The 57,671-nt window shown below is 72.1% G+C and carries 49 protein-coding genes, 1 other RNA gene and 1 pseudogene (2 of these 51 only partly in view); 35 read left to right on the forward strand and 16 right to left on the reverse strand.

Annotated elements, in window-relative coordinates; all coding sequences use genetic code 11:
* Both AB0J55_RS42150 and AB0J55_RS42155 read right to left on the reverse strand, forming a co-directional pair.
* A protein-coding gene (locus tag AB0J55_RS42150; protein WP_364262501.1) for a gluconate:H+ symporter crosses the window boundary here: on the reverse strand, positions 1–528 show its 5' end (the start). The gene continues 840 nt to the left of window position 1, outside the view; only the first 528 of its 1,368 coding nucleotides appear in the window; it begins with the start codon at positions 526–528; its stop codon lies beyond the left edge, outside the window.
* Entirely contained in the window at positions 525–1,022 is a 498-nt protein-coding gene (locus tag AB0J55_RS42155; protein ID WP_364262504.1) for a gluconokinase, read from the reverse strand. Before AB0J55_RS42155 ends, AB0J55_RS42150 begins: the two co-directional genes overlap by 4 nt.
* A 102-nt stretch (positions 1,023–1,124) precedes the next feature.
* Between AB0J55_RS42155 and AB0J55_RS42160 the strand changes: the two genes are divergently transcribed.
* From AB0J55_RS42160 to AB0J55_RS42170, 3 genes are all read left to right on the forward strand, one after another.
* Entirely contained in the window at positions 1,125–1,829 is a 705-nt protein-coding gene (locus AB0J55_RS42160) for an FCD domain-containing protein (protein ID WP_364262507.1), read from the forward strand.
* A gap of 42 nt (positions 1,830–1,871) precedes the next feature.
* Positions 1,872–2,756 (forward strand): cobalamin biosynthesis protein, encoded by an 885-nt coding sequence (locus AB0J55_RS42165; RefSeq protein ID WP_364262510.1) that lies wholly within the window; start codon positions 1,872–1,874, stop codon positions 2,754–2,756.
* A gap of 318 nt (positions 2,757–3,074) precedes the next feature.
* Positions 3,075–3,512, forward strand: coding sequence for a hypothetical protein (locus AB0J55_RS42170; protein WP_364262513.1), 438 nt, complete (start codon positions 3,075–3,077; stop codon positions 3,510–3,512).
* 24 nt (positions 3,513–3,536) lie between these two features.
* Here AB0J55_RS42170 and AB0J55_RS42175 read toward each other — a convergent pair whose 3' ends face one another.
* From AB0J55_RS42175 to AB0J55_RS42185, 3 genes are read right to left on the reverse strand one after another with little or no spacing between them, the layout of a single operon-like run.
* Positions 3,537–4,154 carry an FMN-binding negative transcriptional regulator gene (locus AB0J55_RS42175; protein ID WP_364262516.1) on the reverse strand — a complete coding sequence of 206 codons (618 nt, stop codon included), beginning with the start codon at positions 4,152–4,154 and terminating at the stop codon, positions 3,537–3,539.
* Positions 4,155–4,204: 50 nt separating this feature from the next.
* Positions 4,205–5,035 carry an SURF1 family cytochrome oxidase biogenesis protein gene (locus AB0J55_RS42180; RefSeq protein ID WP_364262519.1) on the reverse strand — a complete coding sequence of 277 codons (831 nt, stop codon included), beginning with the start codon at positions 5,033–5,035 and terminating at the stop codon, positions 4,205–4,207.
* 38 nt (positions 5,036–5,073) lie between these two features.
* On the reverse strand, positions 5,074–5,535 hold the full coding sequence (locus AB0J55_RS42185; RefSeq protein WP_364262522.1) for a low molecular weight protein-tyrosine-phosphatase: 462 nt from the start codon (positions 5,533–5,535) through the stop codon (positions 5,074–5,076).
* 356 nt (positions 5,536–5,891) lie between these two features.
* Between AB0J55_RS42185 and AB0J55_RS42190 the strand changes: the two genes are divergently transcribed.
* The 4 genes from AB0J55_RS42190 to AB0J55_RS42205 all read left to right on the forward strand — a co-directional run bounded on the left by AB0J55_RS42190 (position 5,892) and on the right by AB0J55_RS42205 (position 10,622).
* The gene (locus AB0J55_RS42190; protein ID WP_364262525.1) at positions 5,892–6,713 is read left to right on the forward strand and encodes a Nif3-like dinuclear metal center hexameric protein; all 822 of its coding nucleotides are present in this window, start codon (positions 5,892–5,894) and stop codon (positions 6,711–6,713) included.
* Between the two features lie 10 nt (positions 6,714–6,723).
* Positions 6,724–7,461, forward strand: coding sequence for a C4-type zinc ribbon domain-containing protein (locus tag AB0J55_RS42195; protein ID WP_364262528.1), 738 nt, complete (start codon positions 6,724–6,726; stop codon positions 7,459–7,461).
* Between the two features lie 77 nt (positions 7,462–7,538).
* Positions 7,539–8,681: a bifunctional RNase H/acid phosphatase gene (locus AB0J55_RS42200; protein WP_364262531.1), complete on the forward strand. Its 1,143-nt coding sequence runs from the start codon at positions 7,539–7,541 to the stop codon at positions 8,679–8,681.
* A gap of 198 nt (positions 8,682–8,879) precedes the next feature.
* Positions 8,880–10,622 carry a hypothetical protein gene (locus tag AB0J55_RS42205; protein WP_364262534.1) on the forward strand — a complete coding sequence of 581 codons (1,743 nt, stop codon included), beginning with the start codon at positions 8,880–8,882 and terminating at the stop codon, positions 10,620–10,622.
* 59 nt (positions 10,623–10,681) lie between these two features.
* Here the strand turns inward: AB0J55_RS42205 and AB0J55_RS42210 are convergent, their stop codons facing one another.
* From AB0J55_RS42210 to AB0J55_RS42225, 4 genes are all read right to left on the reverse strand, one after another.
* Positions 10,682–11,923, reverse strand: coding sequence for an SLC13 family permease (locus AB0J55_RS42210; protein WP_364262537.1), 1,242 nt, complete (start codon positions 11,921–11,923; stop codon positions 10,682–10,684).
* 186 nt (positions 11,924–12,109) lie between these two features.
* A complete protein-coding gene (locus AB0J55_RS42215; protein ID WP_364262540.1) occupies positions 12,110–14,902 on the reverse strand; it encodes an AAA family ATPase in 2,793 nt (930 codons plus the stop codon).
* A gap of 31 nt (positions 14,903–14,933) precedes the next feature.
* Complete coding sequence (locus AB0J55_RS42220; RefSeq protein WP_364262543.1) at positions 14,934–15,311, reverse strand: zf-HC2 domain-containing protein; 378 nt, start codon at positions 15,309–15,311, stop codon at positions 14,934–14,936.
* Complete coding sequence (locus AB0J55_RS42225; protein ID WP_364262546.1) at positions 15,308–15,886, reverse strand: sigma-70 family RNA polymerase sigma factor; 579 nt, start codon at positions 15,884–15,886, stop codon at positions 15,308–15,310. The genes AB0J55_RS42220 and AB0J55_RS42225 overlap by 4 nt, the downstream gene beginning before the upstream one ends.
* 249 nt (positions 15,887–16,135) lie before the next feature.
* Between AB0J55_RS42225 and AB0J55_RS42230 the strand changes: the two genes are divergently transcribed.
* The 13 genes and pseudogenes from AB0J55_RS42230 to AB0J55_RS42290 all read left to right on the forward strand — a co-directional run bounded on the left by AB0J55_RS42230 (position 16,136) and on the right by AB0J55_RS42290 (position 31,692).
* Positions 16,136–16,804: a DUF4142 domain-containing protein gene (locus tag AB0J55_RS42230; RefSeq protein WP_364262549.1), complete on the forward strand. Its 669-nt coding sequence runs from the start codon at positions 16,136–16,138 to the stop codon at positions 16,802–16,804.
* A 7-nt stretch (positions 16,805–16,811) separates the two neighbouring features.
* Positions 16,812–17,624 (forward strand): ferredoxin, encoded by an 813-nt coding sequence (locus AB0J55_RS42235; protein ID WP_364262552.1) that lies wholly within the window; start codon positions 16,812–16,814, stop codon positions 17,622–17,624.
* Entirely contained in the window at positions 17,621–18,856 is a 1,236-nt protein-coding gene (locus AB0J55_RS42240; RefSeq protein ID WP_364262555.1) for an FAD/NAD(P)-binding oxidoreductase, read from the forward strand. The genes AB0J55_RS42235 and AB0J55_RS42240 overlap by 4 nt, the downstream gene beginning before the upstream one ends.
* 20 nt (positions 18,857–18,876) lie before the next feature.
* Positions 18,877–19,270, forward strand: an RNA gene (gene rnpB / locus AB0J55_RS42245) — RNase P RNA component class A.
* Between the two features lie 266 nt (positions 19,271–19,536).
* Positions 19,537–20,391, forward strand: a complete 855-nt coding sequence (locus AB0J55_RS42250) for a hypothetical protein (RefSeq protein ID WP_364262558.1) — start codon at positions 19,537–19,539, stop codon at positions 20,389–20,391.
* Positions 20,392–20,847: 456 nt separating this feature from the next.
* The gene (locus AB0J55_RS42255) at positions 20,848–21,114 is read left to right on the forward strand and encodes a hypothetical protein (protein ID WP_004562703.1); all 267 of its coding nucleotides are present in this window, start codon (positions 20,848–20,850) and stop codon (positions 21,112–21,114) included.
* 10 nt (positions 21,115–21,124) lie between these two features.
* Entirely contained in the window at positions 21,125–21,604 is a 480-nt protein-coding gene (locus AB0J55_RS42260) for a hypothetical protein (RefSeq protein WP_364262562.1), read from the forward strand.
* Positions 21,605–21,607: 3 nt separating this feature from the next.
* Positions 21,608–24,559, forward strand: a complete 2,952-nt coding sequence (locus AB0J55_RS42265; RefSeq protein WP_364262565.1) for an ATP-binding protein — start codon at positions 21,608–21,610, stop codon at positions 24,557–24,559.
* 103 nt (positions 24,560–24,662) lie between these two features.
* Positions 24,663–26,723: a magnesium transporter gene (locus tag AB0J55_RS42270; RefSeq protein ID WP_364262568.1), complete on the forward strand. Its 2,061-nt coding sequence runs from the start codon at positions 24,663–24,665 to the stop codon at positions 26,721–26,723.
* A gap of 3 nt (positions 26,724–26,726) precedes the next feature.
* Positions 26,727–27,329: a hypothetical protein gene (locus tag AB0J55_RS42275; RefSeq protein ID WP_364262571.1), complete on the forward strand. Its 603-nt coding sequence runs from the start codon at positions 26,727–26,729 to the stop codon at positions 27,327–27,329.
* 2 nt (positions 27,330–27,331) lie between these two features.
* Positions 27,332–28,333, forward strand: a complete 1,002-nt coding sequence (locus tag AB0J55_RS42280) for a C40 family peptidase (protein ID WP_364262574.1) — start codon at positions 27,332–27,334, stop codon at positions 28,331–28,333.
* Between the two features lie 91 nt (positions 28,334–28,424).
* Positions 28,425–29,024: pseudogene (locus tag AB0J55_RS42285) on the forward strand (hypothetical protein); the annotation flags it as partial.
* A gap of 2,482 nt (positions 29,025–31,506) precedes the next feature.
* Entirely contained in the window at positions 31,507–31,692 is a 186-nt protein-coding gene (locus AB0J55_RS42290) for a hypothetical protein (RefSeq protein ID WP_364262577.1), read from the forward strand.
* Here the strand turns inward: AB0J55_RS42290 and AB0J55_RS42295 are convergent.
* The gene (locus tag AB0J55_RS42295; protein WP_364262580.1) at positions 31,689–32,633 is read right to left on the reverse strand and encodes an ATP-binding protein; all 945 of its coding nucleotides are present in this window, start codon (positions 32,631–32,633) and stop codon (positions 31,689–31,691) included. The genes AB0J55_RS42290 and AB0J55_RS42295 overlap by 4 nt on opposite strands.
* Positions 32,634–32,760: 127 nt before the next feature.
* Between AB0J55_RS42295 and AB0J55_RS42300 the strand changes: the two genes are divergently transcribed.
* The 5 genes from AB0J55_RS42300 (at position 32,761) to AB0J55_RS42320 (ending at position 38,021) form a co-directional block, all read left to right on the forward strand.
* Complete coding sequence (locus AB0J55_RS42300; protein WP_364262684.1) at positions 32,761–34,167, forward strand: RNB domain-containing ribonuclease; 1,407 nt, start codon at positions 32,761–32,763, stop codon at positions 34,165–34,167.
* Positions 34,164–34,931, forward strand: a complete 768-nt coding sequence (locus AB0J55_RS42305) for a helical backbone metal receptor (protein WP_364262583.1) — start codon at positions 34,164–34,166, stop codon at positions 34,929–34,931. Before AB0J55_RS42300 ends, AB0J55_RS42305 begins: the two co-directional genes overlap by 4 nt.
* Positions 34,932–35,035: 104 nt before the next feature.
* Positions 35,036–36,193, forward strand: a complete 1,158-nt coding sequence (locus AB0J55_RS42310) for a serine hydrolase domain-containing protein (RefSeq protein WP_364262586.1) — start codon at positions 35,036–35,038, stop codon at positions 36,191–36,193.
* Positions 36,194–36,237: 44 nt separating this feature from the next.
* Entirely contained in the window at positions 36,238–37,368 is a 1,131-nt protein-coding gene (locus AB0J55_RS42315; protein ID WP_364262589.1) for a histidine kinase, read from the forward strand.
* Positions 37,365–38,021: a response regulator transcription factor gene (locus tag AB0J55_RS42320; RefSeq protein WP_364262592.1), complete on the forward strand. Its 657-nt coding sequence runs from the start codon at positions 37,365–37,367 to the stop codon at positions 38,019–38,021. The genes AB0J55_RS42315 and AB0J55_RS42320 overlap by 4 nt, the downstream gene beginning before the upstream one ends.
* Before the next feature lie 117 nt (positions 38,022–38,138).
* Here AB0J55_RS42320 and AB0J55_RS42325 read toward each other — a convergent pair whose 3' ends face one another.
* Both AB0J55_RS42325 and gabT read right to left on the reverse strand, forming a co-directional pair.
* Complete coding sequence (locus AB0J55_RS42325) at positions 38,139–39,566, reverse strand: aldehyde dehydrogenase family protein (RefSeq protein ID WP_364262595.1); 1,428 nt, start codon at positions 39,564–39,566, stop codon at positions 38,139–38,141.
* The gene (gene gabT, locus AB0J55_RS42330) at positions 39,563–40,918 is read right to left on the reverse strand and encodes a 4-aminobutyrate--2-oxoglutarate transaminase (RefSeq protein ID WP_364262598.1); all 1,356 of its coding nucleotides are present in this window, start codon (positions 40,916–40,918) and stop codon (positions 39,563–39,565) included. Before gabT ends, AB0J55_RS42325 begins: the two co-directional genes overlap by 4 nt.
* Positions 40,919–41,020: 102 nt before the next feature.
* Between gabT and AB0J55_RS42335 the strand changes: the two genes are divergently transcribed.
* Positions 41,021–42,460, forward strand: a complete 1,440-nt coding sequence (locus tag AB0J55_RS42335; protein ID WP_364262601.1) for a PucR family transcriptional regulator — start codon at positions 41,021–41,023, stop codon at positions 42,458–42,460.
* Here the strand turns inward: AB0J55_RS42335 and AB0J55_RS42340 are convergent.
* On the reverse strand, positions 42,457–43,161 hold the full coding sequence (locus AB0J55_RS42340) for a cache domain-containing protein (protein WP_364262604.1): 705 nt from the start codon (positions 43,159–43,161) through the stop codon (positions 42,457–42,459). The two genes, AB0J55_RS42335 and AB0J55_RS42340, sit on opposite strands and share 4 nt — an antisense overlap.
* A 114-nt stretch (positions 43,162–43,275) precedes the next feature.
* Entirely contained in the window at positions 43,276–44,028 is a 753-nt protein-coding gene (locus AB0J55_RS42345; protein ID WP_364262607.1) for an FCD domain-containing protein, read from the reverse strand.
* Between the two features lie 108 nt (positions 44,029–44,136).
* On the opposite strand from AB0J55_RS42345, the gene AB0J55_RS42350 reads away from it, so the two are divergent.
* The 5 genes from AB0J55_RS42350 (at position 44,137) to AB0J55_RS42370 (ending at position 49,570) form a co-directional block, all read left to right on the forward strand.
* On the forward strand, positions 44,137–45,558 hold the full coding sequence (locus tag AB0J55_RS42350; RefSeq protein WP_364262610.1) for a gamma-aminobutyraldehyde dehydrogenase: 1,422 nt from the start codon (positions 44,137–44,139) through the stop codon (positions 45,556–45,558).
* Positions 45,559–45,566: 8 nt separating this feature from the next.
* Positions 45,567–46,628, forward strand: coding sequence for an ABC transporter ATP-binding protein (locus AB0J55_RS42355; protein WP_364262613.1), 1,062 nt, complete (start codon positions 45,567–45,569; stop codon positions 46,626–46,628).
* Positions 46,629–46,646: 18 nt separating this feature from the next.
* Positions 46,647–47,849, forward strand: coding sequence for an ABC transporter substrate-binding protein (locus tag AB0J55_RS42360; protein WP_364262616.1), 1,203 nt, complete (start codon positions 46,647–46,649; stop codon positions 47,847–47,849).
* 75 nt (positions 47,850–47,924) lie between these two features.
* A complete protein-coding gene (locus tag AB0J55_RS42365; protein ID WP_364262619.1) occupies positions 47,925–48,764 on the forward strand; it encodes an ABC transporter permease in 840 nt (279 codons plus the stop codon).
* 23 nt (positions 48,765–48,787) lie between these two features.
* A complete protein-coding gene (locus AB0J55_RS42370) occupies positions 48,788–49,570 on the forward strand; it encodes an ABC transporter permease (RefSeq protein WP_364262622.1) in 783 nt (260 codons plus the stop codon).
* A 255-nt stretch (positions 49,571–49,825) separates the two neighbouring features.
* Here AB0J55_RS42370 and pip read toward each other — a convergent pair whose 3' ends face one another.
* A complete protein-coding gene (gene pip, locus AB0J55_RS42375; protein ID WP_364262625.1) occupies positions 49,826–50,770 on the reverse strand; it encodes a prolyl aminopeptidase in 945 nt (314 codons plus the stop codon).
* Between the two features lie 432 nt (positions 50,771–51,202).
* Between pip and AB0J55_RS42380 the strand changes: the two genes are divergently transcribed.
* A complete protein-coding gene (locus tag AB0J55_RS42380) occupies positions 51,203–52,129 on the forward strand; it encodes an undecaprenyl-diphosphate phosphatase (RefSeq protein ID WP_364262628.1) in 927 nt (308 codons plus the stop codon).
* Position 52,130: 1 nt separating this feature from the next.
* A complete protein-coding gene (locus tag AB0J55_RS42385; protein ID WP_364262631.1) occupies positions 52,131–52,973 on the forward strand; it encodes a cytochrome c oxidase assembly protein in 843 nt (280 codons plus the stop codon).
* On the opposite strand, the gene panB is transcribed toward AB0J55_RS42385, so the two are convergent.
* On the reverse strand, positions 52,970–53,833 hold the full coding sequence (gene panB / locus AB0J55_RS42390) for a 3-methyl-2-oxobutanoate hydroxymethyltransferase (RefSeq protein WP_364262634.1): 864 nt from the start codon (positions 53,831–53,833) through the stop codon (positions 52,970–52,972). The genes AB0J55_RS42385 and panB overlap by 4 nt on opposite strands.
* A gap of 238 nt (positions 53,834–54,071) precedes the next feature.
* Here panB and lysX point away from each other — a divergent pair, with 238 nt between their 5' ends.
* Both lysX and AB0J55_RS42400 read left to right on the forward strand, forming a co-directional pair.
* The gene (gene lysX, locus AB0J55_RS42395; RefSeq protein ID WP_364262687.1) at positions 54,072–57,395 is read left to right on the forward strand and encodes a bifunctional lysylphosphatidylglycerol synthetase/lysine--tRNA ligase LysX; all 3,324 of its coding nucleotides are present in this window, start codon (positions 54,072–54,074) and stop codon (positions 57,393–57,395) included.
* A 64-nt stretch (positions 57,396–57,459) separates the two neighbouring features.
* Positions 57,460–57,671: the 5' portion of a hypothetical protein gene (locus AB0J55_RS42400; protein ID WP_364262637.1), read on the forward strand. The gene runs 355 nt beyond the window's last position; 212 of the gene's 567 nt are visible here — the first part of the coding sequence; the start codon lies at positions 57,460–57,462; its stop codon lies off the right edge, out of view.

Here is a 57,671-nt window from a genome sequence, read left to right on the forward strand (position 1 = left end):
GGCGAGCGGACCCGGGTGCGGCGGCACGAGACCGTGCAGCACCGAAAGCCCGGCGACGGCGGGAATCCCCAGCAGCATCAACGGCTTCCCGGTGCGCTTGACCGCGAGCAGCACCACCGGGATCAGCATGACGAGGCCGATCTCGAAGAACATCGGCAGCCCGATCAGGGCCGCGACGAGGGCCATCGCCCACGGGAGCGCGGCGCCGCGGGCCTTGCCGAGCACGGTGTCGACGATCTGGTCGGCGCCGCCGGAGTCGGCCAGCAGCTTGCCGAGCATCGCGCCGAGGGCGATCAGGATGCCGACGGACGCGACCGTGCTGCCGACGCCGGTCGTGAAGCTCTTGAGCAGCTTGTCGACCGGCATGCCGGCGGTCAGCCCGAGCACGAGCGAGCCGAGGACCAGCGACAGGAACGGGTGCAGCTTCACCTTCGTGATGAGCACGACGATGACGGCGATCGCGACGACGGTCGCGACGATCAGGCGGGTCGAGTGGCCGGTCCAGCCGGCGGCGAGGACGGCGTTCACGCGTGCTCCCGGAAGGCGGTCAGCGCGGCTTCGGTGATCTCCGCCGGCGTCCCGCCGGTGTTGTCGAGGACGACTCCGGACTCGTCCGGTTCGAGGGGTTCGAGGTCGGCGAGCTGCGAATCCAGCAGCGACACCGGCATGAAGTGGCCCTTCCGGGTCTTCATCCGCTCGGCCAGCTGCGCGCGGTCGCCGTGCAGGTGGACGAAGAAGATGTCGCCGCCGCCGCGCAGCACGTCGCGGTACCGGCGCTTGAGCGCGGACGACGTCACGACCCCGCCGGTGGCCTGGTGCTCGCGGATCCAGCCGGCGATGGCTTCGAGCCAGGGCGCGCGGTCTTCGTCCGTCAGCGGCGTGCCGGCGGTCATCTTGTCGATGTTGGCCTTCGGATGGAACGTGTCGGCTTCCGCGTACTCGACGCCCAGTGCCTCGGCGAGCGCCGTGCCGATCGTCGTCTTCCCGGAGCCTGACACCCCCATCACCACGATGACGGTCATCCGCACCTCCCACTTCGTTGTGCCCAGGTGAGTCAAACTCAAAAGTACTACTTATTCAAGATGAAGTACTACTTAATCGAATCAGACCGCTAGGTTGATCAGGTGAGACACGAGCAGGTACTGGATGCCCTCGGCGCGGCGATCGCGAACGGATCCCTGGTCCCGGGCACCGTGGTGCGCTCGGAAGACCTCCAGGAGCGCTTCGGGGCTTCGCGGACCGTGGCGCGCGAAGTCGTCCGCGTCCTGGAGACGATGCGGCTGACCAGCAGCAAGCGGCGCGTCGGCGTGATCGTCCGGGAACAGGCGGAGTGGAACCACTACGACCCGCGGCTGATCCGCTGGCAGCTCGACGGCTCCGCCCGCCCGGCCGCCCTGGCCACGCTGAACGAGCTCCGGTCGGCGATCGAGCCGTGCGCGGCGCGGTACGCGGCCGTGCGCGCGACCCCGGAGGAGCGCGGCCGGCTGACGGCGCTGGGGGAGCGGCTGGCGCGCACGGCCCGGGCCCGCGACCTGACGGCGTTCCTGGAGTTCGACATCGCCTTCCACGACCTGCTGCTCACCGCGTCCCGGAACCCGATGTTCGGCCAGCTGTCGGAGGTCGTCGCGGAGGTGCTCACCGGCCGGACCGGGCACGGCCTGATGCCGCCGGAGCCGCAGCCCGAAGCCATCGCGCTGCACGCCGAGGTGGCCGCGGCGGTGGCCGCCGGGGAGGCGGACCGGGCGGAGCGGGCGATGCGGGACATCGTCGTCCAGGCCCGGGACGAGATCGCCGCCCTGGTATCGGAGGCCGGTCACGCGGGCGAGTAGCCTCCACGCGGAACTGGACTTTTCTTCCGCCGGGGGGCACGGGTGAGCGCGGCGCGCGCGATCGGACTGGTGTTGGGTGTGGCGGCCGACGGCGCCCTCGGCGACCCCCGCCGCCGTGCCCCGGTGACGGCGTTCCGCCGGCTCCCGCCCCGCTCGGGTGTCGTGGTCGCGGCCGCGGCGGTGGCCGCCGGAGCCGCGCTGGAGCGCGCCGGCCGCGGCCGCCCGCTGGTCCAGGCCTCGGCGACGGCGGTGGCGACGTGGGCGGTCCTCGGCGCGGCGGGGCTGGCCCTGCACGGCACGGAACTGGCCCGCGACCTCGAGGAGTGCCGCTTCGAGCCGGCCAGGACGACACTGTCCGAACTGGACCCCCGGGTGGCGGACGGGCTGGGCGCGATCGCCCTGTCGAGGGCATCGGTGGAGACGCTGGCGGAGAACACGTCGGACGCGGTGGTCGCCCCCCTGGTGTGGGGCGCTCTGGCCGGGGTGCCGGGCCTGGTCGGAGCCCGGACGGTGAGCCTGCTGCGCCGCGCCCGGGCGGGCCGCCGCGGCCACTGGGCGATCGACCGCCTGGACGAGCTGGTCCACCTGGTCCCCACCCGCGTGGCGGCGGCCTTGACGGTGCTGGCGGCCCCGGTGGTCGGCGGCTCGGCGGGCGGGGCGTGGCGGGCTTGGCGCCGGGACACGATCGCCCACCCGAGCCCGAACGCGGGCCGGGTCGAAGCGGCGTTCGCGGGAGCTTTGGAGATCCGCGTCGGCGGGCGGACGGTGTACCCCCACGGGGTGGCGGAGCTGCCGGTGCTGGGCGTGGGGCGGAATCCGGACGCCGGGCACGTGACGCGGGCGGTGGAGCTGTCGCGCGTGGTGGGCTGGCTGGCGGGGGCGACCGCGGTGGTGCTGGCCGTGCTTTCCGGTTTCCGGCGCCGCTGAACGTTCGCCGGCTTTCTCCGACGGCCTGCGTTTTCCACAGGCATCGTCGGATGTGGACAGTTGCGGCGGCCGGCCCGCTTTCCGGCGATTTTGCCGGATGCCGCCGATAGACTGGACTCGGGACCGGCCCCCAGGGTGGGCGGGCCTGCTTGCTCCCCCGGCTGCCGGCGGCACAGCTCCATCGCGGGCCGGCCCCTCGGCGGTGGCGCAGCACCAGCCACGAGCCGCGCCTGCACGCCGTGGTTTCCGGCGGGGCGTGTAACTCCTCCCCGTATCGACGAGCGTAGGCAACGCTTCGCCGACAACCGGGAGGAACTCTTGCGGTACCAGCACATTGCGGCCGGCGTGGCCGCCGCGAGCCTGCTCACGCTGGTCGTCACCGGGACCGCCGACGCCAAGAACCGGCGGTGCGGTCCCACCTACGAGCAGGACGGCTTCGGCAGCCTGGGCACGTCGTTCACGCTGAAGTCCAAGCACGACGACGACGGCCCCGGCGGGTCGTTCGTCGTGGGGGAGGAGTTCGAGATCCACACCAACGTCGCCGGCCAGACCTGGAGCATCACCTTCGCCGACAACGGCAAGGTCTTCTTCACCGGCGACGACGTCTCGACCACGGCCGGGATCCGCGAACAGCACCCGACCGCCAACCAGCCGGGCGTCACCCAGCACATGACCGCGGACGCGCTGAACCACACCACCGGCGAGACCATCCACGGCTTCCTGGACGTCCTGCCCGTCCCGGGCTGCGGCGGCTGACCCGCCCGCCGCGGCTGGGCCCCCTCAGCCGCGGCGGCGCAGCTGCGCCAGCGCCGCCGCGTCCAGCGGCCCGCCCCGCTCCGCGAGGCGATCCCCGATCCGCGACCGGTCCTCCGCCGTCTTGTTGCCGCCGAACTTGAACTTCGCGCGGACCCCGGTGATCGTGAACTCGATCCCGCGGATCCCCGGCAGCAGCCGCCGGTCCGGCGCGTCCGGGGCGGCGCTCACCGGCGCCCGGGCCCCGTCCGGCTCGAAGTGCCGCAGCTGCCTGTCCAGCAGGGCCGCCTTCGCCGCCGGATCGTCGACCAGCCGGACGTCCCCTTCGAGCTGCACCGTCGCGTAGTACGACGTCGGCACGCCGTACGCCGGGTCCGCGCCGGTGTTCCAGTCCGCCCGGATGTACGTGTAGTCGCCGACCACCGCCAGCAGCGCCCGCGGGTGCTCCTCCAGCAACGGCCAGATCGGGTTCGGGCGGGCCAGGTGCGTGACCACCGTTTGATCGCCGTCGAACGCGAAGTGCGCCGGCGTCACCACCGGGAGGTCGCGGCCCCGGCCGCCGGCGATCAGCTGGCCGAAGTCGTGCCCGGCCAGCCACTCCCGCCACTCGGAATCGGCAGCAGCGTCCCACGGGTGGATCAGCATGACCCGAGTATCACCGACAAAGTGGCCCTCAGAAGAGGGCCATTTCCGGCCTACTTCTGATGGCCACTTTCGGCGAGTTCGTCCTCCGCGAGGATCTCCGCGACGGACTTCCGCCGCGCAGGCGCGGCGGACGCGTCCAGCGCGCCGCCCGGCTTGAGCTCGCGGACCGTGAAGTACAGCCAGCCCAGCAGCGCCATCGCGCCGAACGCGATCCACTGCAGCGCGTACGACAGGAACGGTCCCGAGTCGGTCTGCGGCAGCGGCAACGCGCCGAGCACGCCGGGCTGGCCGACGTCGAGCTGGAAGTAGCCGGGCCGGATGTCGAGCCGGCCCGCCCGCGCCACCACCCGGGAGTCGACGACGTAGCTCTGCAGCTGCCCGCCGGTCGAGGCGTCGGCGAACGCGTCGCGGTTCTTCGGGTCGGTCTCGTCCGCGCGCACCCGGGCCGTCACGGTGACGGTCCCCGCCGGCGGCGGTGCGAACGGCAGCGCGCCGGACTTGCTGTCCAGCCGGACGTACCCGCGGTCGATCAGCACGACCGTGCCGTCGGTGGTCCGCATCGGCGTCAGCACCTCGTACGCGCCTTCGCCCTGGACCGTCCGCAGCCGCGCGACGACCTCCTTGTCCGGCAGGTACCGGCCGGTGATCGACACGAGGTGCCACTCGGTGCGCTGGTCGGGCACGCTCCCCGGCGGCAGCAGCTGCGCCAGCGGCAGCGGCGCCGCCGTGAAGGACGCCTCGAGCGCGGAGTTCTGCTGCTCGCGTTCGGTGTTGCGGCTGAACTGCCACGGCGAAAGCAGCGTGAAGCAGCAGACGGCGAAGGTGAACACCACCGCCGTCAGAGCCAGCCAGCCGGGCCGGAGCAGGAACCGCAACCGCACCCCACCACGGTAGCCCGGGCCTTCCCGGGCCGTGTCCGCTACCTCTGCGAACGCACCCAGTCCAGCAGGCCGGGCACCGCGCGCTCGACCATGCCGAGGACGTCTTCGAAGCCGTCGTCGCCGCCGTAGTACGGGTCCGGGACCTCGGCACCCTCGGGCGCCGACGGGTCGAACGACCGCAGCAGCCGCACCTTCGCCGGGTCGTCGACCCGCGCGCGGAGGAAGTCCAGGTGCCCCTCGTCCGCGGCGAGCAGCAGATCGGCGGCGAGGTCCTCGCCGGACACCTCGGACGCGACGTGCGAGGTGGGATAGCCGTGCGCCTTCAGGGTCGCGCGGGCGCGCTTGTCGGCGGGCTCCCCGGCGTGCCACGGACCGGTGCCGGCGCTGGTCACGCGGACGGCGTCGCCGAGGCCGGCCTCCTCGAGCCGCGCGCGGAAGACCAGCTCGGCCATCGGGGAGCGGCAGATGTTGCCGGAGCAGACGAAGACGATGTGCGTCACGTCCCGAGCGTAACCACCCGATTCACCCGGCATCGGCGTGATGCCCTTGCCGTCACGCGTGCTGCCCCTCGGCGCCGCCTGTGCGTAACCGCCGGGTTCACCCGTCACCCGCCCGCTCGGCGGTATCCGCGGCCCGCGGCGTCCACCTAGCGTCGGTCGGGCGAGGACGCGAACCGGAAGGAGAGCGATCATGCACGGGTGCTGCTCGAAGTGCACCGGCCAGGGCTGCGGCTGCTGCGGCAACTGCAACTGATCCCACCCGGCGCCCGCGGCGGCCCGTCGCCGCCGCGGCGCCCCTGCCCCTGCCCCGGAACCGGGCCGCGCCGCGCTGCGGCACTGCATGCCAAAATCACCGGATGCCCGCGCTCGCCGAAATCATCACCGTCCTGGAGCAGGCCTACCCGCCCGCGCTCGCCGAGTCCTGGGACGCCGTCGGCCTCGTCTGCGGCGATCCCGGCGAACCGGTCAGCCGGGTGCTGTTCTGCGTCGACCCGGTCGCCGAGACCGTCGAAGAGGCCGTCGAATCCGGCGCGCAGCTGATCGTCGCCCACCACCCGCTGCTGCTGCGCGGCGTGCACGGCGTGCCCGCCGACACCGCCAAGGGCGCGCTCGTGCACCGGATGATCCGCGAGGGCATCGCCCTCTACTGCGCGCACACCAACGCCGACTCCGCCGACCCCGGCGTCTCCGACGCGCTCGCCGCGGCCATCGGCCTGCGGGTGACCGGCCCGCTGGAGCCGAACGCCGACGGCGTCACCGGCATCGGCCGCCTCGGCGAACTGCCCGAGCCGGAGCCGTTCTCGGCCTTCGTCCAGCGCGTGGCCGACGCCCTGCCCGCGACCGTGCCCGGGGTCCTCGGCGCGGGCGACGCGGACCGCCCGATCCGCACGGTCGCCGTCTCCGGCGGCGCCGGCGACTCCTACCTGAAGCAGGCCACCGCGGCTCGTGTCGACGCCTTCGTCACCGCCGACCTGCGGCATCACCCCGCCGGCGAGCACCTCGCGAACCCGGGCGCGGTGCCCGCCCTGGTCGGGCTGACCCACTGGGCCAGCGAGTGGCCCTGGTGCGGGCAAGCCTCGGCGCTCGTGGCGCAGGCGTTTGCGGGTAGCGTTGACGTTCACGTGTCCACGAGGTGCACCGACCCGTGGACCGTCCGCGCCGAGCGCACATCTAGCTAAGAGGAGCACCGTGAAGGCCGAACCCGCCGTGCAGCGCCAGTTGCTCGAGCTCGCCAAGGTGGACGCCGAGCTCTCGCGCACCGCGCACCGCCGCCGCACCCTGCCCGAGCTGGCCGAGATCGACGCGGGGGAGAAGACCGCCCGCGAGCGCCGCGACGCCCTCGTGTCGGTGGAGACCGCCGCCTCCGACCTCGACCGCGAAATCGCCCGGCAGGAGAAGGAGATCGAGTCGGTGCGCGCCCGCGAGGACCGCGACCGCAAGCTCCTGGCGTCCGGCTCGGTCAACTCGAAGCAGATGACCGACATCGAGCACGAGCTGCAGTCCCTGGAGCGACGGCAGAGCGCGCTCGAGGACGACCTGCTGGAGTTGATGGAGCAGCGCGAGGCCCTCGGCCTGGACGCCCAGCGCACCGGCGCCGAGGTCGACAAGGCCGAGGCCGAGGTCGCCGCCGCGATCGCCCGCCGCGACGAGGCGTTCAAGGACCTCGACACCACCCGCGCCCGCCGCGCCGAGGACCGCGAGAAGCTGGTGCCGCGCTTCCCGGAGCCGCTGCTCAAGCTGTACGAGCGCGTCCGCGAGCACAAGGGCATCGGGGCCGCGCTGCTGCGCGCCCGCCGCTGCGGCGCCTGCCAGCTGGAGCTGGACCGCAACACGGTGAACGAGATCAAGGCCGCGCCCGAGGACGACGTCATCCAGTGCGAGAACTGCGGCGCGATCCTGGTCCGGACCCTGGAGTCGGGTCTGTGACCTCGCACGGTGCCTTCGGGGGTGCAACCCCCGCGCCCCGCCCGAGGGGCTCCGCCCCCACGGACCCCCCGAAGCATGTGGTCGTCGAGGCCGACGGCGGTTCCCGCGGCAACCCGGGCCCCGCCGGCTACGGCGCCGTGGTGAAGGACAGCGACGGCGAAGTCCTCGCCGAGCGCAAGGAAAGCCTCGGCGTCGTCACCAACAACGTCGCCGAGTACCGCGGGCTGATCGCCGGCCTGACCGCCGCGGCGGAACTCGGCGCGTCCACTGTGGACGTCCGGATGGACTCGAAGCTCGTCGTGGAGCAGATGTCCGGGCGCTGGAAGATCAAGCACCCGGACATGCAGCCGCTGGCCGAGCAGGCCAAGGGGCTGGCCGCGGGCTTCTCCCGCGTCAAGTACGAGTGGATCCCGCGGGCCGAAAACTCCCACGCCGACCGCCTGGCCAACGAAGCCATGGACGCGGCCACCGGCAAGCCCGCCGCCGGCCGCCCGGGCACGGCGGGCAAGGCCGCGGCCGCTGCCACCCTGCCGAAGCTGCCGACCCGCAAGCCCGACCGCGCGGCGGTGGCCTGGACCGGCGCGAAAGGCACCCCGACCCGGCTGCTCCTGCTCCGCCACGGCCAGACGGAGATGTCGGCGTTGCGCCGCTACTCCGGCCGCGGCGACGTCCCGCTCACCGAACTCGGCCGCTCCCAGGCCGCCGCGGCGGCGAAGCGGCTGGCGGCGACGGACGGCCTGGTCGTCGACGGCGAGGCCGTCCCGATCGTCTCCTCGCCGCTCACCCGCACGAAGCAGACCGCGCAGGCCGTCGCCGACGCGCTCGGCGGCCGCGTCGAGACCCACCCCGGCCTGATCGAGACGGACTTCGGCGAGTGGGAAGGCCTGACGTTCGCCGAAGCGGCCGACCGCGACCCCGAACTGCACCGGTCCTGGCTGAGCGACAGCTCGGTGCCGCCGCCCGGCGGCGAGAGCTTCGACGTCGTCCACCGGCGCGTCCGCAAGGCCCGCGACGAGCTGATCGCCGAGCACGGCGGCCGGACGTTGGTGCTGGTCAGCCACGTGACGCCGATCAAGACGCTGCTCCGGATGGGCCTCGACGCCGGACCCCAGCTGCTGTTCCGGCTGCACCTGGACCTGGCGTCGTTGTCGATCGTCGAGTTCTACCCGGACGGGAACGCTTCGGTCCGCCTTGTCAACGACACCTCGCACCTCGTCTGACCGGGTCGGCGCCGACCAGGGGAAGTGTGGGGTGGATCACGCTCAACACCGACGCGTGGCGGACCCCGGATGGGGTATTGGCTACAGTGTCTCGACCGCGTCGCCGCGGTGGCGGATCCGCCGACGGATCCACTCAGGGGGCGCCAGCTCGCGCGTATCCCACCGGCAGAAGCCTGCGGGCGGAACAGTGACGAGGACATGACGGCTAGCGCACTCACCGAGACCTCCCCGAGCGACGTCCCCGAGGACCCGGCCACCACCACGGCCACCCGCGGCTGGGGCGCGCGCCTGGCGCCGGTGCTGGCCGTGCTCGCCGGCGTCGCCGCGGTCGCCGTGCACGCCACCCGCTACGGCCACTGGATCGTCGACGACGCCGCCATCACCTTCTCCTACGCCCGCAGCTTCGCCGACGGCCTCGGCCCGGTGCTGCAGCCGGGCGCCCCGCCGGTCGAGGGCTTCTCCGACCCGACGTGGATGGTGCTGCTCGGCCTCGGCAAGCTCGTCGGCCTCTTCGACCACGGCGAGCTCTTCGGCATCCCGGACTACGTGCTCTTCCCGAAGGCGCTGGGCCTGCTGTTCACCGGCGGCGTCCTGACCGCCTGCTACTTCGCCGCGAAGCAGATCTTCACGCGCTTCGCCTGGCTGGTGACGCTGATCGCCGGCCTGACGCTGGCGACGATCCCCTCGTACGTCATCTGGGTCGTGTCCGGCCTGGAGAACTCGCTGTTCGCGTTCGCGGTCGTCACGCTCGGCGTGACCCTGTTCGTCTCGGTCAAGCGGGACGTGCTCCTGACGCCGAAGGTCGCGGTGTGGGCCGGGGTCATGGTGGCGTTCGCCGCGCTGACCCGCCCGGAAGGCCTGATCTACGCGGGCGCGTACCCGCTGGCGGCGCTGTTCCTGCTGCGTTCGGGGCTGTTCTGGAAGAGCTTCCGGCTCGCGCTGCTGTCGGTGGCGGCGTTCGCGGTGCCGTTCGGCGCGTACGTCGTCTGGCGGCACGCGGAGTTCGGGCGGCTCCTGGCCAACCCGTCGGTGGCGAAGCAGCAGGGCCTGCCCGGGTTCGACGCCGTCAAGCGGCCGTTCGAGCTGGTCGGCTACGCGGGCTGGGCCGGGGTGGTCGTGCTCGCCCTGGTGATCGTGTTCGCGCTGGTCAAGGCGCCGTGGCGGCGTTCGCTGATCGCGCTGCTGGTGCCGCTGGGGCTCGGGATCGTCGCGTACGGCGTGATGGTCGCCGACTGGATGTACCAGCACCGGTTCGCCAGCCCGATCTGGCCGCTGGCCGTGATCGCGGGCACGCTCTCGGCGGGTGAGCTGCTGCGCCACCGGCAGGCGCTGCTGCGCGTCGGCGTCGTCGTGGTGCTGGTGGGGGCGTTCGTCCCGTCGGCGGTCGGGTTCGCGGCCGCGGCGGACAAGTTCGCGAAGAACCCGAACATCACGGCGTGCCTGGTGGCCGACCGCTTCGGCCGCGGCTTCAACACCTACGCCGACATCCTGGGCCTGCAGAAGGCGTCGCTGCTGCTGCCGGACCTCGGCGGCTCGTCGATGACCAGCCGGCTCGAGCTGGTCGACATGGCGGGCCTGGTCAACAAGCCGATCGCCGACCTGGTCCACGACAACGACCTGGCCGGCCTGCGCGACTACGTGTTCGACACGGTCAAGCCGACGTTCATCCACTCGTGGGGTCCCTGGGCCGCGGGCAACGGCATCGCGCTGGACCCGCGCCTCGACCGCGACTACGTGCTGATCTACAGCTCCCCGATCGAGGGCCTCCGCAACGGCGACTGGGTCCGCCGGGACGCGGCGACCGACCCGGCCAAACTGCAGGCAGCCCGCGACTACGCGGCGAAGACGATTCCCGAGGTGGCCGCGGACCGCTTCGGCGGCCCGCTCGACGACTGCGGCGCGACGATGAAGCCGGGCCAGACGATCACGATGCCCAGCTGATCACGCGTGATGCCCCTCGGATCACGCGTAATGCCTTCCTGATCACGCGTGATGCCCGTTCACGACGCCAAGCCGAGGCCCAGCCAGAGCGCGACGGTCGCCGCGGCCAGGCACAGCGGCGTCGTGAGGGCGCCGAGGGCGTGGAACGTCCGGGCCGAGGGCGGCTTCGGGAGCGTCCGGCGCCACAGCAGGGTCGCCAGCGACCCGAGGTAGGTCGCGTTCGGGCCGATGTTCACCCCCAGGAGCACCGCCAGCAGCACCCCCGGCGCCGGGTGCGGGCCGAGCACGGAGAGCAGGATCAGCGTCGCCGGCAGGTTGTTGACCAGGTTGGCCAGCAACGCGGCCACCCCGGCCGCCAGCAGGAGGTCGACCAGGCCGGTCGACGACGGCAGGATGTCACGCAGCACGCCGCCGAGGACGTGCTCCGACACGGCCTCCACCACCACGGCCAGCCCCAGCACGAACAGGCACAGCTGCGGCGCGGCCTCGCTGACCAGCTGCCACGGCCGGATCTTCCCCTGCGCGAGCGCCCGAACGCCGAGGATCAGCGCGGCCAGCGCGGCGATCCACACCGGCTCGACGTGCCCGAGCTGCCCGACCGCGAAGCCGGCGAGCGTGAGGCCGAGGATGACCAGCGCGAACGTCGGCGTCTCGAGGTGCTGCCGCGGTTCGGGTGTTTCGCGCGGCCGCAGGTCCGCGGCGAAGAACCGCAGGAAGACGACCAGTTCGATGGCCAGGGTGACCAGCCACGGCAGGGCCATCAGCGCGGTGAACCCGGCGAAAGTCAGCCCCGACGCGGCGAAGGCCAGCAGGTTGGTCAGGTTGGAGACGGGCAGCAGCGTCGACGCCGAGTTGGCCAGGTGCGCGCAGGCGTAGACGTGCGGCCGGGCGGGCAGTTCCAGGCTGGTCGCCGTGGCGAGGACGACGGGGGTGAGCAGCACGACGGTGGCGTCGAGGCTGAGGATCGCGGTGACGCCGGCCGCCGCGGCGAAGGTCAGCACGAGCAACCGCCGCGGCCGGCCGTGGCACGCCTCGGCGAGCCGGTTGCCGAGCCAGGCGAAGACCCCGTCCACACTGGCCAAAAAGGACAAAAGGAGAATGGCGGCGAGAAAGCCCAGCGTAGGCAGGATTTCGACGGCCCGCTGCCCGGCGGCGGCGGGTTCGACGAGCCCGAGGAGCAGAGCGACGCCCGCGGCGGGCACGGCGGCGACGGCCTCGGGCCAGCCGCGCGGCCGGACGATGGCGAAGACCAGCACCGCGGCGAGGAGGATGAGGCTGCCCGCGCCTGCCCAGAAGTTCACCGGCTCACGCTAATCGACGACCCCGGCGCTCGGGGGCGCCCCCCGTTTTCCACGCTACCGGAAGGCACCGACAAAATCGGCGGCCGACCGCGGATGCTCGCTGCCGGCCCGATTTTGTCGGTGCTGCCGGGTAAAGTGGAGAACGGGGGGCGCCCCCGCGGGCGAGCGGCCGGATGGTGAACCGGGTCAGCGACCGTCCACACGCGACGAAGACTTCGCCAGCGCCCCACCGAGTTCCGCGCGCCCGGGGATGCCGAGCTTGCGGTACGCGCCCGACAGGTGCAGCTCCACCGTCCGCCGCGTCAGGTGCAGGGCCGTCGCGATCTCGCGGTTGGTCAGCCCCTGCGCCGCCATCACGGCGATGCGGTTCTCCTGCCGCGTCAGGCCGTGCTCGTTGTCCTTCGCCGGCGTCAACGCCCGCCGCGACGACCGCAGCTCCTCCGCCGCCCGCCGCGCCAGCGGACGCGCGCCACAGTGCTCGCTCAGCTCCACCGCCTGCCGCAGCGTTTCGATGGCCTTCTCCGACTGCCCGTGCCGGGCCTGCAGCGTCCCCAGCTCGGTCAGCGCGTTCGCCAGCTGCAGCCGGGCCGGCGACGACCGCAGTGTCGTGATCGCCTTCTGCAGCGCCCGTTCGGCTTCGTCGTCCTCGCGGACCAGGCCGAGCGTCGTCAGCGCCGTGCCCAGCGGGCGCGGGGCACCCCAGCGGGCCGCGGCGTTCATGTCCTCCTCCGCCAGCCGCGCGGCGTCGTCGGTCTGGCCGAGCGCCAGCGCCGCGCGCGCCGCGTGCGCGCGCCACGGCACGAAACCCGGGAACCGCATCCCGTGGTGCGCCAGCCGCCGTCCGCAGCTCAGGAGGTCTTCGAACCCGAAGCGCGTGTACCCCGTCGCGACGCGCAGGCGGCCCCGCGCGTACAGCAGGTACGTGTGCGTGAACAGGCCCTGGCTCGCCACGAAGTCCATCCGGTCCAGCAACGACGTCGCCGCCTCGAACCGGCCGAGGTCCACCCAGCACTCGACGAGCTTCGCCGCGCACAGCACGCCGACCGGGCACGTCGTCGTCCCGCCGCGCTCGTCGAACCGGCGCAGCAGCGATTCGAAGTGGACGCTGGCCCGCTGCAGGTCACCGCTGGCCTGCAGCGCGATCCCGCGGGCCAGGGTCGGCAGCGCGCCGTGCGGCACGTGCACGTCCCACGGCTCGCGCTCGACGTCCAGCACCCGGCACAGCCGGTCGACGTGCGCCGGCTCGTCCGAGAGCACCGCCGTCGCCAGCGTGAAGAAGTAGTGCTGTTCGAACAGGTCGCCGTCGTCGCCGGTCAGCGCGTCCGCGAAGTGCCCGACGGCGTCCTGCGCCGACTCGCCGCTGCGGACGGCGTCCAGCGCCAGCAGCGCCGAGCGGCTCCGCTGGGCCGCCGGGTCGGTCAGCGGCGCCCACTGCTCCTCGAAGTCGCGGAACTCCGGGGGCGGGCCGAGCCGGCTGCCCGCCTCGGCCAGGTAGGTCATGCAGAGCAGCGGCCACACCGCGTCCGGCCCGCCGGCGTCGAGCCGCGCCGCGATCTGGCCCGCCGCGCTGATCCCCAGCCGCGCGTCCTGGCCGCCGCAGAGCGACAGCAGCATCGCGGTGGCGATGTAGGCGGCCGTCTCGCGGTTGCCGACCGTGTCGACGGCCTCCCGCACCCGCTTCGCCGCGGCGGGCGGGTCGAACTGGAACTCCGCGTGCGCCAGCTGCAGCAGCACGGCCATCCGGCGCCCGGACGTCAGCCGTTCCTCCAGCGCCCGGCGCAGGTGCCGCGCGGCCAGCTCGGGCCGTCCCGAGAACACGGCGTCGCGCGCGCTCAGCCGCAGCACGTCCACCGCCCACGGGATCCGGATCGACGTCGCTTCCAGCAGATGGGCGGCGACGCGCTCGGCCGGTGCGCCCGTCTCCGTCAGCAGCTTCGCCGCCCGGGAGTGGTTGACCGCCCGCGTCGTCTTCGGCATGTCCTTGAGCAGGGAGTTGCGGACGAACGAGTAGGTCAGCGTCGGCTGGCTGCTGTTGTTGAGCACGTGCAGCCGGACCATGGTGTCGATGGCCTGCAGCGCGTCGAGCTCGTCAACGCCGGCCAGCTTGGCCAGCAGGTCGAACGCCGCGTCCTCGCCGAGCACCGCCGCCGCGTGCAGGATCGCGGGCGCGTGCGGGAACTCCTGCATCCGCGTGTGGAGCACCTGCCCGATCAGCGACGAGCCGAGCTCGTGCGGGTCCGCGCCGGGCAGCAGCCGCGGCCGCAGCGCCTGCAGCAGGTACGGGTTGCCGCCGGTGGCCTCGCGGCAGGCCGACGCGAGCTCGCCGGGGGCGAGGCCGAGGATTTCCGCCGCGGCGGCGTCGCCGAGGCCGTTCAGCGTGATCGTGGCCGGCGTGCAGCCCGCCATCTCCAGCAGCGCCACCTCGCGGTGCGGCGGGTGCCCGGTCAGCGACGTCAGAAGGATGAACACCGGCAGGTCGAGGACGCGGTTGCGGATGTAGGCCAGGCACCGCATGGACCAGGCGTCGGCGAGGTGGACGTTGTCGATGCCGAGGAACAGCGGACCCCGCGCGCTGGCTTCGCGGACGATCCGGAAGAAGATGTCGAGGGCTTCGCTCTCGCCGGCCGGCCCGCACAGCTCGGCGACGGGCGGGCGCGGCGGCGCGTCCGGCCCCTCGAGCGCGTCGGCCAGCTGGCGGACGAGCCCGCCCGCGAGGTGGCTCTCCAGCCGCGACCCGGTGGCGATCGCGACGGTGAACCCGGCGTCCGCGGCCAGCGCCGCGGCGGTCCGCAGGGTGGCGCTCTTGCCCATGCCGAACTCGCCGATCAGCACCGCGCTGGCGGCCGAGCCGCCCAGCGCGACCGGGAACAGGCCGGTCAGGCGGCCGAGTTCGGGCTCGCGGCCGGGGAGCCGCGGGGCGGGACGCTTCGGTACCGAAGCCCCGCTGACGGGGTGCTCGGGATTTACTTCGGTATCCACCGTAAGGACTTTCATGTTGGGTTGGGGCAGACTACTGGAAACCGGCCGGCCACGGGAGACTCCGCGGCGCGCAGCCGGCACCGGCCACGACCTGACCAGGGGAGACGATGGACGCAGGGGATGCGAACCGGATCTTCCCGATGGCCGGCCGCGCCGCGCCGAAGGCCGTGACGGCCACCCCGAGCGCGAGCAGCAGGAGCGGGCCGGCCGCCTTCCGGCGCCGGGCGGCCCCGTCGCCCGGCGGCAGGTAGCCCAGCCGCGCGGCCTCCGCCAGTGCCCCGGTCACCGGGACGAACCCGGCGACCCGGCCCCGGCAGCGGGCGCAGCCGAGCAGGTGCGCTTCGAACTCTTCCGGATCGTCGAGGACGCCGAGCCCGTAGGCCGCGGCGTCCGCGTGCCGCCCCCTCATCGGACCGTCACTTCCCCGAGCGCCTTCCGCAATTGCCGCATCGCCGTGTACAACCGCGATTTGACAGTTCCCTCCGGAATTCCGAGAATTTCTGCTGCCTGTCGAACGGTGTTTCCGGCGAGATAGGTCTCGTAGATGACGGACTGATATTTCGCGTCCAGTTCCCGCAATGCCCGAGTAATCGTTAGTGCTGCTAACGAACTGTCCGCGCGGTCGGTGGACTCGGTGTTTTCCGGGATCTCCAGAGCGACCTCCTGCGGGCGGACGCGGCGATTCCTCCAGCCGTCGATGACGATCCGGCGGGCCACCGTGAGCAGCCATCCGCGCAGCATTCCGGGCTCGCGTTCGAGCGTGCCGGAGTGCTGCCACGCGCGGATCATGGTCTCCTGCACCACGTCCTCGGTCCACTGCCGGTCATGGTTGGTCAGGGCCAGGACCTGCGCAAACAGCGTCGCGCGGAAGTCCTTGTAGAGCAACGGGACGAGGTCGTCCCCCGTGTCGGGGCCGGTGTCGACCGCCGTGGCGGACGGGGCGTAGCCGACGTGGCCGCGACTTTCTCTGCCCAGTGCTTCCATAAAGCTCGCAACCTCACCTGACTGGCGGACCGTGGGGCCACCGGAGCGTAGCGCAAAAACACTTAATAGACCATATGCATTAGTTTCCCGACCCAATTAGCTGCGGGCCCGACGTGGCTCACCGTAGCGGCGTTCACAATCTGCTTTGTGATGCACGTCACAGGTCACTAAAAGGTGACGTTGAGAACCGGATCACACCTTCCGCCCGTAGCTGGAGATGACGACTTCTTTCGCGAAGGGACAACGGGGATGCCGCTCCGATTCGTGGCGTTGCTGGCCGCCGCGACCGCGCTCGTGCTCGGCTGTGCGTTCCCGGCGTCCGCCGGGGAACTGCAGCAGACCGACCGCGCCCTGCTGACCCGGCTGAAGCAGCACACGCTGTGGGCCGTGCCGTCGAGCCGGCTCGCGGTCGAGCGCGCGACCAACCGCCGCGTCCGCGCCGTCGCCGTCCGCATCGCCGACGACCAGGCCCGCCTCGACGTCGCCCTGCGTGCGGTCGCCGACCGGCTCGCCGTCACCCTGCCGGGGGAGCCCACGGACCAGGAGCGCGCCTGGGCCGGCGAGATCGCCGCCGACTCCGGCGACCGGTTCGACCGCGCCTACGTCAACCGGCTCCGCGCCGAGTACGGCACCCTCTTCGGGCTTGCCTCCGATGTCCGCGCCGGCACCCGCGACGACGACGTCCGCGCGTTCGCCCAGACCGCCGTCGACACCTCCCTCGGCCACCTGACGCTGCTGGAGAGCACCGGCCTCGCCGAGACCACGTCCCTGCTCGTATCCGCCACCGAGGACGACACCCTCGGCGGCGGCGCCATCGCCCTCGGTGCCGTTTTCGTGGCCGTCGCCGCCGTCGCCACGTTCGGCCTGCTCCGCCTGCTCGGGACCCCCGGCAGGACCTCGCCGCGCCCCCGGAGGTAACCCGCCCATGTCCCCCTCAGCCGCGCTGGTCCCGGTGTCCCCCCACGACACCGGGATCGCCGAGGCGGCCACGCTGTCCGGCCGCCTCACCTACCTCTGCATGTGCCTGACGCTCTGCTGGGGCGTCCTGTCCGCCACCGGCTGGGTCCGCCGGTTCAGCGGCCAGGACGCCCTCCGCACCGGGCACGTGCTGCTCGCCGCGTTCACCCTCGCCACCGGCACCCTGCACGGGCTGACTCTCCTGTTCCTGGAGGACGACCCCTTCGGCGTCGCCGACCTGCTGCTGCCGTTCTACGACGGCACCCCGCGGCACGCGCTGGGCATCATCGGGCTGGAACTCGTCATCGCCGTGTCGGTGACGGCGGGCCTGCGCCGCGGCGCCCGCGAGGACCGCTGGCTCCGCTTCCACCAGGTCGGCTACCTCGCCGTCGGGCTGCTCGCCGTGCACGCCTGGCTCGGCGCGGTGTCGAGCGGGCACCTCGCCGTCGTCTGGCTCGCCGGCATCACGCTGCTCGTCCCGCCGGTGCTGCTGTCGGTCCTGCGCGTGCTCCCTGCGGCGGTGCTGGCTCGCGCCGGGCTGGTCACGCTGCCGCCGGACGAGGCCGGTCCGGAGCCGGCGACCCTGCGCGTCGACGTCGACAGCCAGCGCTGCCACGCCTACGGGGTCTGCCAGTCCGAGGCGCCCCAGGTCTTCCGGCTCGGCCTGGACGGGCAGCTCGCCTACGAGAAGCGCCCGGAGGCCCAGCTGGCCCCGAACGTCCAGGCCGCCGCGCGCGCCTGCCCCATGCGAGCCATCCACCTGTTGGGAGCCACCCGATGAGCGAACGCATCGTCATCGCCGGAGCCGGCCTCGCCGGCCTGCGCGCGGCCGAACGGCTGCGCGAACTCGGGTTCGACGGCGAAGTCGTCGTCCTCGGCGCCGAGCCCGACATCGCCTACCACCGCCCGGCGCTGTCCAAGCAGCTGCTGACCGGCGCGGTCAGCCGGGCCGACACGCTGCTCGCCGACCCGCTCGAAGTCGACGCCGAGTGGCGGTTCGGCACACCCGTCACGGCGTTGTCGCCGAACCGGCAGGTCGTGCACCTGCGCGACGAGGAACTCCGCTACGACGGCCTGATCATCGCCACCGGCGTCGAACCCCGCCGCATGCCGGGCGCGCCGCACGGCCACCCGCGCGTGGTCGTCGTCCGGACCCTCGCCGACACGATCGCCCTCCAGCGGGCGCTCGCCGCCGGCCCCGGCCCGGTCGCCGTCGTCGGCGACGGCTTCATCGGCTGCGAGGTCGCGTCCAGCCTGCGGGAGATGAACCGGGACGTCGTCCTCTTCGGACGGTCGAGACCGCTGCTGGCCGACGTGCTCGGCCCCGACATCGGCGACTGGCTCACCGCGCTGCACACCGCCCGCGGCGTCCAGCTGGAGCTCGGCACCACCATCCGCCGCTGGCGGCCCGCACCGAACCACGTCGGCCTGGAGTTCGCCGACGGCCGGGCGATCGACGTCGCCTGCGTGGTCGTCGCCGTGGGCAGCGTCCCGGCCGTCTCGTGGCTGCGCGGCGCCAAGCTCCCGCTCGACGACGGCGTCGTCTGCGGGCCGACCTGCCACGTCGTCGGCTCGTCGACGATCGTCGCGGCCGGCGACGTCGCCCGCTGGCCCAACCTCCGCTTCGACGCGACGCCGCACCGCGACGAGCACTGGCTCAACGCCGTCGAGATGAGCCGCGCCGCGGCCCAGAACCTCCTGACGGGCCCGCAGGGGTCCCCGGCCTACACGCCGGTGCCGCGGTACTGGTCCGAACAGCACGGCGTCCGCATCCAGGTCGCCGGCCGTCCGTCACTGGCGACGGACACGGTGCTGCTCGAGTCGCCCGTCCCCGGCACGCGGCCCATCACCGGGTTCGTGCGCCACGGCCGGCTCGTCGGCCTGATCGGCCTCGACAGCCCGGCCGCGGTGCTGCACTGGACCGCCGAGCTCGCCCGCCAGCACCCGGCGCCCGCGGAACCGCCGCCGGAGGTCCGGCCGCGTCACCACAGCGAGGCGGTGGCCGGGTACTGAGCTACCATCTCGCCTGCGGACGAGCTGGCAGGGCGGTCGCGAGCCGGGGTGACCCGGTCCGAGGAAAGTCCGGACTCCGCAGGGCAGGGTGGTTGCTAACGGCAACCCGGGGTGACCCGCGGGACAGTGCCACAGAAAACAGACCGCCCCCGCCTTCGGGCGGGGGTAAGGGTGAAACGGTGGTGTAAGAGACCACCAGCGTCCCGGGCGACCGGGACGGCTAGGTAAACCCCACCCGGAGCAAGGCCAAGAGGGAGCGCAAGCTCCTGCGCAGGCGTTCGAGGACGGCCCGTCCGAGCCTGCGGGTAGGCCGCTGGAGCCTGCCGGCAACGGCAGGCCGAGATGGATGGCCGCCGCCCCGGAAGCCGCAAGGCGACCGGGGAACAGGATCCGGCTTACATGCCAGCTCGTCCGCCTCCAGCCCCATGACCAGAGGGCCGACACGCGTGATCAGAGGGTCGACACACGTGATTGAAGGGTCGACACGGCGGAACCGGCGGCCGGAGCCGTGTCGACCTCTCAATCACGCGTGTCGACCTCTCAATCACGCGTGTCGACCTCTCAATCACGCGTGTCGACTCCTCAATCACGCGTGTCGACTGCTCAATCACGTGTGATGCCCGGTCCGGGGGCCGAGCGTGTGGTTCCGTTGGGTGGTTACCCGGTAGTAGGGTGCCGCTATGGCGGGTGACGAGACGCGGTTCAAGTCGGCTTTCGATTCCTTGCACGCCTTGGCGTACTTCGCGCCCGAGGTCGATGCCGCGCTCACCGGCGCCGGGCTGCGGCCCGGCCGGATGCCGTACTTCGCGAGCCGGTCCGCGGCCATGGGGGCGGTCGGTCCCGAGGTCGTCGCCGCCACCTTCTACAACTTCAACCCCGAGGTCGTCGCCCGCGTGATCCCGCGCGCCTGGACCCTGGCGACGCCGGAGCAGGTCCTGGACGCGCGCCTCGACGGCGTCGACAAGGCCCTGACGCGCCTGCTGGGCGACCACGTCAAGAGCGACGAGGTCGCCGAAGCCGCCGAACTCGCGCGGGAAGCCACCGCCGGGTGCACCGGCGAAGGACGTCCCCTCTACGCCGCCCACGCCGGGCTCGCCTGGCCGGGGGAGCCACACCTCGTCCTCTGGCACGCGATCACCCTCGTCCGCGAGTACCGCGGCGACGGCCACATCGCCGCCCTCGTCCTCGAAGGGCTCGGCGGGCTCGAAGCGCTCGTCACCCACAGTGCCACCGGACGCGGGTTCAACCTCGCCGCCGCGAAGCTCACCCGCGGCTGGAGCGACGAGCAGTGGGCCGCCGCCGAGAGCCGCCTGACCGGACGCGGGATCCTCGACGCCGGAGGCGCGCTCACCGACGCGGGCGCCGCGCTGCGCGACCGCCTCGAGGTGGCGACCGAAACGGCCGCGCGGGCGCCGTGGGACCACCTGGGGCCCGAGCGGACCGCCCGGCTCGAGGAGTTGTGCCGCGGCCTCAGCCGCCGCGTGATCGAAGCCGGCGCCTTCCCGGACGGCGTCTTCGCGCTCGGGCGGCCCTGAATCTCGTTCAAGATCACGCTATGTAGTGAAAAAGTTGTGAAGTATCGGACACCCCGTGACGGACAGCACTCACGGTCAAGATCGACATGCGTGCCGACCGGCGGATGGTCGTCACACAGCGGACTCGCGCGACACGGCCGTTCGTGTCATGCAACACTGTTCCAGGCCGCACAACGGCCCGAGCGCAAGTACCCACAGTGAGCAAATCCCGGGCAATGGGGTGAGTTCGTCAGCACACTGAGAAGTATGGGTGGCCGGGGTTCAACCCGAGGGCCCTTGCCGCGATGATGGTGGGCGTGGAGTTTTCGCGTGCCATCCGCACAACGCCGGTTGACGAGCCAGCCGGTCTCTACGCTTCGCACTTTGACCACTACCCCTCGTAGCCCCCATGATGTTGTTCGAAGCACCGCCTGAGCCAGAACCGCGCGGCCCCCACCGCGCACCGGGAGTATCGCGATGATGACCTTGACCACCCTCGACACGCTGGCCGCCGGCGAGCTGGGCACCGGAAACGTGCGCCAGTGGCTGCTCGACAACGTCATCCCCCTGGTGCTGCTGGCCGTCGCGCTCCTGCTCCTGTGGCTGGGCGGCGGCAAGGGCGACAACGCCGGTGTCATGCGCCGGCTCGCCGGCGTGGTCATCGCGCTCGCCATCATCGGTCTCGCGGTCAGCGGCGCGGGCGTGAACGTGGGCCAGTGGATCGCCGGCCTGTTCACCGGCTGAGGCGGCCCGCGTGCGCATCAGGACCGATGACGAGGTTTACCGGGTCGACGCCGTGTGGCTCGGCCCGCCGAAAGCGACTTTTCCCTGGAGAGCCCGGTACGTCGCCTGGCTCATCGGCATCCCGACGTTCTTCCTGGTCCTCGGCGTAGAACGCTGGGCCGGGTGGAGCTTCGGGTTCTTCTCGACGGCGTGGGCGTTCGTCGCCACCATCGTGATCACCCGGCTGCTCACGGCCAAGATCAGCCACGAGCGCCCGCTCGGCGCCGTGGTCGCGATGGCCGGGCGCGAGCTCAACACGCCACGGGAGCGGACCACCGGGACGGGGGGCGCGGTCAGCGCCAGCCGCATCCGGGTGCGGGCCGAGCGCCCGCTGCCGAAGCACCGCCGCAGGCGGCAGTACCAGCACCACGGCGGCCCGCCGGGTGCCGTCACCCAGGGAGCACCACGAGCGCGCCGGAGCCGGGGCAACCCGGCTCGGGCCGGGAGGTAGTCGTTGTTCGGTCGCGGCGGTAGCCGAGGAAAACGGGGTCGGGACACCCACTCGGGCGCATGGCAACCGCCCGAGCAGGTCCGCGCTTCGCGGAACGGCTCGGGGAACAAGGCGCGCCTGCCCGGCGAGCAGGCGATTCCCGCCTACACCCCGTCCATCGCGGTGCGCAGCATCGACGGGCACCTGGTCCGCACCGGCGTCGAGGTCTACGCCTGGTACCGGCTGGCGCCGCAGCGCTGGTCGTTCCGCTCGGACTCGCAGCGGCGCGACCTGATCGCGGCCATCGCCGGCCAGTACGCCGAGCTGCAGGGCCGCTGGCTGCACCTGCGCGTGACGAACCGGCCGTACCCGATCCGGATGTGGGCCGAGGCGCACGTCTACAACGCCCACAACCGCCCCGGAGACGTCCCGGGCGCGCTGTCGTTCGACGACTACCTGATCGGCGAGCAGCAGCAGCTGATGGGCCGCTCGATGGCCGAAAAAGAGGTCTACCTGGGGGTCCAGGTGCAGACCCGGCGCATGGTCGACCGCGCGGTCGAGCGGGCCGCGCCGGTGCTGCGCAAGATCCTGCCCGAGGCCGTCGACGCCGAGCTGACCGCGCTGGACTCCGAGGTCGAGCACCTCGACCAGGTCATCGGCAGCGCCGGGCTGGAAGGCCGTCCGGTGCACGCCGAGGAGATGTCCTGGCTGATGCACCGGTCCTGTTCGCTCGGCCTGCCCGCGCCGCGGAACATGCCGGCGGTGCCGGGCGCGGCCTGGGAGCCGGAGGACCTGGCCAGCTTCACCGACGCCGCCGACTACTACGCCGACCCGTACGCGCCGACGGTGACCGTCCGCGGCCGCACCGGCTCCAACGCCGGCGTCTCGCGGCACCTGGCGATCCTCACCGTCGGGCAGATGCACGGCCTGCAGATCCCCGAGGTCGACGACCCGTGGATCCAGCACGCCGACCGCCTGCCCGCTGCGGTCGAGGTGTCCGCGCGCATCTACGTCCGGCGGCCCGAAGAGGTCGCCGGTGAGCTGCAGCGGCAGATGAACAAGGTGCGTTCGCAGGTCAAGCACTACACGGACGAGCACGAGCTGGAACCGCCGCAGTCGCTGTCCCGGCAGGCCGGGCGGGTGCTGGAGATCGACGACGAGATGACGTCGGGCTTCACCGCGCTGGCCACCCGCGTCCGGTCGTGGTGGCGGCTGGCGGTGTCCGGCCCGACCGAGCGCGACGCGCTGCGCCTGGCCCAGCAGCTGCTCGACCTGTACAAGCCGAAGATCGCCATCGAGCACCCCGAAGCCCAGTACGCGATGGCCCGCGAATTCATCCCGGGCGAGCCGCTGGCCTCGGCGGCGTACATGCGCCGCGGTTCGGTGGTCTGGGCGTCCTCGGCGGTCCCGACGGCGACGGCGGAGGTCGGCGACCGCCGCGGCATCCTGCTCGGCGAGACGTGCACGGCGACCCGGCGCCCGGTGGCCTGGGATCCCTGGATGGCCCAGGAAATCCGCGACGGCTCGGGCCTGACGGCGATGGTGGCGGGCCTGGGTGGTGGTAAGTCGTTCCTCGGCGGCGGCATCGTCTACAAGACGCTGCGCGCGGGGGCGAACTGGACGATCCTCGACCCCTCGGGTCCGTTGTCGCGGCTGTGCGACCTGCCGGAACTGCGGCCGTACGCGCGGCCGATCAACCTGCTCAACGCCCAGCCGGGGATCCTGAACCCGTACCGGGTGGTCGCCGAGCCGCTGATCGAGCACTTCATGGACGAGGACGACCCCGAGCGCTCGTGGCGCCGCGAGAAAGCCCTCGCGGGCGCGACGCGACGGCGTCTCGTGCTGGACGTCCTGACCGGTGTCCTGCCGTACGAGGTCTCGCGGATGGCGCAGACGCGGATCGTGCTGCTGCGCGCGGTCCGGGCCGTGGGCGGCCGCTTCGACGCCGATCCGGGCCAGGTAATCGATGCCCTGCGCCGGGATTCGTCGGAACACCACGAGCACGCGGGCGTCGTCGCGGACTTCCTCGACGAGATGCGCGAGCGGATGGCGCTGCTGATCCCGGAGACGGACGCGGACCCGTACTCCGAGACCCGCGACGACCGCCTGACGGTCCTGACGATGGCCGGGCTGACCCTGCCGAAGGACGGCGTCCCCCGCGAGTACTGGACGGACGCGGAGTCCCTGGGTGTCGAGATGCTGAACCTGGCGGCGTGGCTGACCCAGCGGTCGGTGTACGAGAAGCCGAAGGAGATGCGCAAGGGCGTCTGGATCGACGAGGCGTTCTTCCTGTCGGAGGTGCCCACGGGCCGCGTGCTGATGAACCGCTTCGCGCGTGACTCGCGGAAGTGGAACGTCCGGGTGCTGCTGTCGTCCCAGATCCCGGCGGACTTCCTGAAGATCCAGGGTTTCGTGGCGTTGCTGGACTCGGTGTTCGTGGGCCGCTTGGACGACGACGATGCTCAGGCCGACGCTTTGCGTCTGCTGAAGGTGCCTGTCGGCGTCGGGTACGAGCAGGTCGTGGCAGCTCTGGGCCGACGTCCCGGGGCGCAGCGGGGTATCGAGCGGGACGTGGAGCCCCGCCAGTTCATCTTCGGCGACGGCGCGGGCGGCGTGGAGCGCATCCGAGTCGACTTCTCGGGGCCGCACCTGGACCACCTGCGCGCGGTCATGGACACGACCCCGGGGTCGAAGGACGCGGCGACCCGCCGCCCGGGCAACGAGCTGGCCCTGCCGGTCACGGAGGAGAAGAAGCCGTACGTCCCGGTACCCCCGGAGGACGACATCGAGCTGGAGCAGGACTTCGAGCTGGCGGCGGAACTGGAGGTCGGCCTGGCCGACGAGAACCTCCTGGGAGCTCCGGATCCCTTGGCTTCGGAGACGGGCGAGGTGGAGGGCGGGGTCCAGCCGTCCAACGGGCAGCAGCAACACGCCCGTACCGGTGGAAAGGGCGGCCCCGGCCGGGACGCCGCATGAACGCGGCCCGGGAACGAGGCGTGCGCGCAGGCGCGAGCCCCGGCGGCCGGGTCGCGGTCCACCGCCCCGGAGCCAGTCCTGCCGTGACCGCGGGGGGTGCCGCATGAACACCATGCTGACGTTGGCAGTGCTGCTGACGCTGGCCGCCGGGTGGCACACGCTGAAGCGCCGGATCAAGGAAGGCCCGCGGCCCCGGCGCGTGCCGGGTCGTAAGGCGACCATGTTCGCCGTGATGCTCGTCCTCGGGCTGCAGGCCATCGCCACGGCCCCCGCGGCCAGCGCGGCGGCGTGCGGCGAAGCACCGAACCCGGAACGCCCGGGGGCCGGGATGGTCGGCGCGATCGACCCGCCGGAGGGCCACGGCGAGCCGAACAGCGCGTACATCGACTACGGCTACGCCGGCATGGTGTGGAACACCTTCGAGACCAACTGCTCGGCGCTGAACCTGACCCCGGCGGGGTCCACTTTGGACACTTGGGGTGGCAACCAGCTGTTCAACCTGGGTAAGAACATCGTCGGCGCCACCAACTCGCTGCACTACACGGTGCTCGAGGGCGGCCTGCTGAACCCGATCTACAACGCGGTGAAGTCGGGCGCCGAGAAGGTTTACAACAACATCTACGCCCAGCTGTTCGGCCTGGTCGCGCTGGTCCTGTCGATCATGATGTTCCGCAACATCTGGCGGGGCGACCTGGCGGCGGTCAGCAAACGCGCGCTCTACGCACTGGCCGGCGTCTGGCTCGCCGCGTCCTCACTGGCGATGTTGCGCTACTTCGACCCGATCGACAAAGCGATCGTCCAGACCACGACGAACATCCAAGCGGGCTTCGTCGACGAGAGCGGCGACCGGATCATCCGGGACATCCTGCCCACCCAGCTGCACACCCAGATCGTCTACAACAACTGGCTGCGCGGGGAGTTCGGGACCCCGTCGGCGCCGCAGGCCGAGCAGTACGGCAAACCCCTGCTCGACGCCCAGGCGTTCACCCGCAACCAGCTGGTCAACGGCGACGACGGCAACCAGGCCGTCATCGACGGCAAGAAGAACGCCTACAAGGACATCTCCACCAAGCTCGGCCCGGCCACCGGCTACTTCACCGGCGAAGCAGGCGGCCGCACCGGCGCCGGCTTCCTCTCCCTCGGCCAGGCCCTCGTCTACTCCCTCTTCCAGCTCCTGGCGAAAGCGTCAGTACTGCTGGCCCAGGTCCTCATCCGCCTCTTCGCCCTCACCGCGCCCCTGATCGGCCTCATCGCCCTCCTGCACCCGGAGATCCTCCGCCGCGTGCTCAAGGTCGCCGGCGGCGTGGCCTTCAACCTCGTCGTGCTCTCGGTCCTCGCCGGTGTGCACGCCCTGCTGCTGCAGGCCATCTTCGACGCCGGCAACTCGCTGAACATGCTCACGCAGATGGTCCTCGCCGGGCTCATCACCGTGCTGCTGTTCATGGTCGGCCGGCCCGTGCGCCGGTTGTGGCAGATGGTCGAGATGTCGGTCAGCATGGTCGGGGCCGCCGTGCCGTCGCCCGGGGGCGGGATCTTCTCGCGGTTCCGGCGCAACAAGAACGGCCCGACCCCGCAGGACGAGTTCTGGCAGAACGTGCGCGACACCGACGACGTCGTCGACGGCGAGCAGCGCGGCCCGCTCGGCGCCACCGCCGGCGGCGGGCGGTTCCGGCCGGAAGCCACGATCTTCGCCAACGCGCAGCGCCTCGACAGCGGCGCCTCTCGCCCGGCCGCGGCTTGGTCCGGCGCCTGGCCGGGGGCCGTCGGAGGCGGCGGGTCCGCGGGCGCGCTGCCCGCCGGCCGTCCCGGCGCTCCGGTGTTCGGCCAGTACAACCCGGCCAACGGCGACGGCGGTGAGTACGTCGTCGTCGGCGCCGGTGGCCGGCCGACCACGCGGGAGGAGAGCCGGCGCGTCGACACCTCGCCGGTGGCCGACCGGCGGTGGAGCGACGAACCCGAGCCCGTCGTCGTGCCCTCCGACCTGCGCCCGCCCGAGTCGACTTTCAGCGACTACGCGCCGCGCACGCCGGGCGTTCGCGCCCAGCCGCGGCGCGTCGACCCCGAAGTCGTCGCCGGCAAGCCGGTCTTCGTGCTCTACCGGCCGTCGCGCGGCATCGAAGTCCGCGAAGAACCGCGTGACACCGACCAAGTGCTGGGGCGGTGACCGATGCCGATCCGCACCAACCGCGGCCGCACCGCGGTCTACCGGCGCCTGTGGGGCTGGCCGCTGCGCTCGCCCCGCCACCTGATGGGCACGCTGGTCTTCCTGGCCATCCTCATCACCGCGCTCGGCATCGTGCTGCCCAAGGCGATCGGCAAACCCCAGGCCAAAGCGGCGCCGCCCACCTCGGGGACGACGACGTCGGTCACGACGACGCAGCCGGGCATCGCCGCGCCCGTGCCGACGTCGAACCTGCCGACGCGCCTGTCCACGCCGCTGGCCACCCCGACCCCGACGGCGCCAAACGGCGACGCGATCCGCGTCGCGAAGGAGTGGGCCGCGGCCTGGGTCAACCACCCGGCCGGCATGACCTCCGAGCAGTGGCTCGCGCAGCTGAAGCCGTTCACCACCGAGGAGTACCTGCCGGTGATGGGGACGGTGGACCCGGCGAACATCCCGGCGACCAAGGTCACCGGTGAGCCGGTGGTCGGCACGTCGTACCCGAGTTCGGTCCAGCTGACCATCCCCACCGACGGGCCGAAACTGGCCATCACGGTAGTGAACACCAACGCCGGCTGGCGGGTCGCCGACTACGACCAGGCGAGCTGACCGTGCGGCGCCTGGGGTTGTGGCTGGGACTGATCGTGTTCGTCGCGGTCGGCGCCCTGGTCGTGACCGCGGTCGCCGCGAAGGTCGTCATCGACAACCAGCAGGCGCAGGCCCGGGGCGTGTCCCTGATGAGCTGCGACGCCTCGGTCGGGCCGACCCAGCCCGGCCAGGGCGACCGCGGGACGGTCGACGCGTCGAAGCTCGACGACGAGCAGCGCGGGATCGTCGCGCTGATCATCTCGGTCGGCAAGCAGCGGTCGCTGGCGCCGCGCGCGTGGCAGGTCGCGATCCAGGCCGGGATGACCGAGTCCGGGCTGCACAACCTCACCTACGGCGACCGCGACTCCCTGGGCATCTTCCAGATGCGCCCGTCGATGGGCTGGGGGACGTTGGCCCAGGTCACCGACCCGACGTACGAGGTCAACAAGTTCTACGACGTGCTGCTGGCGGTCCCGGACTGGGAGAACCGGCGGCCGGGCGACGCGGCCCAGGCGGTGGAGCGCTCGGGCTTCCCGGACCGCTACCACAAGTGGGAGCCGATGGCGGCGACCCTGGTGGAGAAGGTCGGCCAGGTCGTCGACGTCGTCGCCTGCGGCACCGGCATGGGGGCGCTGCTGCCGCCCAGCCAGGCCGCCGGGAAGGCGATCGGTTTCGCGCTGGCCGAGCAGGGGAAGCCGTATGTGTGGGGTGCCACAGGCCCGGACTCGTACGACTGTTCGGGTCTGATGCTGCGGGCGTACGAGTCGGCGGGGATCATCCTGCCGCGCGTGTCCCGCGACCAGTACCACGCCGGCGCGTTGCTGCCGGTGCGGGAGGCACAGCCCGGTGACCTGCTGTTCCTCGCCACGGATCCGTCGGACCCGTCGTCCATCCACCACGTGATGATGTACCTGGGCGACGGCAAGGTGGTCGAAGCGCAGCAGACGGGTGTGCCGGTGCACACGCGGGCATTCTCGTTCGACGAGCGTGAACTGGTGCCGCAGGCGGTCCGCCCCGGCGTTTAGCATGGGTTCGAGAGGGCCTTGACACCGATCGGCACCCGACGTCGCGGCGCTTCCACGAGCAGGTGGCCGCGTACTGGCAGAGGATGAGCACGTGGGACGCAAATTCGGCAGGCGAGGCAAGTCCGGAGCGGGCGAGCCCCATGACCCGGCGGCGCTGTTCGGTGCACCCCAGCCGCCCCGGCAGTCGGCTCGTCCCGCGTCCAGCACCCCGCTGGCCGACCAGCTGAGCCAGGGCTACCCGGGCGTCGACGCGGGGTACGTGGTGCTGCCCCGGTCGTTGGCGGAGGGCATGTCGCTGCCGTGGCAGCACCAGATGGCGGCGCTGCTGGCCCAGTTCCACGCGGAGCACGCCGGGCTGGCGTGGCCGATCTACCGGGTGGTGCCATCGAGGTACGAGAAGCTGGCGGACCTCGACGAGGAGCAGCTCGCGGAGGCGGGCTACCTGGTCGAGATGGACGCCGACGGCGAGATGGTCTACCGCGAGCGAAGCGGCCGGAAGGTGGACGACCCGGAGAACACGTCGGTGCTGGTCTCGTGCCTGGACCCGATCCCGAAGCCGGCAGGCCGCCCGGCCCCGCCGGCGGCATCCCCCGGAGGCCAGGTGCCGGCCCCTGCGCCGGCCCCGATGAACATCGGCCCGGCCCCGGTGTGGCGCACGGTGCCCCACCCCCCGCCGGCGCCGTCGGTACCGGGGACACCGGAGCAGCAGGTCCCGGGTTGGGGGCGCGCGCGTCCCGAGGCGGTTTCGCCGGAGTGGTCGGTGACGGGGGAGCCGGACCTGCCGGGGCCGGTACGGGCCCCTTCGCCGCGGCATGCGGCCGGTGCGGCTGCCGTGGGGCAGCCGTCGGCTGAACCGGTGTGGAACGGTGCTGGGGCGGGTGCTCCGGCCGAGGTGAGTCCGCCGGAGATCGCGACTGCGGAGCGCTCGGCGCAGGGAAGCGCGGCTCCCGCACCGGCTGGGGATGAATCGGCATCGGGACAGCCGGCCGTCGGTATTTCGGCGGAGCCGGTGTCGGGTGAGGTGGGTGGTTCGGAGGTCGGCGCGCGGGGTTCGGCGGAGCCGGAGGTACCGGCGGAACCGGCGACTGAGGCGAGCCGCCGCGAGGCAGAGCCCGCGCTGAGTGCGGGTAGCCCCGAGGTCGCGCGCAGTTTGGCGGAGCCGGAGCGCGCCGCGACGGAGCCGGCGAGCGAGGTGGGGCGCCCGGAGGCGATCGCCCACACCGCGGCCGGACCGGCGTCGAGTGAGGCGGGTCGTCCCGAGGGCGCCGCGCAGGGTTCTGCAGAGCCGGAGGCTTTTGCATCGGCTCCGGGGCAGGCGGCGCCTAGCCAGGCGGGTCGTCCTGAGACTGTCGCGCGCAGTTTGGCGGAGCCGGAGGCTTTCGCATCGGCTCCGGGGCAGAGCCAGACGGGTCGTCCTGAGACTGTCGCGCGCAGTTTGGTGGAGCCGGAGCGTGCGGCGGCGGAGCCGGCGAGCGAGGTGGTCGCCCGCACCGCGGCCGGACCGGCGCCGAGTGAGGCGGGTTCCACCGCCACCCGTAGCTCGGAGCCGGAGGCTGCCGGGCGCGCCTCGGCGGAGCCGGCGAGTGAGGTGGGGCGCCCGGAGGCTGCCGCATCGCCTGCGGTTGGACCGGCCCCAGGGGAGGCGAGCCGGCCGGAGGCCGCTGCATCGGCCGGACCGGTGCGACCCGAGGCTCCGGAAGGCGCGGTTCCCTCATCGGCTGAAGGGGGACCGGGCGACGCAAGTCATCCGGAGGCCGTCGCCTCCGAACCGGCCGAGCCAGCGCTGCGGCAGCCGGAGGCTGCCGCGCAGGCAGCTGAGCGGGCGCCGCTGAGTCAGCCGCAGGCTGAATCGGTGCCGCAGCACGCGGACCGGCCGGAGGCTGCCGCACCGGGAGGTGAGCGGGTGCCGGATGAGGTGAGTCAGCCGGAGGTGCACGCAAATCTCCCCGAGACTGCCGCGCCGACAGCGGTTGAATCCTCGCCGAACGAGGCTGTTGTTCCCGCTCCAGCCGAATCGGCACCGCGCCACGCGGCGCAGCCGGAGGCACCCGCTGCGGTTGGCCGCACCTCGAGCGAGACAAGCCAGCCGGAAGCCCCGGCTGAGCCACAGGACGTGGACCGGTCTGAGGCACCGCCTGAGCCGGCGCCGCAGGCCCCGGGCGGCTCCGGAGCATGGAATGCCGCCCGTCTGGACGCGGCCGAATCGGCCCCGGACGACCGGCCGCAGCCGGAGACACCGGTCGCCGCCGAGCTCACGGCAGAAAACGCACGTAGGCCGGAACAACAGCCGGCCGCGCACCAGACGGCTCCGGCGGCCGGCCCGCAGCCGCCCGCCGAACCACCCGCGCCTGCCGCCCCTCCGCAGCCACCAGCAGCTCCGGAGCCTCAGCCGATGGCCGGTTCCCAGCTGCCCCGGCCGCCCTGGGGCACCCCCGATCTGCCGGCTCCCGGCCGCATCCCCACCTACGGACCCGGCCCTGAAAGCGGCGCCCGCTCGAATCCGCCCCTGTGGGAAGCCCCCACCGCGAACCCGCACCCGGCTGCGGCTACGTACTCGCCCGAGGCTCCCGCCGCCAACCCGCAGCCAGCTGCGGCTTCGCATCCGCCGGAGGCCGCCAACCCGCACCTGGCTGCGGCTTCACACCCGCCGGAGGCTGTCAACCCGCACCCGGCTGCGGCTCCGCACCCCCCCGAGGCTGCCCCCGCCTACCCGCACCCCACCGCCGCAGGTGCAAACCCGCCCGAGACCACCCCCACCCACCCGCACCCCGCCGCCGCAGCTCCGATCCCCCTGCCGCCCAAGCCCGCCCCCACCACCCCGCAACCCGGGACCAAGCCCGTCTTCCCCGGCCCGGAGTCCACCCCCCAACCGTTCCCCACCCGCCACGCCGCCCCGGCGCGGCCGGTCTTCCCCGGCCCCGGCACCATGCCGCCCGTTCCGCCCGCTCCCAACGCCCGGCCCGTGTTCCCCGGCCGGGACACCCCCCTCCCGCAACCCACCCGGCAAGAACCCGAAACCCCGCCCCGAGGCACCCCGCGCGGCTGGTTCGACGAGTTCCCCGAGCAACCCGAACCCGAAGAACCCCAGGACTTCGGCCCCACCGGGCAGCCCACCGAGATCCCGTACCGCTACAAGCGCTGAAAAACCGGCGCGAGGGTGCGAACCTAAGGTCATGGCCAAAGACCCGAACCCGGACCCGGGGTGGTACTACAACACCCGCACCCACCAGGTCGAGCACCTCGAACGCAGCCGCGGCATCGACCTGCTCGGCCCCTACCCGGACGAGGCCACCGCCCGGCGCGCTCTCGAAATCGCCCGTGAGCGCACCCGGCGGGCCGATGCCGAGGACGACGACTAGACCGCCAGCTGCGGGCCCAGCACGAATTCCGGGTCCACCTGCGAGACGAGGTCGGCGCCCGCCCAGGCCCGCGCGTTTCGCAGGTGGAACTCGACCGCCTGGCGCTGGTAGCGCGCCCAGTCGCGCTTTTCCCCGTCCACTGTTGCCAGCATCGATCGCAACGTCGAGAGGTTGCGCGGCTCGAGCTCGGTGATCGGCCGGGCCGCGCCGCGCTCCGCTGCGCGTACGTGCCCCGATGCCGACATCCACCCCAGCAACGCCGAGCCGACCTGGTCCTGCAGGAACTCGACGTCCTCCGCGTCCGTCACCTTGTTCCCGACCACCACGAGCCGCACGCCGAAGTCGCGCGCGTAGTCCGCGTACTGGCGGTACACCCCCACGCTGCGGACCGTCGGCTCGCACACCAGGAACGTCACGTCGAACCGCGTGAACAGCCCGGAAGCGAATGCGTCCGCGCCCGCCGTCATGTCCATCACGACGTACTCGCCCTCGACGTCCACCAGGTGGTTCAGCAGCAGCTCCGCCGCTCCCACCTTCGAGTGGTAGCACTTGACGCCGAGGTCGTCCTCGTCGAACTGCCCGGTGACGCCGAGCCGGACGCCGCCCAGCTGCCGGAAGCACGCCGCGAACACCGGGTTGTCCTCGAACGGCCGGACCAGCCGCGACCCGCGTCCCGGCGGCGTCGTCTTGATCATCGACGCCGCGTCGGGGATCCGCGGGTTGTCGCCGCGCAGGTAGTCCTTGATCAGCGTCATGTTGTCGCCGAGCGTCGGCCAGGCGAGCGCTTCCTCCTCGGTCGCGCCGAGCGCCACCGCGAGGTGCTGGTTGATGTCGGCGTCGATGGCGAGCACCGGCAGCCCGGCGTCGGCGAGGTACGCGACGAACAGCGACGACAGGGTGGTCTTGCCGCTGCCGCCCTTGCCGACGAACGCGATCTTCACGGGAGAGACCTTTCTGGCAATGAAGACGGTTTTCATTTTACCCGGGCAACGTACACCCGACCGGCCCGCGCCCGATCGGGCGATCTCCGGGCCCGGAGCGGGTTAGGGTTGGGGGGTGCCTCCCCTCGTGATCAGGACACACTCGGCGGGCGGGGACTTCGGCCCCCTGCGTGCCGAGTTTTCGCTGCCGGAGTCGTTCGGGCCCGAGGTGCTGGCCGAGGCGGAGGCGGCGGTCCTCGACCCGCTCGCCAGCGCGGGCCCCCGCGAGGACGCGACGGACCTGCCGCTGGTCACCATCGACCCGCCCGGCGCCAAGGACCTCGACCAGGCGATGGTCGTCGAGAAGACCGCGCACGGCTTCCGCGTGCACTACGCGATCGCCGACCTCGCCGCGTTCGTCCCGCCCGGCGGCGCGCTCGACCGGGAGTCGCGCCAGCGCGGGCAGACGCTCTACCTGCCGGACGGCAACGTCCCGCTGCACCCGCCGGTGCTGTCCGAAGGCGCGGCGAGCCTGCTGCCGGGCGAAATCCGGCCCGCGGTGCTCTGGACCATCGAGACCGACGACGCCGGCGAGCCGACGGCCACCCGGGTGCGCCGCGCGCTGGTCCGGTCCACCGAGCAGTTCGACTACGAGACGGTGCAGGCCGCGCTCGACGCCGGGAACCCGCACCCGTCGGTGGCCGCGCTGCCGGAGCTGGGCCGGCGGCGGCGCGAGCTGGCCGTCCGGCGCGGCGCGGTCGAGCTGCAGCTGCCGGAGCAGGAGATCACCGGCGACCCGGACGGCGGCTGGGTGCTGGCCCGCCGCCCGCGCACCGCCGTCGACGCCTGGAACGCCGAAATCTCGCTGCTCACCGGCATGGCCGCGGCGCGGATCATGCTCGACGCGCGGATCGGCGTCCTCCGCACGTTGCCCGACCCGGAACCGGAGGCCGTCGACTGGCTGCGCCGTTCGGCCGAAGCCCTGGGGATCGCCTGGGCGCCGGGGACGACCGTTTCGGAGTTCCTGTCCCGGCTGGACCCCGGGCAGCCGGCGTCGATGGCCCTCTACGCCGACACGACCCGGCTGCTGCGCGGCGCGGGCTACACGGCGTTCGACGGCGAAGTGCCCGCGCTGACGACGCACGCGGGCATCGGCGGCGCGTACGCGCACGTCACGGCGCCGATCCGGCGGCTGGTCGACCGGTTCGCGACGGAGATCTGCCTCGCCGTCTCGGCCGGCCGCGAGGTCCCGGACTGGGTGCGCGCGGCGCTGGCGGACGTCCCGGAGCGGATGAGCGCGTCGGACACCCTGGCGGCGAAGGTCGAGCGGGCGTGCATCGACCAGGTCGAGGCGTGGGTGCTGGCCGAGCACGTCGGCGGCGAGTTCAGCGCAGTGGTGCTGCGCGCGGACGAGAACAAGGCGGAGATCCTGGTCGAGGACCCGACCGTGATGGCGAAGTGCGCGGGGGAGCGGCTGACCGCGGGCGAGCGCATCGCGGTCCGGCTGACCGCGGTCGACGTCGAAAAGCGGAAGGTGTCGTTCGAGCGCGCATGACGTACCTCGTCGACGACCTCGGGGAACCGGTACCGCTGCGCGGCCCGGCGTCCCGGGTCGTCTCCCTGGTGCCGTCGCTGACCGAGGCGGTCGAGGTCAGCGCGCCCGGCCGGCTGGCCGGCGCGACGGACTACTGCACGCACCCGTCTACTTTGGACGTCCCACGGGTGGGCGGCTCGAAGTACCCGAAGCTGGACCGGGTGCTCGACCTGGCGCCGGACCTGGTGCTGGCCAACGCGGAGGAGAACCGCCAGGAGGACGTGGAACGCCTGCGCGCCAACGGAATTCCGGTCTGGGTGATGGCGGCGGCGGCTTCGGTGCCCGCGGCTTTGGGCTCCCTGCGGCGGATCCTGACCCAGGCGTACGAACTGGACGAGCCGGAGTGGCTGGTCGAGGCGGAGGAAGCCTGGCGCGAGACCCGGCCGGTGCGGTTCCACGCGGTGGTACCGGTGTGGCGCAAGCCGTGGATAGTCGTGGGCCGCGACACGTTCGCGGGCGACGTCCTGCGCCGGGTGGGGGTCGCGAACGTGTATGCGACGTCGGAGGAGCGCTACCCGCGCCCGGACGTGGAGGAACTGCGGGCACGGTTGACGGCGGACGCGGACCTGCTGGTGCTGCCGGACGAGCCGTACCTGTTCACGGAGGACGACGGCCCGGACCACTTCCCGGACGCGCGGTACGTGCTGGTTTCGGGCCGGTACCTCACCTGGTACGGACCTTCGCTGGTCGAGGCGCACGCCGCGCTGACGGACGCGCTGGACTAGTCCTCGGGAGTGAGTCGCGGAATCGCTCTCACCGGCGATCCGCCGCGGGCCGCGGAAAACCATGATCGAAGGCACCACGACAGCCTCTCCGAGGAGCCTTCACGATGATCAAGCTCGTTGCCGCCACCTTGCTCGCCGCCACTCTCGCGGGCACCGCCACGCCGGCGTCGGCCGGCACTTTCGGCCATGCCTGCGTCGCGCCGGAACCCCTGGACACCGCCGCTCTCGAGCGGGCGATCGCGGGCCTGCCGAACGATGACGTGACCGCCGCGCTGGTCCGCGCCACCGGCCCGGACGGGTGCTGGTCCGGCACCGCGGGCGTCGCCGACCGCCGCACCGGGACACCGGTCAACCCGGACGCGCGGTTCCGGATCGGCAGCGTCACCAAGGTCTTCACCGCCGTCGTCGTGCTGCAGCTGGTCGCCGAACACCGGATCGACTTGGCCGGCACGGTGCAGGAGTACCTGCCGGGCCTGCTGCCCGCCGGGTACCCCGCGGTGACCGTCCGGCAGCTGCTGGACCACACCAGCGGCCTGCCCAGCCCGGTGCTCGACGACGAGAGTGTCGAATACCAGCTGGCCCACCGGTTCGACCGCTGGACGCCGGAGCAGTACGTGGCGGCGGCGTTCGCCCAGGGGCGCAAGGAGTTCGAGCCCGGCCGGATGCAGCACTACCGCAACATCGGCTACATCATCGCCGGGATGCTCGTCGAGAAGATCACCGGCCGCAGTTACGAAAGCCAGGTGCGGGACCGGATCGTCCGCCCGCTGCGCCTCACCGGCACGACGGCGCCGGGTCACGATCCCGCGCTGCACGGGCCGTTCGTGCACGGGTACCAGGAGATGACCGATGGCTCCCTCCAGGACGTGACGCGCTGGGACCAGTCGTTCGGCTGGGCGGCCAGCGCGATCGTCTCCACCACGAACGACCTCGACGTCTTCACCGAGGCGTTGCTGGGCGGAAAGCTCCTGCCGCCGTCGGTCCAGGCCGAGCTGTTCGCCGTGCCCCCGGTCGACGACCTCACCGGCAAGCACGCGAGCTACAGCGTCGGCTTGCAGCGCTTCACGCTCCCTGGCGTGGGGGAGGTCTGGGGCAAGAGCGGCGGCCGGTACGGCTACCTCGCGGGGCTTGGCGGCACGCGCGACGGCCACCGCCGGCTGGTGTACGGCCTGACCGCGAACGACGCCAAGAACGGTGACAACCCGACGCCGGTCACGCAGCGGATCGTCGCGGCCGGGATGACGCTGGCGGCGCGCGGGTGACCGGGTGGGCGGCGGGAACCGGGGAGCGGGCAGGATCGCGTCCTGTGTCCGCCTTCCCGGGGCTCGACCCCTTGCGCCGTCGCCTGCGCGCGCTGCCCGCCGCAGGTGTCGACGCGGCGCTGGCCGTGGGCGTGGCGGTCGCCGGGGCGTGGCCGTTCTTCTCCCGGACCAACCCGGCCGGCGGGTCGTGGCACCCGTGGGGGGTGGCCGTCGTGCTGCTGGCGGCGGGCGCGGTGGGGGTGCGGCGGCGGTTCCCGCTCGTGGTGCTCCTCGCGGGGCTGATCGGCGCGTGGGCCTACGACGTCGCCGGGAACGTCCCTGCCCAGCCGGTCTGGTACGGCGTTCTGATCGCGCTCTACACCGTCGCCGTGCGGTCGGCGCCGTGGACGCGGATCGCCGCTCTGGTCCTCACGGTCGGCGGGAGCCTGCTGACGGCGTCGTCGGAAACGGCGCTGCGCAGCGGGATCCTCTTCGTCGCGGCTTACGCGATCGGCCGTGCCGCGGTGACGGCGCGGGAGCGGGCCGAAGGGCTGGAGCGCGAGCGGCTCGCCGAAGCCGTCCGGGCCGCGGAACGCGAACGCGCCCGGATCGCCCGCGACATGCACGACATCCTGTCGCACGCGGTCAGCCTCATGGTCGTGCAGGCGGAAGCGGGCCCGGTCGCCCTGCGAGGCGACCCGGCCCGCGCCGAGGCGGCGTTCGACGCGATCGCGTCGTCCGGGCGGGACGCGATGGCCCAGCTGCGCGGGATGCTCTCGGTGCTCAAGACCGACGACCGCTCGCACGACCCGCAACCGACGCTCGCCGACCTGCCGGGGCTGGTGTCGGGCGCGTCCGGCGCGGGGGTGGACATCGCCTTCTCGGTCTCCGGCCGGCCGGGCGAGCTGACGCCGGATGCCGAGGTCGCCGCGTACCGCATCACGCAGGAAGCGCTCACCAACATCGTCAAGCACGCGGACGCCCGGCACGCCGGCGTCCGCCTCGACTGGCAGGACGGCACCTTGACCCTCGAGATCACCGACGACGGCCGCGGGACGGGCGGACCCGGTGCCGGCGGACACGGCCTGATCGGCATCCGCGAACGCGCCACCGCGTGTGGCGCCGAGGTGACGGCCGGCCCGCGACCGGACGGCCCGGGTTTCCGCGTGCGCGTGCGGTTCGGGGTGCGGGCATGACCGTGCGAGTGGTCGTCGCGGACGACCAGGACCTGGTCCGGGCCGGATTCGCGATGATACTGGGGGCCCAGCCGGACATCGACGTCGTCGCGGAGGCAAGCGACGGCGCCGAGGCGGTCGAGGCGGTTCGCGCGCACCAGCCGGACGTGCTGCTGCTCGACATCCGGATGCCGCGCATGGACGGCATCGAGGCGGCGGAGATCGTCTGCGCCGAGACGGCGTGCCAGGTGCTCGTGCTGACGACGTTCGACCTGGACGAGTACGTCTTCGAAGCGCTGCGGGCCGGCGCGAGCGGGTTCCTGCTCAAGGACGTCCGCCGCGACGACCTCGTCCGGGCGGTCCGCGCCGTGGCGACGGGGGACGCGCTGCTGGCGCCGTCGGTGACGCGCAAGCTGATCGCGCGGTACACGGCCCGCCCGGCCCTGCCGCCCTCCCCGGCGCGGCTGGCGGAGCTGACCACCCGGGAACGGCAGACGCTGACCATGATCGCCCGCGGACTGTCGAACGCGGAGATCGCCGCCGAGCTGGTGGTCAGCGAACACACGGTGAAGACCCACGTGAGCAACCTGCTGAGCAAGCTCGGGCTGCGAGACCGGGTCCAGGCGGTGATCGTCGCCTACGAAACCGGTCTCGCCGTCCCGGGCGGGGCTTGAAGCGTCAGCGGTAGGCGGTCGCGTCGACGGTGATGAGCCGGGAGCCTCTGCGTGCCAGAGTCATGAGGCGGGCTCAGCGGGCCGTCCACGTCGAGCAGGATCAGCGGTCTCACACGCTTACAGCGTTAGACCGGTCAACACCGTTACGCGCTCCTCCGTGAAGTCCGCCATCGCCGCCGCCGGCCCCTCCCGGCCCACGCCCGAGTCCTTCACCCCGCCGTACGGCATCTGGTCCGCCCGGAAGCTCGGCACGTCACCCACGATCACGCCCCCCACCTTCAACGCGGCCGACACCGAGAACGCCGTCGGCACATCCCGGGTGAACACCCCCGCCTGCAAGCCGAACCGCGACGCGTTGATCCGCGAGACACCCTCTTCGACGGAACCGACCCGGACCAGCGAAACCACCGGCCCGAACACCTCCTCCGCCATCACCGGCGCGTCCTCGGGCACGTCCGCCAGCACCGTCGGCTCCACCGTGGCCCCCGACTGGCCGCCGCCCGTCAGCAGGCGGCCACCCGCCGACACCGCCGACGAAATCCACGACGACACCCGGGAAGCCGCGTCGAGGTTGATCAGCGGTCCGACGTCGACACCGTCCGCCCGCGGGTCGCCGGTACGCAACGCCGCGACCTGTGAAAGCACCTTCGCTTCCAGAGCGTCGTACACGGAAGAGTGCGCGTACACCCGCTGCACCGAGATGCACGACTGCCCCGCCTGGTACATCGCGAACGTCGCGATCCGCTGGGCCGCGAAGTCCAGGTCCGTCCAATCCGGACAGACCAGGACCGCCGCGTTGCCGCCCAGCTCCAAGGCCACGTGCTTGCGCGGGACGCGGTCGCGGATCGCCCAGCCCACCGGGACCGACCCGGTGAACGACACCACCGGCAGCCGCGGGTCCTCGACCAGGCGGGACGACGTCTCGTTGTCCACCGGCAGGATCGACCACGACCCCGCCGGGAGGTCCGCCGACGCCAGGATTTCGCCCAGCAGCAATGCCGTCAGCGGGGTCGCCGGAGCCGGCTTGAGCACGATCGGGGCGCCCACCGCGATCGCCGGGGCCACCTTGTGCGCCACCAGGTTCAGCGGGAAGTTGAACGGCGTGATGCCCAGCACCGGCCCGCGCGGCACGCGCCGGACCAGGGCCAGCCGGCCGGTGCCGCCCGCGTCCGTGTCGAGCCGCTGCAGCTCGCCCGAAAACCGGCGGGCCTCCTCCGCCGCCCAGCGGAACGTCGACACCGCGCGCCCGACCTCGCCGCGCGCCCACTTCAGCGGCTTGCCCGACTCGGCCGTGATGAGCGAAGCGATCTCTTCGGACCGCTCACCCAGCGATCGGGACACGTGGTCCAACGCCCCGGCGCGGACGTGCGCGGGCAGCGTCGCGAACTCGTCGGCGACGTCGTGCGCCGCCTGCACCGCCGCCTCGACGTCCGATGGCGACGGGACGAAGTGGGACCCCGCCGCAGAACCGTCGTAAGAGTGCGTCACCGAGGCGGTCGCACCGCCGGTCACCGGCTTGCCGGCCACCCAGAACGGGAAAGTCATGCGCGGGCCTCCGCGCGGACAGCGTGCTCGAGCACCGAAAGGCCCTCGTCGAGCAGGTCGTTGGGCAGGGACAGCGGCGGCAGCAGCCGGACGACGTTGCCGTAGGTGCCGCAGGTCAGCACCACCACGCCGGCCCGGTGGCAGGCCGCCGCGACGCGCTTGGTCAGGTCCGCGTCGGGCTCGGTGGTGCCGGGGCGGACGAACTCCGCGGCCAGCATCGCGCCGCGCCCGCGGACATCGCCGATCACACCCGTTTCCGAAGCCAGCGCCCGCAACCGCGGCAGGACGGCGCCTTCGATGCGCTTGGCCGACGCGGCGAGGTCCTCGTTCTTCATCGTCTCGATCGAGCCCAGCGCCGCGGCGCAGGCGATCGGGTTGCCGCCGTACGTGCCGCCGAGGCCACCCGGCGGAACCGCGTCCAACAGGGAAGCGCGGCCGGTGACGGCGGACAGCGGCAGGCCGCCCGCGATGCCCTTGGCCGTCGCGATCAGGTCCGGCACCACGTCCTCGTCGGACGAGGCGAACCACGAACCGGTGCGGCAGAAGCCTGTCTGGACCTCGTCGGCGACGAACACGACGCCGTTTTCGCGGCACCACGCCGCAATCGCGGGCAGGAATCCCCGCGCCGGCTCGATGAACCCGCCCTCACCCTGGATCGGCTCCAGGACGACTGCGGCCACCTGGTCGCCGCCGATCTGCTTTTCGATCCGGTCAATGGCCAGCGCGGCCGCCTCGGGCCCGGACAGGCCGTCGCGGAACGGGTACGAGCCCGGCACCCGGTAGACCTCGGGCGCGAACGGGCCGAAGCCGTGCTTGTAGGGCACGGACTTCGCGGTCATGCCCATCGTCAGGTTGGTGCGGCCGTGGTAGGCGTGGTCGAACACGACGACGGCCTGGCGCCCGGTCGCCACCCGCGCGATCTTCACGGCGTTCTCGACCGCTTCGGCGCCCGAGTTGAACAGCACCGACTTCTTCGCGTGGTCGCCCGGCGTCAGGTCGGCCAGCGCTTCGCAGACCTCGACGTACCCCTCGTACGGCGTCACCATGAAACAGGTGTGGGTGAACCAGCACGCCTGCTTGCGGACGCGGTCGACGACGGCCGGCGCGGAGTGCCCGACGTTGGTCACCGCGATGCCGGAACCGAAGTCGATCAGCACGTTGCCGTCGGCGTCGGTGAGCAGGCCGCCGCTGGCGGAGGTGACGTAGACGGGCAGCACCGAGCTGACCCCGGCGGCGACGGCGGCGGTGCGCCGCTGCTGCAGCTCGCGCGAGACGGGCCCGGGGATCTCGGTCTGCAGCCTGCGCTGGCGGGGCGCCGGGGCCTGGGGCCCGGCGGTGGTGCTTGCGGTCACGGCGTGCTCCTGGGGAAGGCGGTGGACGTCCTCAGGATGAGTCCCGCGGCGACCGCCGTCAGCTGGCCGTTCCGTACAGATCGGCGCGTACGATTGGCCGTTATGGCACTCACGCTGGCCGGCTTGGCCGCCGAGCGCCCGCTCGGACTGCGGGTGCTGACCGGCGACGACCTCCTGGACCGCCCGATCGGCTGGGTGCACCCGACCGAGCTGACCGACCCGCAGGCGTTCCTCGAGGGCGGGGAGCTTCTGCTCACCACCGGCCTGGCCCTGGACGAGGAGACGTCGCCGGCCTACGTGCGCCGCCTGGTCGACGCCGGGGTGGCGGGCCTCGGCTTCGGCGTCGGGCTGAGCCACGAGTCCGTGCCGCGCTCACTCGTGGCGACGGCGGCCGAGGTGGGGCTGCCGGTCCTGGAGGTCCCGCGGGAGACGCCGTTCATCGCGATCACCCGCGCGGTGTCGCGGGCGGTGGCGGCCGACGAGTACGCGACGACGGTCCGGATCGGCCGCGCGCAGCAGGAGCTGACCCGCACGGCGGTCGGCAAGGGCGGCCCGGCGGGGGTGTTGCGCAAGCTGGCGAAGCTGGTCGACGGCTGGGTGCTGCTCTTCGACCGGACAACCGTCAGCGAAGCTGCTCCGGCGAGCGCACGTGCGTACGGCGCTTCGCTGCGCGAAGAGCTGGAGCGCCTTCGCACCGGTACGCGAGTTGTCGCGCTCGACGGCCAGGAAGTCGTGCTGCAGACCCTCGACACCGGCGCACGCCGGGTGCTCGCCGTCGGAGCGTCGCTGGACACGGCGGGACGGCACATCGTCAACACGGCGGTTTCGGTGCTTTCCCTGGCCCTGGAACAGGATCGCGCGCAGGCGGCGGCGCGGGAGGCGTTGCGGACCGGCTTGCTGGAGCTGCTGGTGGGTGGCCAGGCCGAGCTGGCGCTGCGGGTGCTCGCCGCTTCCGGAGCCGAGATGCCGGCCGCGCCGTGGTCGGTGCTGGTGTTCGCGGGCGCGCCCGCCGCGCGGCGCAAGCTGCTCGGCGCGCTGGAGAACGAACCGGTGTTCGCCGCGCGGTACGGCTCGTCGGTGGTCACGCTCGGCAGCGCCGACGTGGTGACGGACGCGGCGCTGCGGGTCGGCGGCCTGCACGGGGGCGTGGCGGGCCCGGTGTCCGCGACGGATTTCGCGGCCGGGCTGGAGCAGGCGGAACTGGCGTGCCGGGTCGCGGAGGCGGAGGGCAAGATCCTGGTGTCGGCGGCCGAGCACTCGGCCCGCGGCCTGCTGTCGCTCATCGACCCGGTGGTGGCCCGCGTCTACGGCGAGAACCTGCTGGCCCCGCTGCGCCGCCACGACGAAACGGGCCGCGGCGACCTGGTCGGCTCGCTGCGCTGCTGGCTGGCGCACCACGGCCACTGGGACGTCGCCGCGGCCCGCCTCGGCGTCCACCGGCACACGCTGCGGAACCGGATCACCAAGGCGCAGGAGCTGCTGGGCCGCGACCTGGACGCACCGGGCGTCCGCGCGGAACTCTGGGTGGCGTTGCAGACCTAGCTGACCAGCACGATCGGTGAGTCCCCGCAGCGACGCCGGCCCGGCCCGGGCTCCGCGCCCGCTGACCACCACGCCGGGACGTCGGCCTCGCGCACCAGCGAGCCCGTCGGCTGCCGGACGCTGTTGGACACGATCACCCGCCCCTGCGCGTTCAGCAACGCCGCCCCGCGCCCCAGCGAACGCAGCCGCGGCCGGACCGCCCGCTCGAACTCGCGCACGTAGACGTCCGCGCCCACGACGCCCGCGAAGGCGGCGGAGCGGAACACCGGGATGGTGAACGTCAGCGTGTACTCGTCGGTGCACAGGTAGTCGACGTACGGGCCGTTGATGTGCCGCCGTCCGGTGTCGCGCGGGACCGTGAACCACGACTGGCGGGTGTAGTCCAGGAAGTTCTCGCTCGCCGGGTCGAGGCTGATGAACAGCTGGGCCGGCTTCGAAGAAGAGCCCGTCCACCACTCGAAGCCGAACTCCGAATCGGAAAGCACGTTCGGGGCGCTGACGAACCCCGCGCCGATGATCAGCCCGCCCAGCGCCTCGGTGATCTGCGGGCGGATCCGGTGCAGCGCGGCCGCGGTGGGCGTGTCCGCCAGCACCGACTCGGCCGCCGCCAGCAGCGGCTTCAGCCGTTCGAAGACCCCTTCCACCAACGCCGAGACCTGCTCGACGACCTCGTCGCCGGCCAGCGTGCGGGTGTCGTTCACGGTGCTCACCTCGATGCGCGGAGTGAAGGGCGTCGCTGATCCGGCCAAAAGCAGGCCGCCCTACCACGGCACGTCACCGTTGCCGCGAAGCCTTCGGCCGTGACTGTGGCCGGATCAGTGACCATCGGCAGAGTACGGGGCGAGCAGGTCCAGGTGCACGTCCGCGAGCCGGTCGAGCGCGCCCAAGAGGTGCTCCTCGGTCAGCTTGCGGGCCAGCTCGCCGTCGGCGGCTTCGATCGCCGCGGTGATCGCCACGTGCTCTTCGCAGGAGTGTGCTCCAGACCCGAGCGGCAGCCACAGCAGTCCGCCCAGCTCGCTCTGCAGGTGGACCTCTTCGTGCGTCAGGCGCGGCGACTGCGCGGCCGCCGCGACCTCGAGGTGGAACTGCCGCTCGGCCCGGGTGAAGTCGATGCCGTGCGCGGTGCGGAGGTCGTCGGCCGCCAGCCGCAGCCGGGCGACGTCCTCGGGGGAGCTGCGCTCGGCGGCGAGCTTCGCGGCGGCCCCGGCGATCGCCAGGTAGTGGTCGCCGACGTCCCGCAGATCCGACAGGGACACCTCGGCCAGCCGTGCGCGCCACGCGTCCGGTGGCGGGTTGGCCGGCGCACGGACGAAGCTGCCGCCGCTGCGGCCCCGGCGCGTCTCGACCAGGCCCTGCTGCCGCAGCGCCACCAGCGCCTCCCGGACCGTCACGGTCGAGACGCCGAACTGCGCGGCCAGGTCGGCCTCGCTGGGCAGCTGCTCCTCGTCGGCCAGCAGGCCCAGCGTGATGGCGTCGACCAGCCGCGCCGCCACCGCTTCCGCCCGGCCGACCTGGCCGAGCGGCGCGAACATGGCGGATCGCGCGCTGTGCGACATGCCCTTGCGCATCGTGCCCCTTCGCCGGACTACCCGTTCGCACCAATCTTGCCTGATCCTCTTGTCCTATTACATATGGACTTATATGTTTTAGCCCCGCCAGCACCCGAGGGAGTAGCCGTGCAGGAGCTGAAGCACTACGTCGGCGGCGCGTACGTCGAGTCCAAGTCGGGCCGGACGGCCGAGATCGTCGACCCCGTCACCGGGCGCCCCTACTGCACCGCGCCCATCGCCGGGCCCGAGGACGTCGACAACGCGCTGCAGGTCGCTGCGACCGCGTTCGAGACTTGGCGGGAGACCACCCCCGCCCAGCGTCAGCTCGCGCTGCTCAAACTCGCCGACGCCCTCGAAGCCCGGGCCGAGGAGATCGTGGCCGTCGAGTCAGCGAACACCGGTAAGCCGATCGCGCTGACCATGGCCGAAGAAATCCCGATGGTCCTGGACCAGGTCCGGTTCTTCGCCGGGGCGGCGCGCGTGCTCGAAGGCCGCGCGGCGGGCGAGTACCTGGAAGGCCACACCTCCTTCGTGCGCCGCGAGCCCGTAGGCGTCTGCGCGCAGGTCACGCCGTGGAACTACCCGCTGCTGATGGCCATCTGGAAGATCGCGCCCGCCCTCGCGGCGGGCAACACGGTTGTGCTCAAGCCGTCCGACACGACCCCGGCGTCGACGCTGCTGCTGGCCGAAATCGCCGGCGAGTTCTTCCCGCCCGGCGTGTTCAACGTGCTCTGCGGCGACCGGGACACCGGCCGCGCGCTGGTCGAACACGACATCCCGGCGATGGTGTCGATCACCGGCTCGGTCCGCGCGGGCATCGAAGTCGCGAAATCCGCCGCGAACGACGTCAAGCGCGTCCACCTCGAGCTCGGCGGCAAGGCGCCGGTCATCGTCTTCGCCGACGCCGACCTCGAAGCCGCTGCCGAGGCCATCGCCGTCGCCGGGTACTTCAATGCGGGCCAGGACTGCACGGCCGCCACCCGCGTGCTGGTCGCCGACGACGTGCACGACACCTTCGTCGCCGCGCTCACCCGGCAGGCCCAGCACACCAAGACCGGCCGGCCCGACGACGAAGACGTCGCCTACGGCCCGCTCAACAACGCGGCCCAGCTCGAGAAGGTGACCGGGTTCGTCGACCGGCTGCCCGCGCACGCAACCGTCCACTGTGGAGGCCACCGCGCGGGCGAGGAAGGCTACTTCTACGAAGCGACCGTCGTCTCCGGGCTCCGGCAGGACGACGAGGCCATCCAGGACGAGATCTTCGGCCCGGTCATCACCGTCCAGCGGTTCTCCGGCGAAGCCGAGGCCCTGAAGCTCGCGAACGGCGTCCAGTACGCCCTCGCGTCCTCGGTCTGGACCCGCGACCACCAGCGCGCGATGCGCACCGCCGCGAAGCTCGACTTCGGCTGCGTCTGGATCAACACGCACATCCCCCTGGTCGCCGAGATGCCGCACGGCGGCTTCAAGAAGTCCGGCTACGGCAAGGACCTCTCCCTCTACGGCCTCGAGGACTACACGCGCGTCAAGCACGTGATGAGCGCACTGTGAGGGTCGCAATGCCCAACCAAGCACCGTCCGGGACACGGGAAGCACCCGCGGCGCCGGAAAGCACGCGCCCGGCCATCCGGCTTTCCGGGCTGCGCAAGCACTTCGGCGACGTCCACGCGGTCGACGGCGTCGACCTCGACATCCCGCCCGGCGAGTTCTTCTCCATGCTCGGCCCCTCCGGCTCCGGCAAGACGACGGTGCTGCGGATGATCGCCGGGTTCGAGCTGCCCACCGAGGGCACGATCGAGCTCGACGGCCACGACGTCAGCCGGCTGGCGCCGTTCGAGCGGGACGTTAACACGGTGTTCCAGGACTACGCGCTGTTCCCGCACATGTCGGTGCAGCAGAACGTCGAGTACGGCCTGCGCGTCAAGCGCGTCCCGAAGCAGGAACGCCGGGAGCGCGCGCTCGAGGCGTTGAAGACCGTGCGGCTGGAGGACTACGGCTCGCGCAAGCCCACCCAGCTGTCCGGCGGCCAGCGCCAGCGCGTCGCCCTGGCCCGCGCGCTGGTCAACCGGCCCAAGGTGCTGCTGCTCGACGAGCCGCTGGGCGCCCTCGACCTCAAGCTGCGGCAGGCCATGCAGCTGGAGCTCAAGCAGATCCAGCGGGACGTCGGCATCACGTTCGTCTTCGTCACCCACGACCAGGACGAGGCGCTCACCATGAGCGACCGGATCGCGGTGTTCAACGACGGGAAGATCGAGCAGGTCGGCCCGCCCGAGGAGGTCTACGAACGGCCGGCGAGCGCGTTCGTCGCCGGGTTCGTCGGGACGTCGAACCTGCTGGGCGGCCGCGGTGCCGAGAGCGTCATCGGGCGGCCGGGGCTGTTCAGCATCCGGCCGGAGAAGATCCGCATCGACGGCGACCTGTCCGAGCCCGCGGCCGCGGGGGACACCAGCGCGACCGGCACGGTCACCGACGTCGTCTACGCCGGGGCCACCGTGCGGTACTCGGTCGCGCTCGACGCCGGCGGGCAGCTTTCTGTTGTCCGGCAGAACACCAACGGGGTTCTCGCCGACGGGCGCGTCCGCCTGAGCTGGCGCAACGAACACAGCTTCCAGGTCCAGTAGCACCGCAGAAGGGTTGCCATGAAGAACAGGAAGACGCGGCTCGCCGGGGTCCTCGGCGCCAGCCTGCTGTTGGCTGCATGTGGCACGTCCGGCTCGAACTCCGCCGCGCCGCCGGGCGCGCAGGGCTTCACGCCGCCGAAGCTCGAAGCGCTGAAGTCCCTCGGGCAGCCGGAGGGCCAGCTGAACGTCCTGGCCTGGCCGGGATACGCGGAGAACGGCTCGAACGACCCGAAGGTCAACTGGGTGACGCCGTTCGAGCAGCAGACCGGCTGCAAGGTCAACGTCAAGCCGTTCGGCACGTCCGACGAGGCCGTGACGCTGATGAAGACCGGGCAGTACGACGTCGTGTCCGCCTCCGGTGACGCGTCGCTGCGGCTGGTCGCGTCCGGGGACGCCGAGCCGGTGAACACCGCGCTCGTCCCGAACTACAACGACGTCCAGCCGTTCCTGAAGAACAAGTCGTGGAACAGCGTTGGCGCTGTGTCATATGGCATCCCGCACGGCTGGGGCGCGAACCTGCTGACCTGGCGCACCGACAAGGTGAACCCGGCGCCGACGTCGTGGTCGGTGATGTTCGACGCGAACTCGCCCTACAAGGGCAAGGTGATCGCCTACGACTCGCCGATCTACATCGCCGACGCGGCCCTGTACCTGCAGGCGCACCAGCCGGACCTGGGCATCAAGAACCCGTACGCCCTGGACGACAAGCAGTTCACCGCCGCGGTCGACCTGCTCAAGCAGCAGCGGCCGCTGGTGAGTGAGTACTGGTCGGACTACCTCAAGGAGTCGCAAGCGCTGAAGAACGGCGACGCCGTCGTCGGCTCCGCCTGGCAGGTCACGGTCAACCTGACCAAGGGCGAAGGCGCGCCGCTGGAAGCCGCCGTGCCGAGCGAAGGCGCGACCGGGTGGTCGGACACCTGGATGGTGGCGGCGAAGTCGGCGCACAAGACGTGCGCGTACAAGTGGCTCGACTACATCATCAGCCCGAAGGTCAACGCCCAGGTCGCCGAGTACTTCGGCGAAGCGCCGGCGAACACGAAGGCGTGCGCGGAGATGACGGACAAGACGCTCTGCGACACCTACCACGCCAGTGATGCCGGGTACGCGGCGAAGATCGCCTACTGGACCACGCCGATCCCGCAGTGCCTCGACGGCCGCACGGACGTCAAGTGCAAGGACTACGGCGAGTGGACGAAGGCCTGGACCGAGATCAAGGGCTGACCCTCCGACCCCGGACGCGGCGGGCTGTGTCCCCCCACTCCGCCCGCCGCGTCCGGCCTCATGCTGCGAGGCACGATGACCGCCGTTTCCGCCTTCTTCTACCGCAAACCCCGGCTGCGCCTGGGTTTCCTGCTGTCGGCGCCGCTGCTCTGGCTCGGCCTGGCCTACCTGGGCGCGCTCGCCGCGTTGTTCGTCACGGCGTTCTGGCACACCGACGCCTTCACCGGCCAGGTCGTCATCGACTGGTCGCTGGACAACTTCAAGACGCTGTTCACCGACGCGGTGTACCGCACGATCACCTTCCGCACGGTCGGGATCGCGGCCCTGGTGACGGTGATCGACGCCGTCATCGCGTTCCCAATGGCCTACGCGATGGCCAAGCTCGCCTCCCCGCGGGCGCAGCGGATCCTGGTGATCGCGGTGATGACGCCGTTGTGGGCGAGCTATCTGGTGAAGGCGTACGCATGGCGCTCGATGCTGTCCGGCAACGGCGCCCTGAGCTGGCTTTCTCCCGGGTACGGCGTCACGGCGACGATCATGACGCTGTCGTACCTGTGGCTGCCGTACATGATCCTGCCGATCTACGCCGGTATCGACCGGCTGCCGGATTCCCTTGTGGACGCTTCCGGCGACCTGGGGGCGCGTTCGTTCCGGACGTTCCGCTCGGTGATCCTGCCGCTGACGTTCCCGGCGATCGTGGCCGGTTCGATCTTCACGTTCTCGCTGTCCCTGGGCGACTACATCGCCGTGAAGATCGTCGGCGGCACGTCGCAGATGCTCGGCAACGTCGTCTACGACAACATCGGCGCGGCCAACAACCTCCCGTTCGCGGCGACGGTGGCGACCGTGCCGGTCGTGATCATGCTCGCGTACCTGGCCGCGGTGCGCCGCACCGGGGCGCTGGACAACCTCTAGGAGCTCTCGTGCGTGCTTCCCGTGTGCTGCTGTGGACGGCGCTGGGGCTCGGCCTGGCGGTGATCTACTTTCCGCTGGTGGTGGTGCTGGTCAACTCGTTCAACGCGGACACCACGTTCGGTTTCCCGCCGACCCGGTTCACCGTGGAGTGGTGGAGCCGGGCGGCGTCGAACGAAGGCGCGCTGCACGCGCTGTGGACGAGCGTCGAGGCGGGGCTGGCGGCGACGGCGATCGCCCTGGTTCTGGGCACGATGGCGGCGTTCGCGTTGCAGCGTTATCGGTTCTTCGGCCGCAATCCGGTGTCGCTGCTGATCATCCTGCCGATCGCGTTGCCGGGGATCGTCACGGGTATCGCGCTGAACAACGCGTTCCGGACGATTCTGGGCATCGACCTCGGCCTGCTGACGGCGATCATCGCGCACGCCACCTTCTGCATCGTGGTGGTGTTCAACAACGTTGTCGCGCGGCTGCGGCGGATGGGGGGCAATCTGGAGGAGGCGTCGATGGATCTGGGTGCGACGGGGTTCACGACGTTCCGGTTGGTGACGTTTCCGATGCTGCGGTCGGCGTTGCTGGCCGGTGGTCTGCTGGCGTTCGCGCTGTCGTTCGACGAGATCATCGTGACGACGTTCACCCTGGGTACGGGTATGGAGACGCTGCCGATCTGGATCTATGACAACCTGTTCCGGCCGAATCAGGCGCCGATCGTGAACGTGGTGGCGGCGGTGCTGATCGTGGCGTCGACGGTCCCGGTGTATCTGGCTCAGCGGCTTTCGGGAGACACGGCGTCCGGTGGACGGCTCTAGTGGGCTACAGCGGGGGAAAAGATGTCCTCGCCGGACGGGCAGGCTCTGGGATGGCCTCTGGTTTTGCTTGTCCCCTCGGCTTCTCGAGGGGGTCGCTGGGTGGTCATCCCGTCGCCTGATTGAGGCCTATCACTTTGAGCCGGGCCCGCAAGGTTGGGCTGTTATCTCGCGTTGCGCTGTGTGTTGCGGGCCCGGCTCAAAGTGATTTGACGGCCTCAGGCGACGGGATGACCACCCAGCTGCTTTGCTGGGTTGCTACTCGCGGAATGAGTCCGTCGCCGCGCGCAACGCGGCCAGCACGCCGGGGTCCGTTGCCGCGTGCCCGGCTCCTTCGAGCAGCTTCAGCTCCGAACCTGGCCACGCCCGGTGCAGCTCGTACGCCGTGATCGGGGGGCACACCGTGTCGTAGCGGCCCTGGACGATTGCGCCCGGGATGCCTGCCAGCTTGCCTGCGTCGCGGATCAGCTGGCCGTCGTCCAGCCAGGCGCCGTGGCGGAAGTAGTGGACCGCCAGGCGGGCGAATGTCAGCGCGAACGCCGGCTCCGCGTACTGGTGGATGAACGCCTCCTGCTGCACCACCGACACCGTTGCGCCCTCCCACGTGCTCCACGCCACCGCCGCGCGGTTGCGGACCTCCTCGGCCGGGTCGTCGAGCAGGCGGGCGTACGCCGCCAGGGGGTCGTCGCGCGAACCCGGGGGCAGTGGGGCCAGGAACGCCTCCCATTCGCGGGGGAACAGGTGGGCTGCGCCGCCGCGGTAGATCCAGTCCAGTTCGCTCTGCCGGACCGTGAACACCCCGCGCAGGATGATTTCGCTGACCCGCGAGGGGTGCGTCTCGGCGTACGCGAGGGCCAGCGTCGCGCCCCACGAGCCGCCGAAGACCTGCCAGCGTTCGATGCCGAGTCGCTCGCGCAGGAGTTCCATGTCGGCGACCAGGTGCCACAGCGTGTTCGCCGTGAGGTCGTCCGCTCCCGGTGTCGAAGCGCCGGATCCGCGCTGGTCGAACTGGATGATCCGGTAGGCGGCCGGGTCGAAGTGGCGCCGGGTCATCGGGGCGATCCCGCTGCCCGGGCCGCCGTGCAGGACCACGACCGGCTTTCCGGCCGGGTTGCCTGCCTCCTGGCAGCGGATCCGGTGCCCGTCGCCGACGTCCAGGAATCCTTCGGCGCGCGGCCCGATCGGCGGGTAGAGCTCGTCCATGCGATTACTGTGCCGCAGGGGCCCTGGCCGCCGCCCCGACACCCCGCCGCCGGGTGCCGGGACGACGGCCAAGAAGGTGGGGACCCGCCCCCGCCGCCGGGCTGAGCGGGTCCCCGGTCCGTGACGCGTCAGCGGTAGGCAGCCGCTTCCGCGAACTTCGAGGGGCCGGCGAGTCCGATGCCGTCGGGGTGGTCACGACGGCCGGCGATCCGCACACGCATTTCCGTCCTCCTCGTCGAGGTTCGATGCTTCGTCGTGGCGGCGACGGGCTAAACGCTAAGCCACGAGTCGAACAGCAGTCAAGAACATGATTGATGTTCATGCATGTGAACGCCAGCTGTGAGGACGCTGAGCCGGCCCGTCCCCCTTGCCTCGTGCTTACGAATAGGCCGGTACTTTCCGGTGTCAGGATTGTCGAAAAAGGGGTGCGAAATGTCCGCGGTGACCTATGCCGAGGCGATTGTCGTCGGGGCATTGCAGGGGGTGTCGGAATTGTTTCCGGTGTCCAGTCTCGGCCACAGCATCCTGCTGCCGGCCTGGCTCGGCGGCTCGTGGCAGCGGGACCTGAGCATCGGCAAGGACTCGCCGTACCTGGCGGTGCTGGTCGCGATGCACGTGGCCACCGCGCTCGCCCTGGTGCTGTTCTTCCGGAAGGACTGGGTGCGGATCATCGGCGGGCTGTGGACGTCGATCCGCCGCCGCGAGGTGCGCACGCCGGACCAGCGGCTCGCCTGGCTGCTGGTGCTCGCCACCATCCCGGTCGGGCTGGCCGGCCTGCTCTTCGAGAGCCTGCTGCGCGACTTCCTCGGCAAGCCGGTCCCGGCGGCGATCTTCCTCGCCCTCAACGGCGGAGTCCTCTACGCCGCCGAGAAGTTCTCCCGCGCGAAACCTGTCGAAGAAGCGGACACTGTGGACTTTTCGGCGGAGGAGACGCTGGTCATGCGGGCGATCACGGTCGAGAAGAAGACCGACGTCCGGCTGGCGAAGCTGCGGGTCGGCGAGGCGGTGCTGATCGGCGCCGCGCAGATCCTCGCGCTGCTGCCGGGCATCAGCCGCTCGGGCATCACGATGGTCGCCGGCCTCCGCCGCGGGCTCGGCCACGAGGACGCCGCGCGGTTCGCGTTCCTGCTCGCCACGCCGGTGATCCTCGCCGCGGGCGTGCTCAAGATGCCGACGCTGTTCGCCCCGGAGAACCACGCTTCACTCGGCCCGGCGCTCGTCGGCAGCGTCATCGCCGGGGTCGCTTCGTACATTTCTGTCCGGTTCCTCACCGGATACTTCGAAACGCGCACTCTGACCCCGTTCGCCATTTACTGCGTGGTCGCCGGAATCGGCAGCCTGATCTTCTTCGCGGTCTGACGTGCTCGACGTCCCGGCGCTGCTCGCCGTGCTCGTTCTCGGCACGCTCTACGTCCGCGCGGCGCACGGGCGAGGGTGGCCGCGCGGTCGCACGGCGGCGTTCCTCGCCGGGCTGGCGACGATCTTGCTGGTCACCTGCTCGCCGCTGGCCCTTTACGACCGGACCTTCTTCTGGGTCCGCGCGGTCCAGACGGTCACGCTGCTGATGGTCACGCCGCTGCTGCTGGCCCTGGGCGCCCCGATCCGGCTCCTGCTCGACACGGTCCCGGCGCCGTGGCTGCGCCGGCACGGGCGCGGCAAGGTGGCCCGGGCGCTGACGTTCCCGCCGGTCGTCACGCTGACGCTGGTCGTGCCAGTGCTGGTGCTGTACCTGACCCCGCTCTACGACCTGGTGCTGCGGTCGTCGCTCGTCGACGGCCTGGTCCGGCTGGCGCTCGTGCTCGCGGGCTTCACGTACTTCTGGACCCGGCTCGGTCTCGACCCGACGCCGCGGGAGGACCCGCACCTGGTGTCGGTGTGGATCGCGTTCACCGAGGTGATCTTCGACGGCGCGCTCGGCCTGGTCCTGTGGCTGGGCCCGCTGCTCGCACCCGCGCACTACGCGGCGGCGCACCCCGGCCACGGCCCGGACCCCCGCACCGACCAGATCATCGGCGCGGGGGTGCTGTGGATCGGCGGGGACGTCGCCGGCCTGCCGTTCGTCGTCGCGTTGTTCGTGCGGTGGGCCCGCGACGACGAACGGCGGGCGAAGCAGATCGACGCCCGGCTGGACGAAGCGCCCCCGACCGGGTTGTGGTGGGAGACCGACCCGGCGCTCGCCGAGCGGTTCCGGAACCGGGGTTAGTCGTGGAAAGCGTGTTCCGGTGCCGGGAACTCCCCGCGGCGAACGTCCTCCGCGAACGCCGTGGCCGCGTTCTGCAGCACCGTCGCGACGTCGGCGTAGCGCTTGACGAACCGCGGTGCCTTGCCGCGCCGCAGGCCGGCCATGTCCTGCCAGACGAGCACCTGCGCGTCGCAGTCCGGGCCGGCGCCGATGCCGACCGTCGGGATCTTCAGCTCCGCCGTGACGCGCTTGGCGGCCTCGGCGGGCACCATCTCCATGACGACCGCGAACGCCCCGGCCTCCTGCAGCGCCAGCGCGTCGGCGAGCAGCACGTCCGCCGCTTCGCCGCGCCCCTGCACCCGGTAGCCGCCGAGGTTGTGTTCACTCTGCGGGGTGAACCCGATGTGACCCATCACCGGCACACCGGCCGAGGTCAGCGCCTCGACGTGCGGGGCGAACCGGCGGCCGCCTTCGAGCTTGACGGCGTGCGCCCGGCCCTCTTTCATGAACCGCACCGAGGTTTCCAGCGCCTGCTGCGGCGAGAGCTGGTAGGAGCCGAACGGCAGGTCGGCGACCACGAGCGCCCGCTTGACCGACCGGGTGACCGCCCGGACCAGCGGCAGCAGCTCGTCGACCGTCACCGGCAGCGAGGTGTCGTAGCCGAACACGTTGTTGGCCGCGGAGTCGCCGACGAGCAGCACCGGGATCCCGGCCTCGTCGAACAGCGCGGCGGTGTACATGTCGTAGGCGGTGAGCATCGGCCACGGTTCGCCGCGTTCCTTGAGCTCACGCAGGTGGTGGACACGGACCTTCCGGCCCGCGGCCGGCTTGGCGGCGGGTCCGGTGCCGTAGGGGGCGGGTTCTTCGGCGCTGGCAGACATCGTCGTCGACCGTCCTTCCCTCGAGGCCTCGGTGAGGTCCCCGGGTCGTGGAGCAGAGGCGTCTCACAGACTGACACGCCCCGGTACCGGCCCCAACCGCCTGCGACCAGCTTCACACCCCCGAGGACCATGGGCGGTCAGCCTCCAGGTTGATGCCGGGGGACAACCAATCCGGGTTCACTTACGTCAAGAAGAGGGCATGACCACCGAACGGCCGCGAAAGGCGACGAAACCACCCATGGGAAACCTCGCGAGCTCGCGTCCGCGCCTTCCCGTCTGGAAGGCGAAGGCCGGCGGCATCACCGCGACCGTCGTGCAGCTGGCCGCCGTGTTCTCGGTGATCCTGCTGTTCACCAACGGCCCGCACGGACGCCTTCTCAACGGCATCGACATGGCCTTCTCGGCCCTCAGCGTGCCCACCAGCGCGAGCCTGGTCATGGTCCTGCTGCTGGTCGTCCTCGGCGGCGCCCTGCGCCGCCGCAAGAAGGCGGCGCTGTACACGCTGGTGCTGTTCCAGGTCGGCGGCCTGCTGCTCACCCTGGCCCTGCAGGCGACCCTGCTCTGGTCACCCGAACTGCTGACACTCGGCCCGAAGCAGGTCCGGCACATCCCGGCGCAGCTGTGGGTGCTCACCCTGGCCGACATCGCCTCGATCGCGCTGATCGTGTTCCTGCTCGCGCTGCGCCCGGCCTTCCCGGCCCGGCTCGCGCCGAGCGCCTGGCGCGACGGCCTGGCCATGCTGTTCGGCGGTTTCGCCGTGGTCATCCTGGTCGGCTGGGGGCTGGCGGAGGCGTTCCCCGGCCACCTCGGCGACAGCTGGGAGCGGTTCGCCTGGGTCGTCAACCACGCCACCGGCGAGAACCTGCAGCTGCGCCGGATCGGCGTCGGCGAGGGGCCGGGCTGGCTCGACGTCTTCCTCGACCTCAGCGCGACCGCGGTCGCCACCGCAGCGCTGTACCTGCTCTTCCGCGGGGTACGCAGCCGCAGCCTGCGTACCGACGACGAGGAGCTCCGCCTGCGCCGCCTGCTCGCCGAGCACGGCGAGGACGACTCCCTCGGCTACTTCGCGACCCGGCGCGACAAGAGCGTGGTCTTCGCACCGAACGGCCGCGCGGCGGTCACCTACCGCGTCCTGGGCGGCACCAGCGTCGCCAGCGCGGACCCGGTCGGCGACCCGGAGGCGTGGCCCGACGCGGTCCGCGCGTGGCTCGACGAGACCCGCACGTACGGCTGGACCCCGGGCGTGCTCGGGGCGAGCGAACGCGGCGCGAAGGTGTACACCGACGCGGGCCTGCGCGCCCTGGAAATCGGCGACGAAGCGATTCTCGACGTCCGCGACTTCAGCCTGGCCGGCCCGGAACGGCGGTCGGTGCGCCAGGCCGTCAAGCGCATCGAGCGGGCCGGCTACACCTCGCGGGTCCGCCGCCACGGCGAGATCCCCGCGGCCGAGATGACCGAGCTGCTCTGGCGGGCGCAGGCCTGGCGAGGCGCGGAGACCGAGCGCGGCTTCTCGATGGCGCTGGGCCGGCTCGGCGACGCCAGCGACGGCCGCAGCGTGATGGTCGAGGCCTACGACGCCCACGGCGAGCTGCGCGGGCTGCTGTCGTTCGTCCCGTGGGGCCGCCGCGGGCTGTCGCTGGACCTCATGCGCCGCGACCGCGACGCCGAGAACGGCCTCAACGAGTACATGATCGCCGAGGTCGTCGCGGCCGCGCAGCACCTCGGGGCGCAGCGGATCTCGCTCAACTTCGCGATGTTCCGCGCGGTGTTCTCCGAGGGCGAGCGGATCGGCGCCGGCCCGGTGCTGCGGGCCTGGCGCGGCATCCTGAGCGTGTTCTCGCGGTTCTTCCAGCTGGAGTCGCTGTACCGGTCCAACGCCAAGTACGGGCCGGACTGGGAGCCGCGCTTCCTCTGCTACTCCTCGGCCCGGCGGCTGCCGCGCGTCGGCATCGTCGCGGGCGCGCTCGAAGGGTTCGTCCCGACCGGACGGTCGCGGTCCCTGCGGCTGGAGACGGTCGGCGACGACTTCGTCGCCCGCGTCAAGGAGATCGAGGAGTCGGCTTCGACGCCGGCGCCGAAGGTGGTGCGGCGGCCCGAGCAGGTCCGCGTCCGCATCGCCAAGCTCGGCAAGCTGCGCGAGGCCGGCATCGACCCGTACCCGGTCGGGTTCCGGCGCGACGACCACATCGGCGACGTCGTGGCGAAGTTCGGCGCGCTGGCGCCGGACACCACCACCGGCCACCGCGTCCGGGTCGCCGGGCGCGTGCTGAACCTGCGCGTCCTCGGCGGCCTGTGCTTCGCTCGCATCAAGGACTTCAGCGGCGAGATCCAGCTGATGCTCGAGGCGGGCGAACTCGACCTCACCGGCTGGCGGACCGGCGTCGACCTCGGCGACCACGTCGGCGTCAGCGGCCAGGTCGTGACTTCGAAGCGGGGCGAGCTCTCGGTGCTCGTCGACGAGTGGACGGTCACCGCGAAGTGCCTCCACCCGTTGCCCGACAAGCGGAAGGGCCTCACCGACCCGGAGACCCGCGTCCGGCAGCGCTACCTCGACCTGGCGGTCAACCCCGACTCGACGAACATGCTGCGGCTGCGGTCCACCGTGGTCCGCGCGGTGCGCGACCGGCTGCACCACGCCGACTACCTCGAGGTCGAGACGCCGATGCTGCAGACGGTCCACGGCGGCGCCAACGCCCGGCCGTTCGTCACCCACATCAACGCCTACGACATGCGGATGTACCTGCGGATCGCGCCCGAGCTGTACCTCAAGCGGCTGTGCGTGGCCGGCGTCGAGCGCGTCTTCGAGCTCAACCGCAACTTCCGCAACGAAGGCGTCGACGCGACGCACAACCCCGAGTTCACGATGCTCGAGGCGTACCAGGCGTACGCGGACTACGACACGATGCGGAACCTGACCCGCGAACTCGTCCAGCACGCGGCCGAGGCGGCGTACGGCGCCCAGGTCGTGCGGCGGCCCGACGCCGACGGCAAGGTCGTCGAGTACGACATCTCCGGCGACTGGCCGGTCGTGCCGGTCCACGAAGCCGTCTCGGCGGTGTTCGGGGAGCAGATCGACTCGGGGACTTCGGTGGCCGACCTGCGCCGCCTGTGCGTCGCCGCCGGTGTGCCGGTGGGGGAGGACCCGAGCCACGGCGACCTGGTCCTCAAGGCGTTCGAGCACCTCGTCGAGGGCGCGACCGTGCTGCCGACGTTCTACACCGACTACCCGACCGACGTCTCGCCGCTGACCCGCCAGCACCGCGAAGACCCGCGGCTGGCCGAGCGCTGGGACCTCATCGCGTTCGGTTCCGAGGTCGGCACGGCCTACACCGAGCTGACCGACCCGATCGAGCAGCGGCGGCGGCTGGAGGCGCAGTCCCTGCGCGCGGCCAGCGGCGACGTCGAGGCGATGGAGCTGGACGAGGACTTCCTGCTGGCCCTGGAGCACGGCATGCCGCCCACCGGCGGCCTCGGCCTGGGCGTCGACCGGCTGCTCATGATGCTCACCGGAGCGTCCATCCGCCAGACAGTCCTGTTCCCCTTCGTCCGTCCGCAGGCATAACGGATCGGTCGACCTGGTCACGGTGACTCGGCCGGGGCGCGGGAGGTCGCTTACTGTGTGCCTCGTGCGCACGGCTCGGATCGCCTCGGCCCTCTTGATAGGGGTGGCCGTCCTCGCGTATTCGGGCTGGCTGCTGGAGTTCTTCCTGCCCACGGGCGTGTCCCCGGTGCGGGACCCGGCCGAGGCGCTGCTGGGCGGGCCGCCGGTGTTCCGGGTCCTGCTCGCGGTGTCGGGCGTGGCGTTCCTGCTCGCCGGGCCGCCGCTGCACCGGCTCGG

It is taken from the genome of Amycolatopsis sp. NPDC049688 (assembly GCF_040674975.1).
Classification (GTDB): Bacteria; Actinomycetota; Actinomycetes; order Mycobacteriales; family Pseudonocardiaceae; genus Amycolatopsis.

Bases quoted from the DNA above. Each gene is read 5' to 3' on its own strand.
- AB0J55_RS42175 (WP_364262516.1), bottom strand. From the start codon at position 4,154: ATGCTGATCCACCCGTGGGACGCTGCTGCCGATTCCGAGTGGCGGGAG.
- AB0J55_RS42345 (WP_364262607.1), bottom strand. From the start codon at position 44,028: ATGCGCAAGGGCATGTCGCACAGCGCGCGATCCGCCATGTTCGCGCCG.
- AB0J55_RS42325 (WP_364262595.1), bottom strand. From the start codon at position 39,566: ATGACTTTCCCGTTCTGGGTGGCCGGCAAGCCGGTGACCGGCGGTGCG.
- AB0J55_RS42250 (WP_364262558.1), top strand. From the start codon at position 19,537: ATGGCGGGTGACGAGACGCGGTTCAAGTCGGCTTTCGATTCCTTGCAC.
- AB0J55_RS42360 (WP_364262616.1), top strand. From the start codon at position 46,647: ATGAAGAACAGGAAGACGCGGCTCGCCGGGGTCCTCGGCGCCAGCCTG.
- AB0J55_RS42320 (WP_364262592.1), top strand. From the start codon at position 37,365: ATGACCGTGCGAGTGGTCGTCGCGGACGACCAGGACCTGGTCCGGGCC.
- AB0J55_RS42190 (WP_364262525.1), top strand. From the start codon at position 5,892: ATGCCCGCGCTCGCCGAAATCATCACCGTCCTGGAGCAGGCCTACCCG.
- lysX (WP_364262687.1), top strand. From the start codon at position 54,072: ATGGGAAACCTCGCGAGCTCGCGTCCGCGCCTTCCCGTCTGGAAGGCG.
- AB0J55_RS42240 (WP_364262555.1), top strand. From the start codon at position 17,621: ATGAGCGAACGCATCGTCATCGCCGGAGCCGGCCTCGCCGGCCTGCGC.
- AB0J55_RS42155 (WP_364262504.1), bottom strand. From the start codon at position 1,022: ATGACCGTCATCGTGGTGATGGGGGTGTCAGGCTCCGGGAAGACGACG.
- AB0J55_RS42225 (WP_364262546.1), bottom strand. From the start codon at position 15,886: ATGGAAGCACTGGGCAGAGAAAGTCGCGGCCACGTCGGCTACGCCCCG.
- AB0J55_RS42335 (WP_364262601.1), top strand. From the start codon at position 41,021: ATGGCACTCACGCTGGCCGGCTTGGCCGCCGAGCGCCCGCTCGGACTG.
- AB0J55_RS42270 (WP_364262568.1), top strand. From the start codon at position 24,663: ATGAACACCATGCTGACGTTGGCAGTGCTGCTGACGCTGGCCGCCGGG.
- AB0J55_RS42380 (WP_364262628.1), top strand. From the start codon at position 51,203: ATGTCCGCGGTGACCTATGCCGAGGCGATTGTCGTCGGGGCATTGCAG.
- AB0J55_RS42355 (WP_364262613.1), top strand. From the start codon at position 45,567: ATGCCCAACCAAGCACCGTCCGGGACACGGGAAGCACCCGCGGCGCCG.
- AB0J55_RS42255 (WP_004562703.1), top strand. From the start codon at position 20,848: ATGATGACCTTGACCACCCTCGACACGCTGGCCGCCGGCGAGCTGGGC.
- AB0J55_RS42235 (WP_364262552.1), top strand. From the start codon at position 16,812: ATGTCCCCCTCAGCCGCGCTGGTCCCGGTGTCCCCCCACGACACCGGG.
- AB0J55_RS42290 (WP_364262577.1), top strand. From the start codon at position 31,507: ATGGCCAAAGACCCGAACCCGGACCCGGGGTGGTACTACAACACCCGC.
- AB0J55_RS42275 (WP_364262571.1), top strand. From the start codon at position 26,727: ATGCCGATCCGCACCAACCGCGGCCGCACCGCGGTCTACCGGCGCCTG.
- AB0J55_RS42305 (WP_364262583.1), top strand. From the start codon at position 34,164: ATGACGTACCTCGTCGACGACCTCGGGGAACCGGTACCGCTGCGCGGC.
- AB0J55_RS42220 (WP_364262543.1), bottom strand. From the start codon at position 15,311: ATGAGGGGGCGGCACGCGGACGCCGCGGCCTACGGGCTCGGCGTCCTC.
- AB0J55_RS42205 (WP_364262534.1), top strand. From the start codon at position 8,880: ATGACGGCTAGCGCACTCACCGAGACCTCCCCGAGCGACGTCCCCGAG.
- panB (WP_364262634.1), bottom strand. From the start codon at position 53,833: ATGTCTGCCAGCGCCGAAGAACCCGCCCCCTACGGCACCGGACCCGCC.
- AB0J55_RS42365 (WP_364262619.1), top strand. From the start codon at position 47,925: ATGACCGCCGTTTCCGCCTTCTTCTACCGCAAACCCCGGCTGCGCCTG.
- AB0J55_RS42230 (WP_364262549.1), top strand. From the start codon at position 16,136: ATGCCGCTCCGATTCGTGGCGTTGCTGGCCGCCGCGACCGCGCTCGTG.
- pip (WP_364262625.1), bottom strand. From the start codon at position 50,770: ATGGACGAGCTCTACCCGCCGATCGGGCCGCGCGCCGAAGGATTCCTG.
- AB0J55_RS42310 (WP_364262586.1), top strand. From the start codon at position 35,036: ATGATCAAGCTCGTTGCCGCCACCTTGCTCGCCGCCACTCTCGCGGGC.